General features: G+C 37.4%; 44 protein-coding genes (1 of these 44 running past the window's edge). 19 read left to right on the top strand and 25 right to left on the bottom strand.

All coding sequences use genetic code 11. The features are described 5' to 3' along the window. Both msbA and H592_RS0104430 read right to left on the bottom strand, forming a co-directional pair. Nucleotides 1-1089 carry the 5' portion of a lipid A ABC transporter ATP-binding protein/permease MsbA gene (gene msbA, locus H592_RS0104435; protein ID WP_028867713.1) on the bottom strand. It extends 663 nt beyond the left edge of the window, so 1089 of the gene's 1752 nt are visible here — the first part of the coding sequence; its start codon is at nt 1087-1089; its stop codon lies beyond the left edge, outside the window. A 20-nt stretch (nt 1090-1109) separates the two neighbouring features. Then, on the bottom strand, nt 1110-3557 hold the full coding sequence (locus tag H592_RS0104430) for a DNA internalization-related competence protein ComEC/Rec2 (RefSeq protein WP_051368979.1): 2448 nt from the start codon (nt 3555-3557) through the stop codon (nt 1110-1112). A gap of 168 nt (nt 3558-3725) precedes the next feature. Between H592_RS0104430 and H592_RS0104425 the strand changes: the two genes are divergently transcribed. Both H592_RS0104425 and H592_RS23150 read left to right on the top strand, forming a co-directional pair. Next, nucleotides 3726-4244: a DUF2062 domain-containing protein gene (locus H592_RS0104425; protein ID WP_028867711.1), complete on the top strand. Its 519-nt coding sequence runs from the start codon at nt 3726-3728 to the stop codon at nt 4242-4244. Nucleotides 4245-4775: 531 nt separating this feature from the next. Beyond that, complete coding sequence (locus H592_RS23150; protein ID WP_051368977.1) at nt 4776-5411, top strand: outer membrane beta-barrel protein; 636 nt, start codon at nt 4776-4778, stop codon at nt 5409-5411. A 126-nt stretch (nt 5412-5537) separates the two neighbouring features. Here H592_RS23150 and pepN read toward each other — a convergent pair whose 3' ends face one another. Both pepN and H592_RS0104410 read right to left on the bottom strand, forming a co-directional pair. Further along, entirely contained in the window at nt 5538-8186 is a 2649-nt protein-coding gene (gene pepN, locus H592_RS0104415) for an aminopeptidase N (protein WP_156916068.1), read from the bottom strand. 157 nt (nt 8187-8343) lie between these two features. Beyond that, nucleotides 8344-11094: a bifunctional acetate--CoA ligase family protein/GNAT family N-acetyltransferase gene (locus H592_RS0104410; protein WP_028867709.1), complete on the bottom strand. Its 2751-nt coding sequence runs from the start codon at nt 11092-11094 to the stop codon at nt 8344-8346. A gap of 258 nt (nt 11095-11352) precedes the next feature. Between H592_RS0104410 and H592_RS0104405 the strand changes: the two genes are divergently transcribed. After that, complete coding sequence (locus H592_RS0104405) at nt 11353-12696, top strand: MATE family efflux transporter (RefSeq protein WP_028867708.1); 1344 nt, start codon at nt 11353-11355, stop codon at nt 12694-12696. Between the two features lie 199 nt (nt 12697-12895). On the opposite strand, the gene H592_RS0104400 is transcribed toward H592_RS0104405, so the two are convergent. Together H592_RS0104400 and H592_RS0104395 are read right to left on the bottom strand one after the other, a co-directional pair. Next, nucleotides 12896-13753 carry a hypothetical protein gene (locus H592_RS0104400; protein ID WP_028867707.1) on the bottom strand — a complete coding sequence of 286 codons (858 nt, stop codon included), beginning with the start codon at nt 13751-13753 and terminating at the stop codon, nt 12896-12898. Between the two features lie 39 nt (nt 13754-13792). Further along, the gene (locus tag H592_RS0104395) at nt 13793-14716 is read right to left on the bottom strand and encodes a LysR family transcriptional regulator (RefSeq protein ID WP_028867706.1); all 924 of its coding nucleotides are present in this window, start codon (nt 14714-14716) and stop codon (nt 13793-13795) included. 186 nt (nt 14717-14902) lie between these two features. Here H592_RS0104395 and H592_RS0104390 point away from each other — a divergent pair, with 186 nt between their 5' ends. Beyond that, complete coding sequence (locus tag H592_RS0104390) at nt 14903-15901, top strand: NADP-dependent oxidoreductase (protein ID WP_028867705.1); 999 nt, start codon at nt 14903-14905, stop codon at nt 15899-15901. Nucleotides 15902-16081: 180 nt separating this feature from the next. Continuing rightward, nucleotides 16082-16768 carry a haloacid dehalogenase type II gene (locus tag H592_RS0104385; protein WP_028867704.1) on the top strand — a complete coding sequence of 229 codons (687 nt, stop codon included), beginning with the start codon at nt 16082-16084 and terminating at the stop codon, nt 16766-16768. Between the two features lie 268 nt (nt 16769-17036). Here the strand turns inward: H592_RS0104385 and H592_RS0104380 are convergent, their stop codons facing one another. Beyond that, nucleotides 17037-17660, bottom strand: a complete 624-nt coding sequence (locus tag H592_RS0104380) for a LysE family translocator (RefSeq protein WP_028867703.1) — start codon at nt 17658-17660, stop codon at nt 17037-17039. A 1-nt stretch (nt 17661) separates the two neighbouring features. Continuing rightward, complete coding sequence (locus H592_RS0104375) at nt 17662-17853, bottom strand: DUF1127 domain-containing protein (RefSeq protein WP_028867702.1); 192 nt, start codon at nt 17851-17853, stop codon at nt 17662-17664. A gap of 289 nt (nt 17854-18142) precedes the next feature. On the opposite strand from H592_RS0104375, the gene H592_RS0104370 reads away from it, so the two are divergent. Further along, complete coding sequence (locus tag H592_RS0104370) at nt 18143-19558, top strand: aminotransferase-like domain-containing protein (protein WP_028867701.1); 1416 nt, start codon at nt 18143-18145, stop codon at nt 19556-19558. 230 nt (nt 19559-19788) lie between these two features. Further along, a complete protein-coding gene (locus H592_RS0104365; RefSeq protein ID WP_028867700.1) occupies nt 19789-20601 on the top strand; it encodes a phytanoyl-CoA dioxygenase family protein in 813 nt (270 codons plus the stop codon). Between the two features lie 519 nt (nt 20602-21120). Here the strand turns inward: H592_RS0104365 and glgX are convergent. The 5 genes from glgX to H592_RS0104335 all read right to left on the bottom strand — a co-directional run bounded on the left by glgX (nt 21121) and on the right by H592_RS0104335 (nt 29397). Beyond that, nucleotides 21121-23175, bottom strand: a complete 2055-nt coding sequence (glgX, locus tag H592_RS0104355; RefSeq protein ID WP_028867699.1) for a glycogen debranching protein GlgX — start codon at nt 23173-23175, stop codon at nt 21121-21123. A gap of 279 nt (nt 23176-23454) precedes the next feature. Beyond that, nucleotides 23455-25410, bottom strand: a complete 1956-nt coding sequence (locus H592_RS0104350; RefSeq protein ID WP_028867698.1) for a putative bifunctional diguanylate cyclase/phosphodiesterase — start codon at nt 25408-25410, stop codon at nt 23455-23457. Between the two features lie 408 nt (nt 25411-25818). After that, nucleotides 25819-26628, bottom strand: a complete 810-nt coding sequence (locus H592_RS0104345; RefSeq protein WP_028867697.1) for a Cof-type HAD-IIB family hydrolase — start codon at nt 26626-26628, stop codon at nt 25819-25821. Between the two features lie 115 nt (nt 26629-26743). Next, entirely contained in the window at nt 26744-28648 is a 1905-nt protein-coding gene (locus H592_RS0104340) for a RecQ family ATP-dependent DNA helicase (protein ID WP_028867696.1), read from the bottom strand. 242 nt (nt 28649-28890) lie between these two features. Next, complete coding sequence (locus H592_RS0104335; RefSeq protein WP_028867695.1) at nt 28891-29397, bottom strand: MarR family winged helix-turn-helix transcriptional regulator; 507 nt, start codon at nt 29395-29397, stop codon at nt 28891-28893. Between the two features lie 104 nt (nt 29398-29501). Between H592_RS0104335 and H592_RS21470 the strand changes: the two genes are divergently transcribed. Beyond that, on the top strand, nt 29502-30743 hold the full coding sequence (locus H592_RS21470; RefSeq protein ID WP_051368975.1) for a multidrug effflux MFS transporter: 1242 nt from the start codon (nt 29502-29504) through the stop codon (nt 30741-30743). A gap of 2 nt (nt 30744-30745) precedes the next feature. Here the strand turns inward: H592_RS21470 and H592_RS0104325 are convergent, their stop codons facing one another. The 6 genes from H592_RS0104325 to H592_RS0104300 all read right to left on the bottom strand — a co-directional run bounded on the left by H592_RS0104325 (nt 30746) and on the right by H592_RS0104300 (nt 35830). After that, entirely contained in the window at nt 30746-31084 is a 339-nt protein-coding gene (locus H592_RS0104325) for a tRNA-binding protein (RefSeq protein WP_028867694.1), read from the bottom strand. 325 nt (nt 31085-31409) lie between these two features. Continuing rightward, a complete protein-coding gene (locus H592_RS0104320) occupies nt 31410-31706 on the bottom strand; it encodes a hypothetical protein (protein ID WP_028867693.1) in 297 nt (98 codons plus the stop codon). Nucleotides 31707-31836: 130 nt separating this feature from the next. After that, nucleotides 31837-32256 (bottom strand): BLUF domain-containing protein, encoded by a 420-nt coding sequence (locus H592_RS21465; RefSeq protein ID WP_051368973.1) that lies wholly within the window; start codon nt 32254-32256, stop codon nt 31837-31839. Between the two features lie 89 nt (nt 32257-32345). After that, nucleotides 32346-32726: an SMU1112c/YaeR family gloxylase I-like metalloprotein gene (gene gloA2 / locus H592_RS0104310; protein WP_028867692.1), complete on the bottom strand. Its 381-nt coding sequence runs from the start codon at nt 32724-32726 to the stop codon at nt 32346-32348. Nucleotides 32727-33106: 380 nt separating this feature from the next. Beyond that, nucleotides 33107-33580 carry a hypothetical protein gene (locus H592_RS0104305; RefSeq protein WP_028867691.1) on the bottom strand — a complete coding sequence of 158 codons (474 nt, stop codon included), beginning with the start codon at nt 33578-33580 and terminating at the stop codon, nt 33107-33109. 285 nt (nt 33581-33865) lie between these two features. Continuing rightward, nucleotides 33866-35830 carry an LTA synthase family protein gene (locus H592_RS0104300; protein ID WP_028867690.1) on the bottom strand — a complete coding sequence of 655 codons (1965 nt, stop codon included), beginning with the start codon at nt 35828-35830 and terminating at the stop codon, nt 33866-33868. Between the two features lie 1280 nt (nt 35831-37110). Between H592_RS0104300 and H592_RS0104295 the strand changes: the two genes are divergently transcribed. The 4 genes from H592_RS0104295 (at nt 37111) to H592_RS0104280 (ending at nt 41308) form a co-directional block, all read left to right on the top strand. Beyond that, a complete protein-coding gene (locus H592_RS0104295) occupies nt 37111-38361 on the top strand; it encodes an ABC transporter substrate-binding protein (RefSeq protein ID WP_028867689.1) in 1251 nt (416 codons plus the stop codon). A 101-nt stretch (nt 38362-38462) separates the two neighbouring features. Next, a complete protein-coding gene (locus H592_RS0104290) occupies nt 38463-39359 on the top strand; it encodes a carbohydrate ABC transporter permease (RefSeq protein WP_051368971.1) in 897 nt (298 codons plus the stop codon). A gap of 64 nt (nt 39360-39423) precedes the next feature. Further along, nucleotides 39424-40194, top strand: coding sequence for a carbohydrate ABC transporter permease (locus H592_RS0104285; protein ID WP_245600363.1), 771 nt, complete (start codon nt 39424-39426; stop codon nt 40192-40194). Between the two features lie 10 nt (nt 40195-40204). After that, entirely contained in the window at nt 40205-41308 is a 1104-nt protein-coding gene (locus H592_RS0104280) for an ABC transporter ATP-binding protein (protein ID WP_028867686.1), read from the top strand. 415 nt (nt 41309-41723) lie between these two features. Here the strand turns inward: H592_RS0104280 and H592_RS0104275 are convergent, their stop codons facing one another. Together H592_RS0104275 and H592_RS23520 are read right to left on the bottom strand one after the other, a co-directional pair. Beyond that, nucleotides 41724-44069, bottom strand: a complete 2346-nt coding sequence (locus H592_RS0104275; protein WP_028867685.1) for a glucose/quinate/shikimate family membrane-bound PQQ-dependent dehydrogenase — start codon at nt 44067-44069, stop codon at nt 41724-41726. Nucleotides 44070-44304: 235 nt separating this feature from the next. Beyond that, nucleotides 44305-44463: a YqaE/Pmp3 family membrane protein gene (locus H592_RS23520; protein WP_037070891.1), complete on the bottom strand. Its 159-nt coding sequence runs from the start codon at nt 44461-44463 to the stop codon at nt 44305-44307. Nucleotides 44464-45129: 666 nt separating this feature from the next. Here H592_RS23520 and H592_RS0104265 point away from each other — a divergent pair. The 6 genes from H592_RS0104265 (at nt 45130) to H592_RS0104240 (ending at nt 51552) form a co-directional block, all read left to right on the top strand. Continuing rightward, nucleotides 45130-45699, top strand: coding sequence for a DJ-1/PfpI/YhbO family deglycase/protease (locus tag H592_RS0104265; protein WP_028867684.1), 570 nt, complete (start codon nt 45130-45132; stop codon nt 45697-45699). A 34-nt stretch (nt 45700-45733) separates the two neighbouring features. Further along, nucleotides 45734-46414 (top strand): SDR family oxidoreductase, encoded by a 681-nt coding sequence (locus H592_RS0104260; protein WP_028867683.1) that lies wholly within the window; start codon nt 45734-45736, stop codon nt 46412-46414. A 151-nt stretch (nt 46415-46565) separates the two neighbouring features. Further along, complete coding sequence (locus H592_RS0104255) at nt 46566-47024, top strand: hypothetical protein (protein ID WP_028867682.1); 459 nt, start codon at nt 46566-46568, stop codon at nt 47022-47024. A gap of 249 nt (nt 47025-47273) precedes the next feature. Further along, nucleotides 47274-49337, top strand: a complete 2064-nt coding sequence (locus H592_RS0104250) for a catalase (RefSeq protein ID WP_028867681.1) — start codon at nt 47274-47276, stop codon at nt 49335-49337. Between the two features lie 95 nt (nt 49338-49432). After that, nucleotides 49433-49696 carry a DUF7218 family protein gene (locus tag H592_RS0104245; RefSeq protein WP_028867680.1) on the top strand — a complete coding sequence of 88 codons (264 nt, stop codon included), beginning with the start codon at nt 49433-49435 and terminating at the stop codon, nt 49694-49696. Between the two features lie 125 nt (nt 49697-49821). Continuing rightward, nucleotides 49822-51552, top strand: coding sequence for an alpha-amylase family glycosyl hydrolase (locus tag H592_RS0104240; protein ID WP_028867679.1), 1731 nt, complete (start codon nt 49822-49824; stop codon nt 51550-51552). Between the two features lie 199 nt (nt 51553-51751). Here H592_RS0104240 and H592_RS0104235 read toward each other — a convergent pair whose 3' ends face one another. Together H592_RS0104235 and H592_RS0104230 are read right to left on the bottom strand one after the other, a co-directional pair. After that, a complete protein-coding gene (locus H592_RS0104235; protein WP_028867678.1) occupies nt 51752-51970 on the bottom strand; it encodes a hypothetical protein in 219 nt (72 codons plus the stop codon). 33 nt (nt 51971-52003) lie between these two features. Next, nucleotides 52004-52978, bottom strand: a complete 975-nt coding sequence (locus H592_RS0104230; RefSeq protein WP_028867677.1) for a GGDEF domain-containing response regulator — start codon at nt 52976-52978, stop codon at nt 52004-52006. Nucleotides 52979-53554: 576 nt separating this feature from the next. On the opposite strand from H592_RS0104230, the gene H592_RS0104225 reads away from it, so the two are divergent. Then, nucleotides 53555-56059, top strand: coding sequence for an ATP-binding protein (locus H592_RS0104225; RefSeq protein WP_028867676.1), 2505 nt, complete (start codon nt 53555-53557; stop codon nt 56057-56059). A gap of 302 nt (nt 56060-56361) precedes the next feature. Here H592_RS0104225 and H592_RS0104220 read toward each other — a convergent pair whose 3' ends face one another. Together H592_RS0104220 and H592_RS0104215 are read right to left on the bottom strand one after the other, a co-directional pair. Next, nucleotides 56362-57309 carry a formate/nitrite transporter family protein gene (locus H592_RS0104220; RefSeq protein WP_245600361.1) on the bottom strand — a complete coding sequence of 316 codons (948 nt, stop codon included), beginning with the start codon at nt 57307-57309 and terminating at the stop codon, nt 56362-56364. 30 nt (nt 57310-57339) lie between these two features. Next, nucleotides 57340-57671 (bottom strand): IS66 family transposase (locus H592_RS0104215; RefSeq protein WP_028867674.1); only part of this gene is annotated, 332 nt, incomplete at its 5' end.

Raw genomic sequence — 57671 nt, 5'->3', positions numbered from 1 at the left:
AAAGCTGACTTTGTTTAACGCTGGCTTTTCAGCCGTAGGGTAAGTGAAAACAATATTATCAATACTGATGTCACCCTTAACACGTTCTGCTTCATATGTTCCTTCATCCTTCGCTTGTGTCATATCTAACATATTGAAAAGACTAGTACTAGCAGAGATCCCTTTTTGAATTTCGTTATTCACTTGTGTCACATTTTTAATTGGCTTCATTAACGCCATCATGGAACTGATGATCACCACAAAAGTACCCGATGATAAGGTATCCATGATTTGCGGGAAGGTCGCGAGATAAAGCACAAACGCTAAAGCGAATGAAGCGATAGTTTGAATTACTGGAACACTAATCGCATTTGCACTCGCCATTTTCATATTTTGAGAACGCACCGTGTTGCTGACTTTTTTGAATTTTTCATTCTCGACTTTTTGACCACCAAACATTAAGACTTCTTTATGCCCTTTTAACATTTGTTCCGATGATGTAGTAACGAGCCCCATCGCATTTTGTAAGTTTTTACTTATTTTTCTGAAACGTTTACTGACAATACTAATAGCAATGCCAACGATCGGTGCAACCACAAAAAATACTAATGACAACTGCCAGCTCTGGTAAAACATTAACGCGACAAGGCCAATAACAGTGGCTCCTTCACGGAAAATTTTCACAAGCGCATTACTGGCCGCGTTAGAAACTTGGCTTGCGTCATAGGTTATTTTTGATAATAAGTCACCGGTATTGGTTTTATCAAAAAATGAGATAGGTAACAGTATCAACTGTGAAAAGAGCTGTCGTTGAAGCTTCATCACAACATGTGTGCCTACCCAAGCCATACAATATGAACTCAAGAATGCAGATATACCACGGAGTCCAATAACAATGATCACAAAATAGGGCATCATTTGTAACACACTCGGGTCTTTACCTGTGAAACCATCGTCGATTAAAGGTTGTAAGGACCAGATAAGCGCCATATCAACGAGGGCGTAACCGATCATACCGATAATCCCGCCAAATAACGCCAGTTTAAATTCTTTAATATAACTCACAAGTCGCTTTAATACCGACCAACCGTTTTCTTTATTCTCTGTCATGAATACACCAAATAAGCCATTTACAATGCAAGATGCCGATGATACCAATAAGCGGCAAGATCTTCTCTATAAGTTTTTACTTCAATATGATGATTTTGCACATTAAATCTAATAAATCCAGTATTTGCTGTGGTTAAATGCTTAATACCTAACTGTTGATAACGATCTACCACTTTCTCAACAGGGAAACGCCAACGGTTTTTGTACCCCGCCGAAAACACCACCCATTGCGGGTTAACCTGATTTATAAATGCCAAACTTGAAGAGGTGTTACTACCATGATGTGGAGCAATTAAAATATCAGCCTGTAAATTATTAACATTTTTGTTACTGATAGATTGACGATTTTCGACTATTAATTTGTATTCTACAGCTTTACTGATATCGCCCGTTAAAAGCACTTTATTAACGCCATCACTGATCTGTAATACACAGGAATTATTATTGTTATTGCTACCTACTGATGAGGGAGATAAGGTGGTCAGCGTTAATTTACCTAACTGGTGTACTTGCCCACTGATACATTGTTGATAATTTATATAACGATTAGGCTGAAGATTATTTCTTTGATTCATTAAATCAGCTTCACCTGCATAAGCCTGTTTTATGTGCAGGTTATTTTGAATCGCCTCTCTTCCTCCTGCATGGTCATTATCACTGTGGCTAATAAAAAAATAGTCTAACTGCGTTATACCACGCGCTTGTAAATAAGGTAAAACAGTGCTTTCTGCGACAGCATAGCGACCGCCATAACTTGGCCCCGTATCATACAATATGCTATGGCCGTCACTATAAATTAAGATTGCTAAACCTTGTCCAACATCAAAAACCTCTAGTTGCCACTGCTGCTCATTTTGCCATTTTTGCTCCACAGCTCTAATACCGACAAAGACCAACAGTATTGACGGTAATAGCCACATTTTAGTGTGGCTGATATTAAAAAAACGCTGTATTAAACTCAATAATAAAAAGAATAAACTGAAAAGGATAAAGGTTAAGATCAATACAATATGCAATTGAGATAACATCAAGTATCCAGCAGAAAGTATTGAGAAGTAATGCAGAAAATAACTAAGTAATTGGTCACTAATGGTGAATAGAGCAACCCCTACGGGTTCTATTAACAGTAAAAACAGAACGCCGAGTAACGTCAGTGGAATAATGAACCAAGAAAATAATGGAATGGCAATCAAGTTAATCGGTAGTGCATAAAGACTAATTGCTGAAAAATTAATTAATTGAATTGGCAACATAAATAAGGTTAAAACTAACTGCAATAGCAATAAACCTTTAATGGTAATGAATAATCGTTGTAATTTGGCCTGATACCATGATTTTTTCTGTTCTGCAGTTTGCTGAGGCCGTTGTAATAACCACATAAATGCCAATATGATACTCATTGCCATAAAAGATAACCATAAACTACTGCTCAAAATAGATAATGGATCTAGCATCAAAATGATCCAGAGGCATAAAAGGAGTAAATCTAACAGGCTGACTTTTTGTTTACTTGAGAGAACTAACACACTCGTTAACAACATCAATAATGCACGCTCTGTCGGTAAAGAAAACCCGGAAATATAGCCATAACTTACACACACCAATAACCCAACGATGTTTACTAAGCGCCAACGAAACCAACCTAAATATCTTTCTGGTAATAATTGCTTAAATAGTGCATTTAAAATCACCGTAGACAATATAAACAACAACCCGATATGCAACCCAGAGATGGCAAATAAATGGGCAATACCAAGCTGCTTAATCAAGCTTTTATCGTGCTCATTTAATAGACTTTTATCGGCAAAAATAAGAGCCAGTAGACTACCTTGCTGTGACAGTTCGTTAGTAGCTTGCATCACTTTTTTGTACAAACTTGCCCGTATTGATACGCGCTTATCAATGACTTTAATATGTTGTTTAATATTCGCGATATAAGCTATGTGCTGTGAATAGCGCCATTTTTGCCGATCAAAACCATAGGGGTTAGCTTTACCTTGTAACGCTTTAAACCTCACTTTAAATTGGTGTACTTGGCCTGCTTGAACTTGCAGATTGGGTTTATACCAACGCATTTCAACTAATGGGCAAAAATCACAGTATTGGTCATTGATGGAAATAATTCTTGCTATAAAATAACCAGTATTTTTTGTATTGATTAATGATTTAACCCTGACAATTATGGTATTGTCTTGTCTGCTAAGTGTAGAATAGGTCTGACTTACTTGTTGCTTATGTTCTTTAATGTTTGAAATATTATTTGCTAATTGATGTTTTCCTTGTTCAGGATTGGATATTGAAGCACGTGAAGGTGACCGCAGTGGTGCTAAACCTTTTGCTACTAAAGGTGTTGTTAACAGATCATTGGCAAGTAGCGGTTTATAATTAATGGATTCAAAAGACCCGCCAAATAAACTAACGTAACTAAAAAGGCTAAAATAAAGTGCTGTAAATGGCAAAATAGCCAAATATCTCCACCTTGGCCAACATAAAAAAACAAAAATACACAGCACACAACTAAATATACCACTATAATTGACTAGTTGTGGCCAATACAGAGTGGTAACAAAAACAGCGATTGAGAGCCATATTGTTATTCTCATTTTTTCCCGTTTACAAAGATAAAGTTTAATTATATGCCAAAAAAATTTATTAAACGTTTTTCCCCTAATCCAGAAACATTAAAAGCTCACCCGCATTTAAAACATTTTGGCGCTAAATTACAAAACCCCAACTTATGGCATATAAATAGGCGTAGTGCTGCAGGTGCGGTTGCCGTTGGATTATTTTGTGCGTGGATGCCGATCCCTTTTCAAATGCTACTTGCCACTTTTGTGGCGATGTTTTTTTCTGTTAACCTGCCTATTTCAGTTGCATTGGTTTGGTTATCTAATCCCTTCACTATGCCGCCGTTGTTTTATGGCGCTTACCGTTTAGGCGCATTCATACTGCAACAACCTCTAATGGACTTTCATTTTAAACTTTCATTTCATTGGATTATTAATGCCTTAGAAACCATTGCGCCGGTTATGTTTTTAGGTTGCTTGATACTTGGTTGTATTAGCGCATTTGTTGGTTATTGGGGCTTTACCGTATTCTGGCGTTATAGTTCTGTACAAAAATGGAAAAAAAGAAAACGTACGCCAAAACGTTAACTTATCTATTAAGCTTTGAACCTAAAGCAATAACCTGATGATTAAATGCTATACCAAAAGCATCATTAAGCTTAGTTAACAATCGCGAAAATAATATCAATACGCTATATTTTGTTAATGTTTATCACTAAATTGTAACCAAGCATATGCGATTTCGTTTAACGACATGAGACTGGTTGATATCACATCTTCATTTTATTTTATTTTATTTTATTTTATCTTGGGGTAGTAAATGTGGACACTGTCATTGTACTAATTAATTAAGTTTCAAATATTACAATACGATTAATTTTGTGCGCTTCAAGGCAAATTATTAAATATTGAATTCAAGTAGTAACTGAACCTTAATAAAGCGCTCGAGTTTATGGTTTATTTAATTTATCCTATCTATACATCGGCATTATCAATAATATTGAATATTTTTTATTGTTATCAATGCTTGCTTGTTTTCGGTTAGCCCTACAACTTTACTTATTTTTATTGAAGTCAGTTATTAATGATGTTCTTCAATATTTTAACATTGGAACTCCCATGAAAATGTATCAATACATAATGCCTACTTTACTACTCAGCGCTTTTTCATTACCAACGTTGGCAGAAAGCTTAAGTAACGAGACCGTTTCTAGTAACAATTATGTGACTGTTACAGGCTATTTAGGGGCACGCCTCGATCAAGATATTAAAAATGATTACAGTGGACAAGATGTTGATATTAGTTCTGAACTCGCACAGGCCATCTCTCTAGGTTGGTATTACGCTAAAAACGCAGAGGGAGAATTGATTTTTTCTAATAGTAAGCAAAATTTCTCATCACCAAATGACTTTGATGTTGATGTTTACGTGCAATACCTACATGTAGGCGGCAGAATATTATTTAGAACTAATTCGCCATTCTCATCCAGTATTGGATTAGGAATGGGTGCAACTCACTTTAATCCATCGGGTAGTCGATATGATGCAAAATTTGCTTTTTCTGGCAGCATTTCAGCGGGTATACGTTATCAATTGAGTGAGCAGTTTGCATTACGTAGTGATTTACGTGTTTATGGCACCTTTTTAGAAAATAGTGACGAGCTGTTTTGTGATAATGGTAGCTGTTTATTAGATGCTTCCGATCACCTGTATGTCGACGCAGAATTATTAGCGGGGATTGAATACAAATTTTAAGGATCTATCCTTCGATTCTTCTTCCTACAAAAAAGCCCTTCTAATTTAGAAAGGCTTATTCTCAGATTCGATGACTATACCACTACAATTAAGCGTTTTTAAAATAACTACTTACCAAGTATAAGTTTATTTTTGAGCTAACGCTTTAGTCACTTTTTCATATAGATCAACGGCCAGATCAGGTAACGCTAGTAGACGATTCAACTGCATTCTTATTAGCTCAATACGCTTTTTATCAAGACGTTTAAATTGAGTTAATGGTGTAATCAAACGTGAAGCGACTTGTGGATTTTGACGGTTAAGTTTAATCAATTGATCCGTCAAAAACGCATATCCGCTACCATCAATATTATGAAAGCGATAAGTATTACTCTGTGCAAATGCCCCCACTAAAGAGCGTAATCGATTTGGATTATTAAAATCAAAACTACGGTGTGTAAATAACGCTTCGATATTCTTAAGTGCATTATCTGAAGGTATACAAGCTTGCAGTGCAAACCACTTATCCATCACCAAACCATTCTCATGCCATTTATCATCAAATGCCTGCATAACAGCTTCACGGCAAGGTAATAAACCGTTGTTAGCAGCAGTTAACGCACCAAGATAATCGGTCATATTATTACAATTAGCAATTTGTGCTGATACATATTCATCTGCTAATTGTTTATCAACGCGCGCAATGAAGGTTAACGCTAGATTTTTTAGTTTACGTATCGCAATATCATTAATATCGGGTTGATAAGCTTTTAACTGTTTATGGCGTAGATAAGTATCTACAAACAATTCATGCAATTGTGTCGCAATCTCTTGCAACATAAAGTCACGTGCGTGATGGATAGCATCGATATCAACCACGTCAAACAGTTCTCGCGCACCATTTTCACTAGTAAAAGTAAACATATCAGCGACGAGAGAAGGATCTAATGTTTCACTGACTAATACAGATTTGAACCCATCAATGAAAATAGAAGGTAATGACAGTGTTTGACCTTTATGGAAGGCGCGTACATTACTCACTAAATATTTATTAAATAAAGTCTGTCCGGCATCCCAACGAGAAAACTCATCGGTAGCAAAGCTCATGATATCTAATAGTTGTTCATCACTATAAGCGTATTGATATTTAACCGGTGCAGAGAAACCTCGGAACAAGCAAGGAACTGGGTGACTTTGTATATTTTTAAAGACAAAGGTTTGCTCTTTTTGAGTCAAACTTAACACGCGATTCTTTTTACCTGCTAATAATTCAATTGAATTACCATTACTATCTAACAGCTCAATATCGATGGGGATATGCAATGCAAGTTTTTTGCTTTGGTCTGCAGTTGGTTTCGTCTTTTGCTTAAATGTAAGCTGGTAGGTACGATTGGTTGCATCATAGTGATCAGTAACAAATACATTAGGTGTACCCGATTGTGAGTACCAACGTTTAAATAAGGTTAGATCAACGCCACTTGCATCTTGCATTGCAGCAACAAAATCATCACAGGTCACAGCTTGACCATCGTGGCGTTGCACATACAATTGCATACCTTGTTGGAATTTTGTTTCACCTAATAGAGTATGTAACATACGGATCACTTCTGAACCTTTTTCATACACGGTTAAAGTATAAAAATTGTTCATTTCCATGACACTTTCAGGACGAATAGGATGAGACATAGGTCCGGCATCTTCAGCAAACTGGTGGTCACGCATAGTCATCACATTCGCAATACGATTCACGCTGCGGCTACCTAAATCTGAACTGAACTCTTGATCTCGGAAAACCGTTAATCCCTCTTTTAAGCTTAATTGAAACCAATCTCGACAAGTAATACGGTTCCCAGTCCAGTTATGGAAATACTCATGTCCAATAACGGCTTCAATACCTAGGTAATCTTGGTCTGTCGCGCTTTGAGAATTAGCTAATACAAACTTAGAATTGAAAACATTTAACCCTTTGTTCTCCATCGCACCCATATTAAAGAAATCAACGGCAACGATCATATAGATATCTAAATCGTATTCTAAATTAAAACGTTGTTCATCCCATTGCATGGATTTTTTAAGTGAAATCATCGCGTGTTGTGTTTTATCTAAATTGCCTTTATCAACAAACAAGGCCAATTTCACATCGCGTCCACTTTTTGTCACATAGCTATCTTCTAAACGATCAAAGTCACCAGCTACCAAAGCAAACAAATAAGCAGGTTTAGGGAATGGGTCTTGCCAACAAACAAAGTGACGACCGTTATCAAGGTCACCTTGATCTACTTGATTACCGTTAGATAATAGAAAAGGATAAAGCGCTTTATCTGCAATCACTTTGGTCGAAAATTTAGCCAACACATCGGGACGGTCTAGGTAATAAGTGATACGACGGAAACCTTCAGCTTCACATTGTGTACAGAAAGCATCTCCCGATTTATATAACCCTTCAAAGGCTTGGTTAGCTGCAGGGTCTATTTCAGTGTTAATTTCTAACTTAAATGACGCAGGCAGATTGTGAATGTTCAAGCCGCCTTCAACTAATTCAAAGTCAGTATAATCAACATCATCAACTAAAATAGAAACTAAATTTAGTGCTTCACCGAATAAAAATAAAGGCGTGATCGCTTGGCTAACACGTTCAACACGACTCACGGCTTTGACCTTTGTTTGGTTATCAAACAAATCGAATTCAAGGTCAATACTGGTAATCGTATAATCTGATGGACGGTAATCACTTAGGTATTTTTCTTGTGGATTTTTTTCTATATTCTCTGCTACGAGAGAGTCGACTTGGCTCATTATTTATACACTCTTAAGTCTGGGGAAATAATACGCTTAATATACAAGAAGGCTTACTATTTGCTAAGCCTTATTTGCATAGAACCTGTGACACACAATGATCTAAACATTGATGAGTCATGTTAATAGGGTTTAACTAATATGTAATCTAGGCTAATCAGACCGAAGGACCTTTGTTTAGTTCCATATGCATATTAATCACCCCTTCTTCTATATCTCTTTCTGTAGAGAAGCCTAATTTTTTGGCTAGTGTTGCCATGCCTCGATTGCTTAACATGGTCATTCCTGCAAGGTATTTGGTTCCTTTTGTTGTTTGATAACTAATCAATTTACTGAGTAAAACTTTGCCTAACCCTAATCCTTGCATCTCAGAGCTTACCACCATTCCAAATTCAGCTTCGGTATTGTCAGGGTCAGTGGAAGCGCGGATCACTGCTAACGTTTCTTGCTCTTCAGCCCCGGCTAAACGCACCGCAATAAAAGCCATTTCTCGTTGATAATCTATTTGCGTTAACATCGCCATCTCTTCGTGAGTCATTGAGCCTCGTTGTGAGAAATAACGTTTATATCTATCTTCTTTGGTTAATCCATCATCAAAAGTTTTATGCCTGACTTCATCTTCAGCTTTAATCGGACGAATTAATACCTTCTGACCATCTTTGAGCGTGACTATCTCTTCTAATTGTTTGGGATAAGGGCTAATAGCAAAACGATTAACTGAATTATCGCTATTGTTAGCATTAGTGCGAGATAGTTTTACTTGGCTATCAACGATGATCACATCACTACCGGAAACTAATACTGGATTTAAATCTAAATCGTTAATTTCAGGATTATCCAACAACATTTGCGAGATCTGCGTCAGCATTAAACATACCGCTTGCATATCAAAGTCCCTAGCATGTTGCTTAACTTTGATTTTTTTATCTTTAATACCTTGAATCACTAGGTAGCGTGCGAGCGCCATATTTAATGGGGGTAAGGCAACCACGGCATTCTCTAAAGTGGTTTGTAAGTCGCGTGCATCGCTGTCTTGGGAAATGGCAATAACAGGGCCAAAAATAGCATCTTGCTTGATCATGACTCGCAGCTCTAACGCTAAACCTGATGCCACCATTTTCTGTAGCGTAAAACCATTTAGTCGCACATCAGGCAAAGCGGTCTTAATACGTAATTTAATAGAATTTAAAGCAGAGTCTAATTCTCTGGCATTATTAATGTTTAACATCACGCCATGCACTTGTGACTTATATTGAATATCAGGCGAATTGATTTTAACTGCCAACGGATAACCAATAACTTTAGCTTTTTCGATAGCGTCTTCAATATCTTTAGCGATAGCGGTATCAATAGTATTAAGATGATAAGCATCTAATAAAGGTTTAGTCGCATAAGTATCCAATTTAACGTTTTGTGGCAATGCTTGTCGATCATGCTCAGAAAATTCACAAGTGGCTTGCAGTTCAAAACGCTGTTTAATGTACTCGGCTGCGATATCTGCCTCGTAAATTAAATGATCAGGCAATGTCGTCGGAGTCTCCATTAATAACTTCTTATTTCGACGATATTGTACTAAATGCATAAAGGCGGTGATCGCACCATTAGGAGTACGAAATGTCGGAATTTTTGCATTAGCAAACATTTGTCGCGCCGGTTTAGCAGCTTCTTCTCCGGTCCAGTTGGTTAAAATATTAATCTGTTTTCGTTTTGGATGCTGCTTAATCACATCAATAATCGCTTGAGCTGTCTCTTCACTATCAGATAAAGCAGAAGGTGAATGCATGATCAGTACCGCATCTACTTTATCATTATCCATTAAATGCCCTAATGCCGTAGCATATCGCTTCGGGTCTGCATCACCAATCATATCAATAGGATTATTATGCGACCAATTTACTGGCAAACAAGCATTTAATTTATCCATCACAGAGTCATCTAGTTCAGCTAACCGCCCGCCTTCTTCCACTAAATTATCTACGGCTAAAACGCCTAAACCTCCCCCATTACTAATAATGGCAAGCCGTTCACCATGTAAATAATTGGAATAGGCAAGTGTCTCTACTGCTGCAAATAGTTCGTGTAAGTCATGTACTCTAAGCATACCGGCACGCTTAATTGCCGCATCATAAACGCTATCATGGCCAAAATCACCGCGGCTGTGCAATGCCGCTGCTTTAGCGCCAAGTACTGAACTCCCTGATTTAATCACCAATACCGTTTTATGTTGTGCAATAGCACGTGCTGCAGAGATAAAATCGCGCGCATTATCAATATTATCGATATACAGCAAAATAGATTGAGTTTTAGGGTCTCGCGCTAAATAGTCTAGCAATTCAGCAAAGGAGATGTCTTGCGCATCACCTAACGAAATAAAGGCAGAAAAACCGATCCCCTTGCTGGTTGCCCAATCTAATACCGTGGTACAAACCGCCGCAGATTGAGAAATAAAAGCAATATTTCCCGGTAACGCATTACAGTGCGCTAAACTAGCATTCACTAAATTGTGTGGATTAATAATACCTAAGCTACTCATGCCTAGCAGACGAATTTTATGTGTTGCAGCAATATCGTAAATACGATTAGAAACCGCATGGTCGCTTTCAGTTGTTACAATAATTGCTGAGTGGCAGCCTTTTTCGGCTAAGGCTTCTAATATGTCAGGAATACGAAATTCATTAGTACAAATAACCGCTAAATCCGGCACAATCGGCAAATCGCTCACCTGCTTATAAGCAAGTACCCCATGTACCGAAGTATATTTAGGCGTTACAGGCATAATAGGCCCGTTAAAGCCTGCAGCTAATAAGTTATTCATCACTAAATAACCCGCTCGCTTAACATTAATAGATGCCCCGATAACAGTGATCGACTGCGGATTGAAGAAGTGTTTAAGTAACTGCAAACTCATAGAAAACTCGCCTCATATAAACATTAAAAATAATTGCTACTTGTTATCATTCACGACCCACAAATCACCAACCTAAGAATAAACTGATTCCGAGCATAAAAGTAAAAATCTAACCACTATAAGTTTACCCTTTCAAAGGAATCCTGCTGTGTTTTTTAAATAAAATCAGAGCCATATCATTTAAATATTTTACGAATTCATTTGCTCACTCAGAGTACTAGGCTTACACTCGCCCTTTTGCCCAGTTCGGAGTGATTTGTGCCTTTTATTATTGAATCTAAAAAAATTATTAAACTCAGCTTTCCGATATTTATTGCACAGTTTGCACAAACAGCAATGGGCTTTGTAGATACGGTAATGGCAGGTGGTGTAAGCTCAACAGATATGGCAGCAGTAGCCATCGCATCGAGCATTTGGCTTCCTTGTATTCTGTTTGGAGTAGGTGTTTTAATGGCCATTGTGCCTTTAACCGCACAAGCACATGGTGCAAACGATATGCTACAAATCCCTAAAACTGGACAACAAGGTTTATACCTGGCTTTATTATTATCTATTCCGATAGCGGTGATCTTATTTAACGCCAGCTTATTAATGAATATAATGGATATTCACGATTTATTGGGAACGATCACCGTACAGTATTTATATGCCATGATTTTTGCTATACCTGCTTTTTTGCTATTTCAGGCTTTGCGCAATTATATCGAGGGGTTATCACTAACCAAACCGGCAATGGTGATTGGATTTTTAGGTCTAATCGCAAATATTCCACTTAACTGGATGTTTGTTTACGGTGAATTAGGCGCGCCAGCATTAGGTGGTGCAGGTTGCGGTGTCGCCACTGCAATTGTGTATTGGTTGATGACGTTTGCGCTAGCGGGTTATGCTTTTTATACAAGAAAATTAAAGCATTATCCTCTGTTTAAACAATTTACAAAACCCGACTTCAGACATCTATTATCTATCACTAAGTTAGGGTTACCTGTAGCCGTTGCTTTGTTCTTTGAAGTCACCATCTTTGCCGCAATAGCGGTATTAATTGCGCCATTAGGTGCTAATATTGTTGCTTCACATCAAATTGCGATTAACTTCTCTTCAATGGTCTTTATGTTACCAATGAGTATCGCTAATGCGGTCAGTATTCGTGTTGGTTTTAACCTCGGCCAAAAAAGAAATGAGGAGGCGAAACAAGCTAGCTATGCAGGACTTGCTATTGGTTTAGGCTTGTCAGTAATAACAGCACTATCCACCGTTATTTTCAAAGAAAACATTGCCTTATTATATTCAGATAACCGAGCAGTTATCGACCTAGCGATTACCCTAATTCTTTTCTCTGCGATTTACCAATGTGTTGATTCGATACAAGTGGTGGCAGCAGGTGCATTGCGTGGTTACAAGGAGATGACAGCTATTTTCACACGGACTTTCATCTCTTACTGGGTAGTTGGATTACCACTGGGTTATATTTTAGGCATGACCGACTTATTAGTTTCACCGCTTGGAGCCAAAGGGTTTTGGATAGGTATTACGGTTGGTTTAACCGTAGCAGCGATCTTATTAGGCCAGCGTCTGTATACGGTGCAAAAACACCGTTTTGCCTAATGACTCGAATAATAATGGTTAGCTTAAAGGTGAGACACTGCAGCGATAGCCATCATTATAGTTATAGTTATAGTTATAGTTAGTCAGAGAATGACCAAATAACAGGCATTGATAAATAGTACTTTAATCAATGCCTGTACTTGTTAAATCACGTATCAATATGGTTTAAGGTTTAAATGTACTTAATGTTTAAACGCACTTAATGCTTAAATGGGCTCAGCCCTTTAAATAACTGCCATGTCATCCTATAGACTAATAAACATAATAATAACAAACTGGCAAAGATAATCCCTATTACAGACAGCGTTGATAATAGATTCAATCCCCCTGTTAAACCAGAGTCCCATTCACCACCTAAATATTGATACCCCCCTTGTCCTATTAGATAAAAGAACAAAAAAATGAGCAAGCCGCTCCATGCCCCTTTTAGGTCCTCCTTTGAAGGAGATAAATGTAAGCTGATCGCGGCACATAAATAAGCCCAAGTAACAACATGATAAGGAGAGGCTAAATAAGCGTTTTTAAAGAAGAAAAAAAGATCACCACTTAAAGCAAGTAACGAATGCCAATGAAGGGAATATAAGTCGTTCAGAAGTGTGCTTTGAATGATAAGCAATAAAGTATCGCTATCCTTTAACAATAACAATGTTAACAAATAAATACAGCCTAGCCCGCCGAATAGAGGTGCAATACCGATCAGGAAGTTGCCCAACACTTTCCATAGTTGACGGTTATCGTAGCAGTGTGTCACATAACCTAATGTGCCACGTCGGTCAGGGTTAAATAAAACAATCCGCTGAATCTTATGGCCAAATAAAACACAACACAATGCATGAGACAACTCATGAACAGGCGTACCAATCAAAGCGCTGATGTAGATAAGGCGCCCGCTTAACATGTTATTTGCCAGTACCAACACCCATTTTTGCAAAAGAAATAGGATCCCGACCAACACAAAAAACATCCCCAAATGACCACACAAGGCAGCTAACTGAGCCACAGACCAAGATACCCACTGAAGTGATAGACTATTTATAACATCTAGAAATGCTGCCATTTAATCGAGCCTAATGATAAGTTTGATCACTTTTTAACCCTATATTTGCTCAGAGTCTAGCTGATAAGCTTTGATTCTCGCTACTAAAAAGTCAATAGCGGCTTTCAACTTAGGCACTTGATAACGTTGTTTCTGATACAGCAAATAAATGCCTAAATTTGGGCTCTGTGTAATGGTCAAAGTCGGGGTTATTGAGAGTTCAATTAACTCACCAGAGTGCAAATAATGCGCTAGTGCCCAGCGTGGCATCATTAAAATACCTTTGCCCGCAATCGCTTTTTTCAATAACCAAGGGCCATTATTAGAAATCAACACAGCCGCAGCCGAGACATCCTGCCATTGCCCATTTATTTCGCATAACCAAGGTGTGGGGCCAACGGGTGTTTTAAAATATAATCCATGATGTTGCTGCAAACTCAATGCATCAGTGGGATAACCAAAACGTTCGATATAGTTTGTAGAAGCCACTGCAATAAATTCATTATTCATTAATTTAATGGCAACCACTCGCTCATCTGGCGCATAGCCACCTCGAATAGCTAAATCCACCTCATCGCGAGCGAGGGTACTTAATTCATCACTTAAATTTACATTCAAAGTTATTTGTGGATATAAACTTGAAAACTCATCTAATAACGGTAATAAAATTTGTTCGCCAAAGCCAACTGTTGAAGTGATGTTTAACACCCCCATAGGAGTGGTTTGGTAAGAACGCACAGATTCATCAGTTATTTCCAACGACTTTAAAATATCACTGACTTGATGGTAATAACGTTGCCCAATTTCAGTCAGTGTCACCACACGTGTTGAACGTTTTAATAATGTAGCCCCCAAACTTTTCTCTAAATCCGCAATTCGTCTAGATAAAGAGGAAGGAGGGACAGAAAATAGCGTCGCGGCTTTAGTAAAGCTTCCCGTTTCAACAACTTGAACAAAATATTTAAGGGCTCGTAGTTGATCCATGGTATTCCTTATCACAAAAATATTTGAAACAAAGCGGGCAACATAGCATAAAGAGGCAATGTTACTGCGTTTTATTATTGTCATAAAGACAATAGTAAATACTAAATTGGCTACTATATCTTACCGTTTAAAATTGCCATAATTATTTCACGTTTTACGTTCAATCTTTATTAAAAGGAACAAACAATGACAACATTTACCGCTATTAACTTAATTAAACGCCCTCAAAGTGGTGTAATTGATTCATCAATATTTGACGTTGTAGAAAAACAGATCCCAACGATTGCACCGGGACAGGTTTTGGTTAAACAAAATTACATGTCATTAGATCCTGCTATGTTTGGTTGGATGAGCTCAGATACAAATAGTTATATTCCTCCCGTTGCATTGGGCGATGTTATGCGTAGTTCTGGTATTGGCGAAGTCACTGTTAGCAACCATCCAGATTTTGTTGTTGGTGACCGTGTGATGGGCATGATGGGTTGGCAAGAATATTTTGTCAGTGATGGTGAAGGTCTCAATAAAGTAACCGCACCTTTGCCTGATGAGAGTATTCTCTCTGTTTTTGCATTACCTGGTTTAACTGCTGTACAAGGCTTATTTAATGTCGGTAAACCAAAAAAAGGTGAAACATTAATTGTGACAGGCGCAGCCGGTTCAGTAGGCTCTATTGTCGGTCAACTTGCTAAAGCAGAAGGTTTGCGTGTCATTGGTGTTGTAGGTAGCCAAGAAAAAGCAGACTGGATAGTCAATGAATTAGGCTTTGATGCAGCAATCAATTATAAAACGGATGATTTGGATGCACAATTAGCCGCAGCGGCACCTGACGGTATCGACTTATTCTTTGAAAATACCGGCGGCCCTATTCAACACTTAATCTTTGACCGTATTAATGCGCATGGCCGTGTGGTGGTATGTGGTTTAATTGCAGATTATCATAATGAAGTGCCTGCAGCCGGTCCAAGTTGGTTAAATATCATTAAGCGCCGTATTACTGTCCAAGGTTTTACTATGCCGGATCACTTCCATCAAGTACCAGAGTTATTAGAAAAATTAACCCCTTACGTGATGGCAGGAAAAATTAAACACCGCACACATTTATTGAATGGATTAACTTCTGCCATTGATGGTTTAAATCTTTTCAGCACCGGAGCAAATAAAGGCAAGTTGATTGTTAAATTATAAAATGAGCGTCTTTGATTGTGTGTTAAGGGTTAAATATTAGCTCTTGGCGGGTAATCACCCTAGCCCAAGTCGAAACTCATCAGATTCGCCGTACACTTTGCATGTGCGGCTTTTTATTTGTATTGTTCAAGTAAATAGTAATTAACTCAACTTAAACCATTAAACTAAATAGGAATAATGATGACTCGCAATACTATATTATTTGATATCAATGAAACCGTGCTTAATTTAGATTTATTAAAACCTAAGTTTGCTCAAGCCTTTGGCGATGATTCAGTCAGTTCCCTTTGGTTTGCAACACTGTTGCATTCTTCAACGGTTGCTGCAGTAACGGGACTAAAAACAGGCTTTGCTGCCTTAGCTGCAGATATTTTAGATATCATCGCAGCCCGCAAAGGCGTGACTTTATGCGCGGATGATCGAGATAGTATCCTGGCTACTTTTGCAAGTTTGCCAGCCCATGAGGACATAAAATCTGCATTAACACATTTACGAGAGAATGGTTATCGTACGATTGCTTTTTCAAACTCTTCATTAGCATTAATTAACAAGCAAATACAAAACGCTGGGTTAATTGATTATTTTGATGAAGTCGTTTCAGTTGAAGAAACCGGTAGCTTTAAGCCAGATCCTAAAGTTTATCAATTTGTAGCAGATCATTTAGGTCAGCCTATTTCAGCACTTCGTTTAGTTGCTACACATGATTGGGATACACATGGTGCGATGTCAGCCGGAATGCTTGCCGCTTATATCGATCGTTCTGGTGCCCCCTATCACCCGCAATATTTGAAACCAGTCATTGATGCCACCAATATGAATGATGTGGTTGAGCAGATAATCAGTGAAGACAGCGATAGTAAACAATGAAAATAGACAATCAGAGGCAGGCACCACCATAAGCAGGTAATCATAAACAGGTAACCATAAACAGATAACCATAAACAGATAACCATAGTAAAAAGCGACAAAAACAATTAATAAAAAGCCTTTAAATATTGGTTTTTTATCTATCCTTGTTAAAAGCCACCTGTTCATATTTAACTGAACTGGTGGTTTTATATTTCAATGATGCTATTGCAAATACTCAATGCACTTTAACAGCAAGAGTGGTTATATATACATCTTTTTAAAGCAGCTAATTTAAAATGAAAAACAACGTGCCTACTGTCAATCCACCCATTACATAATTAAAGCGTTTTTTTCGTTTTGGTGTAGTTAATAGTTGAGAAATGGTTACACCAAGATAAGCCCAAAGGCTAATCGCAACAAAACCAGTGGTCGCAAAACAGAGCATGATCCATAACCCAGACTCAATATACTGTTCCCCTGCAATCGTAAAGCTACTGATACTACCAACACACATTGCCCAAGCTTTCGGGTTTACAAACTGAAAGCAGGATGCTGAAAACAGACTCATTGGTTGACTCTCAGTATGTTGGCCTTTAACCTGTAAAGGAGATAACGTTGTAACCTCAGTAGATGCAGTTGTTACTTTCCAGGCTAACCAAAATAAATACAATGAACCGACAACTTTTAACGCTTGATATAACTCAGGATAACGCTCAAACACAACACCAAAGCCTAATAGTATAGATGCTAATAAACAGGCAATACCGATCACAATACCAAAAATATGTGGCAAGGTTTTTTGGTAACCAAATTGAGCGCCAGAGGCAAGTAACATTACATTGTTAGGTCCGGGCGTTACTGACATAACAAATGCAAAGATGGCAATAGCCATCAATAATGATAAATCCATATTAGCCTCCCTTTAGCAGATTGCGGAAATGACTAACAGCAAGATTAAGCAAGTTATTTTTATTTAATTCATGTGTGATCTCTGCTTTGGTTCTGCCTATATCCTGAAGTATAAAATCAGGCAATTTTTGCAATTGTTGACGTGTTTTATAAAGTCTCATCATCGCCCCCATTTTATTTATTTTTTTTTGCATGCCCATTCTCCTTAACAATTACTGTGAATAATCATTGTAAACAAGCCGACAACTCAATACAGATTCAAATAAAATAACTTTGTAGATACAGATAGCCAATACAAATGACTGTATGGCGCACAAAAGAACAAACTGTATGGTTATAATTTCATATTGACAGGTATATTAATACAGATAAAAACATCATAACTGCAACAGTGCGTTTTCATTAAATCAGAAACAACAAGTTGAATTTAGAGTTTCAGCACTTAATGATTGAGGTAGATATTAATAGGAAAGCAAGGATAGCATGAAATTATACGATAAAGTCGCAAAGGGTTTACGTGAAAATATTCACAATGGTTTATTTGTAGCGGGAGATAAATTGCCCTCAATTCGGCAACTGGTTACAGAGCATTGCGTCAGCATTTCTACCGTGCAACAAGCTTATCATCAACTTGAGATGGAAAACTTAATTGAAGCCCGCCCTAAATCTGGTTATTTTGTTGCCTATAAACCCATCGCAGCCACTCTACCAGTGACCTCTCGTCCAGCCCAAAGACCAATCGAAGTATCACAATGGCAACAAGTCCTAGAAGTACTGCTTGCCAAAGAAAATGTTTCTACCGTACAACTGCAACATGCAATGCCTAATATGACAGTGCCCAGTTTGGCCCCACTGTTAAAAAAGATGACATCACTAATGCGTCATCAAGCGTCACTGAGTTTACCCTATGGTAATATTGAAGGCTCATTAGTATTAAGAGAGCAAATAGCTAAGCTCGCTGCTCATTCGGGCTGTGTATTGCACCCGGATGATCTAGTGATCACATCCGGTTGCCAAGAAGGTTTGTCGGTTTGTTTACGATCCGTTACTAAACCTGGTGATGTTGTTGCCGTTGAATCACCGAGTTTTTATGGTTCAATGCAAGCCATTAAAACCGCCAACTTAAAAGCTATAGAGATCCCAACTAATGCTGAAAATGGATTAAGTTTAGAAGCCTTAGAACTTGCACTAGAGCAGTGGCCAATCAAATCTATTTTAGTGACCCCTACGTGCAATAACCCAATGGGTTACAGTATGCCTGAAGCAGCGAAAAAACGCCTTTATCAGCTCGCTCAGAGTTATGATATTACCATCATCGAAGATGATATTTATGGTGATATAAGTTACCAATCTCCCCGTCCTAAAAGTATCAAATCATTTGATGAAGATGGCCGTGTTTTATTGTGTAGCTCATTTTCTAAAACCGTTGCCCCAGGGATTCGTGTCGGATGGATCGCGCCTGGCCGCTACCGAGATAAAGTGACCCACGTAAAATATGTAAGCAGTTCAATGTGCCCAACTTTACCGCAATTGGCGATAGCAGATTTCATTAAAAGCGGAGGTTATGAACGACATACGAGAAAAGTACGGTTATTGTATAAACAAGGACGAGATCATCTTATCAAATGCATCAAACAACACTTTCCTAGTGATACGCGTATCAGCTTTCCGAAGGGAGGTTATATCTTGTGGGTAGAGTTGAATAAACGCTATGACGCAGTAAAACTATCGACACAATGTAAACAAGGTAACGTCAGTATTGCACCTGGCATTTTATTCTCAGCTACTGGCAAATATCGGCATTGTATGCGTCTTAACTTTAGTGAAAAAACAGAAATAGAACGTGAACAAGGTATACAACAACTTGGCTTTTATATCGCGAAACAAGAACAGGATTAATACCCATTCCTCTAGATAGCTGATCACATACTTAATGAAATTGGTCAGCATACAACTTGTTCTTACAGGGTTAGCATGATTAGTTTTTTGATTTTAACTAATTTACAGTTATCATAACGCGATAATTAATATCGCTTAACATTCATAATGGTTAATTTCCCAAAAACTGGGTAACAGCTATACCCGTTATACCTTAAATGTACTTTTACCGCTTGAGGCACCACTCGTTAATGGCCAACAACATCCAAAACATCAAACAAAGCTATGACCATCAAGGTTACTTTGTGATGCGTAACTATTTTAATGAAGCTGAAATAAGTGCATTGAGAGAAGTGATATTGACCTTTCATAATGCATGGAAGCAGGCCAATAAAAGGTTCTACCAAGAAGAGGCATTTAATTCTTCACTGATTACGGGGAGTGAATATTTAAATGATGATGATCGTGTTTCTCTATTTAATTTTATTAGCTCAAATAAAGTAATGGATATGGTTAATACGGTGCTCCCTAATCACCCTGCTTTTATGAATACGCAATTATTCTTTAATCCATACAATCAGCAACAAGAGAACTTTTGGCATCGAGATTGCCAATACGATCACGACCTCGTAGGTCAACAAAAAGCAATTCAAGAAACACAAGTATTACATCTTCGCGTGCCACTATTTGACGAACCAGGCATGGAGCTTGTACCTGGTTCTCACAAACGCTGGGATAGTACTGAAGAGTTGGATGTTCGACTCGCACGTAAACGAAAATTTAGCAGTGATAGTTTATCGACGGGTAAACAAATTGAATTAGCAGCAGGTGATCTATTAGTATTCTCAGCGGATATGATCCATCGTGGTATATACGGTTTAGATCGATTAGCTTTTGATATTTTAGTGTTTGATTCAACAGGCGATTTTGTAGATTATGTTGATGATGACTGTTTGCCCAATGAACAGATGTTAAAACACATAAGTAACCCTAGTTTATTTAACAATACCCTAAGGCTAAAAGCGTTACAGATAGCCAATCACAGCGACCAAGTTCTGGTTTAAAAAGCTTATTTAAGATCAGGGGCAGGATAAGAAAAACAACCCCACACCCAATTTAATGACTTATGACTTAAGCAATAAAAGTAAAGTCTATTTAGTTAACAGCTTAAAATAACTATGATCATTGGTTAGTTAAATTGTGGAAATTTTAACCTGAAGAGAGGACTCATGTGCAATTACAAACACAATTTACGGGATAAGTTGCCTATCCTGATCATAAAGGTGTCGATGTCACCCCACTTTACAAAGATAATCATGAAGAAGTAAGTTTATTGCATTTTTCGCCTCTTAGTGAAATCAGTATGAAGGTTCCGGGAGGCGCAGAGTTACTGGTACTCGCAGGCTCATTATCAGAGCAAAACGATAAATTAATAAAATACAGTTGGTTACGGATACCTGTATCGGCCAATCAATGTTTAACATAAAATAATAAAATCGCCTTTAATATGTCAAGATAACCACTACCCATTAACATATCAAAATAACCACTACCCATTAACATATCAAAATAACCACTGCCCTTTAGCATGTCAAAATAACCACTGAACGTGGCGCTGCTAAGTAACTGTCCTTGAACCAGTGCTTTTTATCTCCTTCAATATGTATATCATTTCCGTCCGACAAAGAGGTATCCACTGCACGTAACCATTTACCATGTCGAGCTTTCGGTAATTCAAATTGTAATGCTTCCCAATAGGCATTAAAAATGACAAATGAAACTCCTCCACAATCTGGGTGTTGGCTTTCTAATGCAATAGAATGTGAATCTTCACCCCAGTTAGGCTTGTTAAGCTTGACTCCATGCCAGCTAATACGAGCCTGTGCAATAATGTCATGCAAAGAGTTACGCTTTGATTCATCAAAACAAACAAATTCCAACATATTGCGTTGATCAAGTAATGCTTTAGTGAAACGAAATTGTTCACTATTTTTTTCTAAGTCACCCCAATCCAGCCAAAAATCAATATTATCCTGGCAGTAACCATTGTTATTGCCTTTTTGTGTTCGTGCTATCTCGTCACCCATTAATAACATTGGGGTACCTAAAGAAAGTAGATTAATCACCATCATATTTTTCATTTGTTGATTACGTAATTTTAAAATATGAGGGTCAGTAGTGTGCCCTTCTACACCATGATTCCAACTAAAGTTATGGTCACAACCATCTCCATTATTCTCACCGTTTTCCTGATTATGTTTATCGTTATAGCTGACCAAATCAGCCAAGGTAAAACCGTCATGACAGGTAATAAAGTTAACCGATTTTGCCGGCTCAAGTGAGCGGTCGCCATAAATGTCCGGACTACCGATTAAACGAGCAACAAATTGCGTGATCATGCCATGGTCACCTTTGACAAAACGACGTACGTCATCACGGAAATGTCCATTCCATTCACGCCAACGCTGCCCTGCCAAACTGCCAACTTGATACAAACCACCAGCATCCCATGCTTCTGCAATTAATTTCACAGGGGCAAGTATTGGGTCAGTATCGATACTCCATAACGTCGGTGGGCTTAGCATTGGATGCCCTGATTCATCGCGCGATAAGATCGAGGCTAAATCAAATCTAAAACCATCAATATGCATTTTTTCAACCCAAAAATGCAAACTATCAATGATCATACGACGCACAACTGAATGGGTACCATTTAGGGTATTACCACAGCCACTAAAATTCATATAATGTTTCTTATCTTGCGATAAAATATAATAATCTGAACTGTCAAAACCTCTAAACGAATAGGTAGGGCCTTGTTTATCACCCTCTGCAGTATGGTTATAAACCACATCTAAAATAACTTCTATATCGGCGGCATGTAATGCTTTAACCATATCTCGAAACTCATTAATAGGACCGAGTAATGATTGGTCAGCACTATATTCACGGTGTACAGAAAATAAAGAGATAGGGCTATAACCCCAATAATTGACTAAACCAGCATGATGCTCACTAGGATCAAATTGATACACAGGCATTAACTCAACAGCAGTGATCCCAAGTTCTTTTAAATAAGGTATTTTTTCTATTATGCCCGCATAAGTACCCCGTTTATCATCGCCGACACCAGAGCTTGGATGACGAGTAAAACCACCTACATGCATTTCGTAAATTACCGTTTTGGCAAAAGTATGGCGTGGATGAAAATCCTCTCCCCAATCATAATCATCGATATCAACAACCACACCCTTTAGGCATTTATCGATATTGGATTGTTTCCCTAGCGCGGCATCTCGACAGAAATTTTTCCCACGCTCTACTAACAACGCATAGGGGTCAAGTAGTACTTTTTCAGGATAAAATTCATTTCTTCTAGAGGGTCTATAAGGCCCGTCCACACGAAAACCATATAATTGCCCTGCTTTCACACCTTTGACTGAAATATGCCAATAATAGGCGGTTCTGTTAGCGACATCAGAAAGTTTAAAAATATGAGAAGGTTTTTTTGCATCTTTATGATCGAAAAAAAGTAACTCAACTGTTTTAGCAAGGCGTGCATAGACACAAAAGTTTGCACCTTCTGATGTAAATGTAACGCCTAATTTGTCAGGAACACCACCACAAGTTAAAAACATATCTTTCTCCCAGATCTTTTACCAATCTCAAATAACTTTACTACGTAAGCATGTTCCTTTGTTATCAATAAAGCAAAAAATAAAAAACAAAAATTAAGCACAGTGAACAAGTATTGAAGATGAGACTTGTTAGTCACATTACATTGATATGATTAAGAAAGATGAGGAAAATTATTATTTTTAAATGGCTAAAATAGGTGAAATAGGTGAAATAGCGTGTATAAGCTACATCAAGCGCCATTAACAATTATTTTTATAAAATTAATGAGTTCACTTGGACTAATCACCAATTTTATTGGAGTCAGCGGAGAGTAGATTAAAATTTTTGCTCAAATAATCATTAACTTGCATATTTTCTATTGGTTTAGAGTATTTATAGCCTTGCACATAATGCACACCAAGTTTCAATAAAGCATCGGCTTGCGCGTCGGTTTCAACACCTTCCGCGACGACTGAGAATCCTAACGTGGCAGCAATATGCATCACTGCAGAAATAATTGCCCCACCATGACAATCTATGTTATCCACGAATGATTTATCTATTTTAACCATATTAACGGCTAAGTTTTGCATCACGGAAAGTGAAGAATATCCGGTGCCAAAATCATCAATCGAGACTTTAATTCCCATTGTTTGAAGCTGCTTAATCTGATTCTCTATAAAGACAATATCAGACGCAAAAACAGACTCAGTAATTTCTATATATAATCGCTCTGGTGCTAATTTACTGGCATCCAATGCATTCTTAACAATACTTATAAACCCAGCATCTTGGAGCTGGATCACCGAGACATTTACACAGACGGCAAGAGATTGCTCGGACTGCCATTGTGTTGCTTGTAAACAAGCGGTTTGTAATACCCACGCCCCAACTTCATGAATCAGCCCATATTGTTCAGCAATACCAATAAAATGATCAGGTGGGATATTTTCTCCATCAATTTGCCACCTTAATAACGCTTCAAAAGAAACCACGTTAAGCCCTTGCGCTGATATAATAGGTTGATAAACCAAACGAAGTTGTTGCATTTCAATTGCTTTAGACAGTCCGTTTTTTAAATGTAGCTCATAGGAATAACGCTTTTCCATTTGCTCTGAAAAAATCCCCACCGTCGATCTCATCTGCTTTTTTTGATAATACATGGCCATATCAGCAAATTGAATAAGACGTTCCTCTGTATTGGCTTGTTGTGGATAAAGCGCAATACCAATGGTCGCACCAACCGACAAAATACTATTTTCAATAGTAATAGGTTGAGACAAAACGTCTATCAGTTGCTTTGCTTTATTAACAATAAGTTCAGTATCATGTTCTTCAAATATAACTAAAAACTCATCTCCACCCCATCGACATAATAACGGGGAATTAAGCATAAATACTTTTAACCGCTCAGACGTTTTTCGTAATACTTCGTCTCCTGCCTTATGACCAATGCTATCATTTATTTTTTTAAAACCATCTAAATCAATAAAAAGTAGTGCAAAAGGCGAGCTGTTGGTTGTTGTCAATTGCTTTAGTTGTTCTAGGAAAGCAGTGCGATTAAATAAGTGAGTTAAAGGATCAAGGTTTGATAATTCATAAATTTTTTGAGTCCGTTGCTTCACTTTTTCTTCCATACGGAGAATAAGGTTGGCATTTTGATTTTTTAAAAAAAGTGTATGTCGCGTAAAATCAGCAGACTTTCTAGCAATAACAATGCTTACTAGAGTAAAAGAGAGCCCTAATACACCGAGTAATTGAAAATTAGATTTATCAGATAAAAGTAGCGCAATTGAGCCCGGTAATAACAATATAAAAGGATAAAAAATAACCGTAAATTTGTGCGCAGTAAGTACAGCAACAGAGCCACCGGCCATAGAAGCAACAGCTATAATAGTTGTTGCTACTTCTATATCCTCATTCATGGTTGTACAATGCACTAAATAGACAGCCCATAAAACTGCAGTTATATTTGCCCCTGTGACAAAAATTAAAACTGATCTTTTACCATCAAACTCGGTACCTTGTAAGCGTATTTTCCAACATGTTACATCGACAAGCCTAACAAAAAGGACAAAAATCATTACGCCCCACCAACCTAGCGTGAAATGGTTAACGGACGGATAAGTAAATGCAAATACTAAAAAGGTAGACGTAATAAAAGTAACAAAAAGACCAGCGAATGCATTGCCATATAATAATATAGCGGCGTCGCGATCCATATCTTTATCAAATTTTGTCGTAGTGTTGGTCACAAAGAAGGCTCGATATTATCTAAAGTATAAATTATTGAATTCAAGTAAGAATATATCAATATACACCATTATTGGTATTTTTTGCTTCCACTTATTCTAAAATATGTAACAAAAGCCAATTCTTTGTATTTATTTTATAAAAATATGTTTTTAAACAATAATTTCCATAATAGTCGCAATGATAATTGCTTGCCTATAAAAAAGATGCAGCGGAAATGAGATGAACCATAGGCAAGTGTGAACGCATGCTTATTATGCATACGTTCAACTATTTTTTCTTTTGTTGGTGATATTATTTACAACCGTTAGTACTCAGGATGCAAAAACCAGTAAGATTGATCAGTTAGTTAGTGGAGTCGGTATTAATATCTCACCTAGAAATTGACCTTGTATTAATAATTCAGTGGATTACATATTTAATACAAACTCATTGATCACTTTGGCAACACCATGTTGATCATTTGTCACGGTAATGTGGTCTGCCACTGCTTTAATATCATCGGTGGCATTCCCCATTGCAACACCTAACCCCGCATATTGGATCATATGAAAATCATTACCTGCGTCCCCCATGCAAATAACCTGTTCGGCAGGAATTGATAAATGATCAGCTAAAGCTTTAACACCAATCCCTTTATTACTGTCTTTATTTAAAAACTCTAAGAAAAAAGGAGCACTTTGCACAATAGTAAACTGCTCATATAAAGCGGCGGGTAATTGCGCAATAGCAGCAGATAATTTGTGAGCATGATCGACTAACATCACTTTTAAAATCGCTTCGTCATCAGCTAACTCTTCAAAATCAAGGAGTGTAATTGTATCGCCATTTATTACTGACTCGTGAGTTGTGTAATCATTGTGAGCAGGTGTGATTAGCCCTTTTTGATGTGAAAAAGCATGAATATTTATATCCAATTGTTTAGCAAGCTTAGCCAGTTGTTTAGCATTATGGCCTGTTAATATCTGGCTACGAATAATGGTTTCGCTTTTTACTTTTTGCACTACAGAAGCGTTATAACTTAATACATAGTCATCATCTGAGACCATATTTAACGCTTCCAGAGACTCTCTCATGCCACTCGTAGGACGACCTGACACTAGGACGACTCGTACTCCTTCTGCTCGAGCAGCGTCAATCGCAGCTTTATTTTCACTAGAAATTTGTTTATCGCTATTGAGTAAGGTGCCATCAAGATCTAAGGCGATTAATTTGTACATATTCACTCCGCTATATTCATACATTTTTATTTGAATAGTTTAATTAAAAGTATTGTTGTTAAAATAAAATACTGACGTTTATCGTCTTGTTGTCAAAAATAATTGTTAAAAACAATTATTGATTCTGTATCCAAGCTAAAACATCAGCAAAACAATAACGTTCTAAGGCTGCAAATCCAGAGAGCTGACGTGCTTTGATACGTGTAAAAATTGGTGTTGTCAGACCACAAAAAAAGCGAGCCTGTAATACCTTGCTATTATGTTCGCCTAATTTACCTGCAATTTCAGCACTCAACTGAGCAGCATTATATTGTTGTAATGGCGTTAAAGCCTCAACAACGGGCATTATTGCAGGATGCCCATCACACACAGAGCAATGCCCGCAGGGCTTTTGTAGGTTGCTGTCAGAAAAATACGTCGCAAGTTGTAAGTTTAAACATTGGTCACTGGCAAAAAAAGCCAACAAGTGATGGATACGTTGAATTTCACTGTTTTCTTTTTGTAAAAAACGTTCTGTTAATTCATCGCGTAAATACTCACTTATTTGTGTTTTATCGACTTTATACACTTGTGTCATTTGTTTTGTTTGTAACTCGATCAAACCTTGTTGATCTAAATAATCGATTGCCGTTAAGACTCTGCTTCTTTCACATTGATAGGTTTGCTGCATTTTTTCAAAGTTCAATGTGTGCCATGTACGTGCTTTATCCGAGGTCGCTAAAATAGTTTGTACAAACTGTGCTCGCTCCCCATTAAAGCGGTTAACTAGGTCAGCTTCAGGAACTAATAATTTATATTTATATTCTGCATAATAGCTATAGGCAGGTTCAATTACATGCTCTAGTTCTAAGTAAACGAGTAACGTCTTTAACGCTAATAAACGAATATTAGATTGTGTAGAAAGGCTGTTCATCACCACTTCCCACTGGCCCTGGGTTTGGCCTATTTCATTAATAATAAAATCAATCGCAGTGCCTTCGGGAGTATCTGCATAAACAAAGTTTTCTAATACATTGAGGTTATTTTTATTCGCTAACACTAAACATTCAGATCGTTGTCCATCTCTTCCTGCGCGACCAATTTCTTGAGCATAGTTTTCAATAGACTTGGGTAAGTCATAATGCACCACAAAACGTATATCACTTTTATCAATGCCCATTCCAAATGCTATCGTAGCAACAATAAGCGGTAATTTACCAGCCATAAACAGTTGCTGAATACCTTGTCTTTGTTCGTTGCCTAATCCGGCATGATAAGCGGTTGCAGCAATCCCCTGTTGGCTTAATGCTTGCGCTACCTGTTCTGCTGTTTTTTGTAAAGTCACATAGATAATGCCCGCGGTTTGTTGACGAGTACTTAACCAAGGTATTAATGTGGGTAATTTGTCCTCTTCATTAACACCAATTACATTCAAATCTAGGTTAGGACGGTATGAGCCTGTTAACGTGATATTAGTCAGCGCAATATCAAACTTTGCGGCCATATCTTCAATTACTTTGTGCGTTGCAGTAGCAGTTAACAGTAATACTTGTTGTATCGCAAATTCTTCTCGATAGCTGGCTAGTTTCAGATAATCAGGTCTAAAGTTATGTCCCCACTCACTAATACAATGCGCTTCATCGACCACCAATAACGAAATAGGCACTTTCTTTAAAAATGCCCTAAAACGCTCACTGTTCAGACGTTCAACGGAAATAAATAAAATATCAATCTCTCCGCTTGCGACATTTTTGTAGACCTGTGCAGATTCAGCTGGACTCTGCATTGATTGAATACTCGCCGCAGCGATCCCTTTACTGTGTAAAAAATCCAGTTGATCTTGTATCAATGCCAATAAAGGAGAAACCACTAACGTAAGATGAGGAAGATGTAATGCAGGCAATTGATAACATAACGATTTACCTGAACCAGTAGGGAAAATAGCAGCGGCACTGTGGCCATCTAATAACGCTTGTATGACAGGTTCTTGACCAGGTCTAAATTGACTAAATCCAAAATATTGTTGTAATGATGCATGCATAATAATGAGGCCTAAATAATATGAGAGCGTATGCTGGTAACCGATTAAGACTTATCGCGAGGTTATTTTCCACGCCATATACTGAACTATCTAAATTTATAGTCAGAGCTATTTAGATAACTTTTTACAGCACTAAAGAAAGAACCAAATAAACAGCGAAATAAAGAAGCCATTAATTACGGTTAACTAAGCAAATACAGTATTGCACAATTAATTGATTCTATGATAAATCATACAACCTATCATTCCACTGCTTCTGATGTATTTTCATTGTGATCCAACACTTTCTGTAACAAAACCTCTAATTGCGATGTTTCATCTTCAGATAAACCTGCCAGTAACGATTGTCCTTGTAGGTGCAATGTTGGCATGATCGTTTCTACTAGTTTTTTGCCCTTATGATTCAACTGCACTAGCTTGCTGCGTTTGTCTTGTGGATTTTCTAAACGCTCAATTAAACCAGCGTTTACCAAACGCACTAATACCTTGGTTAATCCCCCTGAACTATAGAACATACTGTGATAAAGCTCTGTTGGCGATAAACAGTGTGGTGCAGGGCTTCGTCTTAAGGCCGATAACACCCCAAAATCTGCTTGTTGTAGTTGAAACTTTTCGACACATTGTTCGACATCGTTGTTAAAAAGGTTATGAATACGTGCCACCTTTAATAAGGCAAATGACATCGTCTTAGCGCATTCTGGCCAGTTCTCTTTCATTCTTAACTCAATTTCTCGTACACTATTCTTCACCAGACTTCCTTTATGCAGACTATTCGCAAACTTGCGCCAATATATCTTGCTAGAAAGATATGATCCACTTATTATCTTCCTAGCAAGATAAAATAGAGGTCAAAATGATACAAACACAAAAAAGATCAGTCAGTATGGCATTAGTGGTGACATTGTCATCTATTTATGCCGTTTCTCCCTTTGCTATCGATAGCTACCTGCCTGCTCTGCCTATTATTGCTGAAGAAATGCAAGTTGACATTTCAATGCTCTCTGTGACCGTTAGTTTATACATTTTTGGCCTTGCAATAGGACAGCTCATTGGTGGTCCATTATCTGACCGACATGGCCGCTTACCTATCATGATCTTAGGGTTAGGTATATTTGCCTTGGCGAGTTTACTACTAACAACCAGTACGCATATTAGCGTGTTGTGGTTATGGCGAATATTACAATCCATAGGAGGAGGTATTGCTATTGTAGGTGTGCCCGCGACAATTCGAGATAACGCTGAGGGTAGAGAGGCAGCTAAACTATTTGCCTTAGTCTCATTAATTATGATGATCGCCCCTTCAATTGCACCGACCATCGGAAATTTAATTTTGTCATTACATAATTGGCATTGGGTTTTCTATTTTATGACGATTGTTTCTTGTTTTGCTATCTTGATGGCGATCAAGTTTGTACCCCATCAATCATTGAAACAGAAAAGAGAACTAGCGATCACTACCGAACGTAGAAAAGGTATTCGTTTTATTGATGTGTTTAAACATAAACATGCCATGGGGTATATGATCGCACAAGGCTTTGCCTTTGCCGTTATGATGACTTTTGTGACTAATTCGGCAATGATTTACATGGGTGTTTTTGAAGTAAGCAGTGATGTTTTTTCGATGTTATTTGCAGCCAATATTGCTGGGTTAATTGTGATTAACCGTTTAAATAACTATTTATTAAACCGTTTTGAACCCGCTGCATTATTACGTTGCTTTTTAACCATGCAAGTAACCGGCGGGGTTTTATTAGTTATATCCAGTTTATTAGTAACGAAGAGTTTACCCTTTACAGCGATTGCTTTCATTATAACGATCAGTGCAAATGGCGGCGTTATGGCAAACTCTAATGCATGCTTTTTGAAACACTTTGGCAAGGATGCAGGCACTGCTTCGGCAGTATTAGGCGCCTTTCAATGTGCAATGGGCGCAATCATTAGTGCCTTTGCCGCTTTTGTGAGTATGGGGTATCTGCAACCCGTGGTAATCATTATGTTGATCTCTTCTTGTATTGCTTTGACTGCCGTCATCCGTAGTAACAAACAAGCACAAATAACAGATGCATCAACAATACAAGTATCCGATGTGAAATAACGTTAAGCTAAACGAGTGCCGTCTGCTATATCCAGATCCGGTGCAGCTAAAACAACCGCACCATCAGGCCGATGAAAACCAGTCACTAAACACTCAGACATAACCGGACCAATCTGTTTTGCAGGAAAGTTAGTCACTGCCATTACTTTTTTACCCAGTAATGTTTCTTTTGTGTATAACACTGTAATTTGTGCACTGGATTTTTTAACACCCAGTGCTTCTCCAAAATCAATATGTAAAATAAACGCAGGGTTTCTCGCCTTAGGGAAGTCTTCTACCTTAATGATGGTACCTACTCGTATTTCAACACGTTGAAACTCATCCCAGCCTAAATCATTCATATTTCATTCCTTTATTATTTAATTTTTCCTTAAAGCCAATTTCATTAAGTATACGATCCATTATTGGCAAGGAGAAATGCCATCAATGTAATGCAGATACTACGTAAAATGGTGGTTCCCTTTGCAAATATTTTACGCAGAAGTGCTCTGATTTAACCTACAAGAATGATCAGCTATTTCGAAGAATTGGGACATGTTTCATTACTAAGAAGCAAAGCAATCACTTTATGTCATTAAGTATATTTGATCGACCTTGTATGCTCCGCTTTAGATGATTGAGTTACTAAAGTGACTTGATTAAAGCTATGTAATTAAGTCGAACTTATCAAATCTTACTTAGAAAGTGACCATAATAGATCTTTTCACCAACCAATGACTCTAATGCTTTGGTACTTGGAAAAGTGGGCCATTTTAACGCCGTAGATTTAACCGCTTGTTGATCAACCCAAGTGAGTTGCCAACAGATCTCATCTTCCACACCGGTTTTTTGCAGTATATCGTAAGAAGTGATCAGGGTTTCATTGGCATTAATTTCATTAAAAATTAACAGGCTCAATTCAATCACTTTGGGAATGTTTTGTTGTTCTACTTTAAAAATGGCAACTTCGTGACAAAGGCTCATGGGCTTCCTTTTATAGATAATAGGGATAAAATCAACGAATCGAGGGCAGTGTCATGATCGCAAAAAATATACTAGAAGCAATGACGTACTTACAGTAAAAGAGACATAAATCGGTATCAAGAAGTCCTTACTAAAAATTATCACACAAAGAAATCAATACTTTTTTTCCTCTGTTATTGCTCTTTTTTATCATATTCATCGGCGACAATTTTTTATTTAAACCTTCATAACCGAGTGTGATTTTTTTAACCGCAGCTTCATCTAAAGACTTGAACGCCATCGACCACTCAGGGAATGCTCTTTCTTCAATATGTCCTTCATAAAAAATATTTACACGAGTATGTCGTTGATCTTCACATATAGTTTGATACAAGGCTTTAACAGCGCTTTCATCGCCTTCCAATATTTGCATTATCTCTCGATCATGATAAATCATCATCCCGGTGATCCCCAGTTGCTGATTTTTAATTCGTGCCTTGAGCAAAATATCCATAAGTTCATCTTCTGATAAACACTGCGGGGCAACACTGGTATAAAGTAATTCAAACATACATATTAACCTATTGATAATAATTTAAAGGCGACGTAATTTAGAGGCGATACTAAAACACTTAATAGTCAGTGATTAATGCCGTTATTTTATTCATAAATCTCTAATGGCAACCCATCAGGGTCACTAAAAAAAGTATATTTTCTATTAGTAAACTCATCAACTCTGATAGGTTCAACCTCAATCCCCTCGGCTAATAGATATGCTTTAACCGATTCCACACAATCTACACTAAAGGCTATATGTCTAAGCCCTAATGCTTCAGGGTAACTTAGTCGCTCAGGAGCATTATTAAAAGAAAACAGTTCTATTTGCCCTCCATCAGGTAATTGAAGGTCAAGTTTATAAGAATCACGTTGCTCTCGGTAATTTTCTGCGATGATCTCTAGCTTTAAAATTGAAGTATAAAAATGCTTTGAGGCTGTATAATCCGAGCAAATAATAGCGGCGTGATGAATTGATTTAAGCATTGAAAGAAAACCCCATAAAGTTAATTTTTGCTAAGTGTCGTATTTCAATTGCACTTAGGTGTCGTCTGTTGAAATGACAACACTACTGGTAAACCCATCAAAAATAACCGTTTAAAAAGACAGCTTGATTAATGAACATATATTAAAGAAAGTTAGATTTACAATAAACTACAATGTCATTAGCCTAGTAAACTAAACTAAACTATTAAAGTAAGCTATCAAACTAAACTATCAAAGTAAGCAGGTTAAATAAATAACTCAACCTTTCTACAAAATCTGAATGCAGTCTCTTGAATCACATTAACATCTGTTCTTAAAGAAACAGTAAACAGACTGCGATAAAACCAACACCAGCGACCTAAAAGCTAAAAAAGCCAACATCAATCCATGCCTCGTGGATATATATTCAACATATCAATCATCGTATCTAATGAAACTCTTAATTCATCAAAACCTGCAGCAGGTGGCGGTGATAATAAACCACAATCATTAAGTGCCATAACCTGGTCGAACTTAAAATCATTGTGAGGATAATGATCTTCGAGACTGTCAACTAATAACGCTTTTTTCTCATCAAGTTTAACTTGTACTTGGTTTGCTAAAGCTTTGTCACCACCAACGCGCGCTAATACATCAGGGTCAATAATTTCAGTTTGTATATAGCGGTTAAAATTTTCTAAGCCTGTGCGAATTAGGGTTAATCTTTTTTTGTCATACTTAGGTGGAGGTGAGGCAATGTTACCTTCAACAAAATCAAGCCAACTTTGACAGATGAACATTTTATTAAGTAACTCTGTAGCGGTGGTTTGCTGCACATTAAACACAAGAAATAGCGATAATATAAATTTTTTCAAGGTAGCGATCCTTCTATTAAATCTCTAAGCCGAGATGATTTTTAAAAAATAATGATTGCTGATCATTGCATTTATATCAACAACACCATTATTTTCTATTCCATGTGCAAATAAAGGTAGCAAAAGTAACCACTTATTCAACCAACTCATAATGATTTAATGATATTTAGCACAACTTAATGATAGTTTTAATCGCAGAATGAGGATTACGGCGAGCAATAGTCGCCGTTTTAATGCAGGTTATCTTTTTGGGAGGTGTAATAAACGAAGGGCTAAACTCGTTTATTACTGAGTAAAAAGATAGCTTTGTTGGGCCGTATAATAATCATTCTTAAAGGCTAAACTTCCCCACATCGCATTAGCGTGTGCACGAGTAATAATACTTTGTTGTACAGGATGCGCAGTCACTGACTCTAGGATAGGATCATAACGGTAAGAAGCAATCGCTTTACCTGGGCGAAAAACCACCACTTGATTATCTTCTGTCATCCAAGCAAAGTCATTACCGCGCTGCATCATCGCACGTTGTTTTTCTACGGGAAGCACTTTAGTTAAATCATGCCCAATAATTGGGTTCTGGCTATTAATTCCCGCTAATGATAACAAGGTAGGAACCAAATCAAGTTGGCTCACTAAACGACTATCCGCACGATGTTCGATACCACCACCAAATATAACCGCAGGGATTTTAAAATGACCAATAGGAACGGTTAAAGCGCCACCTGCACTAGCGTCGTGGTCAGCCACCACCACAAATACGGTGTCATTCCAGTACGCTGACTTTTTAGCTTTTGCAACAAACTGACCCAAGGCAAAATCCGCATATTTAACGGCATTTTCGACACTCTGTTTAGGTTCGTTATACAAGCTAATTTTGTTATCTGGATAGTCATAAGGCGTATGATTAGATGATGAAAAAACAAGGCTGAAAAAGGGTTTACCTTGCTCAGTCAACGCTGAAAACTGTTGATCTGCTTTCTCATATAAATCTTCATCACACGCTCCCCAAGAACCCACAAAAGCTGGAGACTTAAAAGTAGGAAAATCTTGCATATCAACGAACCCATTTCCTAGGAAAAAGCTTTTCATATTATCAAAATGGCTTTCACCGCCATAAATAAACTGCGTGTGATATTGCTGTTCTTTTAATAAATCAGCAATGCTAAAAAAGTTAGTTTGGCTTTTCCCTAGCTTAACGACAGAGCGTGCTGGTGTGGGGGAGAACCCCGTCGTCACCGCTTCAATGCCACGTACTGAGCGAGTTCCAGTTGCGTAGAGACGTTCAAATCCCCACCCTTGTTGGTACAATTTATCTAAATTAGGAGATAAATCCTTACCACCAAGACTTTTTACATAACGTGCACCATGGCTTTCTAATAATAAAATAACGATATTTTTGGGTTTACCTTGATAGGAAGCAACATGGTTCGCCAGCGTAGGTTTAACATCTTCAACAAAAGCAGAGGAATCAATATTCATTGAAGCTCTTACTTCCGAAATAATAGTGGCAGGATCCATTTTAGGATAAAAATCTTCGGCACTTTGCTCACTCGTCATTTGTTTAATAGCAAACATTAATGAATAAGCAGAATTCAAGGTTAAATCATTGATTAATGGGTCGCTCGAAAAGGCAACCATTGAAGGGTTTAATGGGCGATGTCCTAATGTTGAACGGCCCCCCATCACACACATCGCTACCACAACAATGGCAATAACAGGTCGCCATTTCCAATTAGGATAAGTAAGCCCTTTTGTAACAGAACCACTCAACTTCCAGCCTATTATTAGTGCCAACACTGAGGCAAGTAATGCGATTAATAACTCAATTTTATAACCACCCCACAGCATCGAGAGCACTTCTTTGGGATAAATTAAATACTCAATAAACAACCTATTGGGACGTAAGTCATATTCAATAATAAAAGCTGGCGTGACCACTTCCATATAAACAATCAACCACAAACCAAAAATTATCCACCCTCTTAATAGCCAAATACACACTTGACCCAATACATGTTTACCCGATAGCAAACTCATCAATAATGCAGGTAAAACAAGCAGGTAACTGATTGAAGCAATATCTATTCTAAGGCCACGACTAAAAACAAGTAGCCACCCATCTGCCTCGCTCACTCTATCGAACTGCCAAATAGACAAACTTAAACGTGACACAGTAAAGATCAACAAGATAACTAAGCTGGTAATCAAAATGGGATAAATCGGACCTAATTTTGCTTTTAAACGTTGCATTTATTTCTCTTAATTATTATCAGTCGAATTGAAAAACACCGTTTTTTTTCAAAACGGTAGTTAACCTTAACTAACCGGCTTAATGATTTAAATCAGTTCAGATAAAAAGTTTACTTCCTTTTAAAACAAAAGGTTGAAAGCTTAGCAGAAGAAAAATAAGATTTAAAAAAAGAGCTTAAGGATTGTGTAAAAGACGTAAAAAATGGCTTTAGCGACAAATGTATGGAAGCACAAAACCAAGCAATAACGGCCAGCAACAGCGCAACCAGAATCAATATTAAAAAATTGAGATAAATAATAAAATAGACAAGAGATGAGAGCGCTTGAAGTACATTCATTGACGCGAGCTTTAGAGTCATTGGATTGATTTTTTTCATTAACATATCTGCATAATTAAATAATGCAGATATCCTATCTTTTGAAACTTAAGGTTTGCTTTAGAAAAACTGAAAGTTCACTGAATACAGGTTAATAACACGCATTTACTACCATTCATTTATTAACATTGGTAATAGTGAAACACTGACAGCCTTTTTAGATATAAAAATGGTTGTTAATTTGGGTAAGGTTTACGTTAACCGTTATCTGTAACAGATATCTTTAAGTCATAAATTTTATGATAATAAAAACCCTGTTAAGCGTTGACTCAACATAGTTATTCATTAACAGGGGGATTCATTAACAGATATTAAGGTAGAATATACTTTTTTAGTCAATTTATAACGTTAAATTTTAGCAATTAACTCCGCTTTTAGTCATTCATCTTTTGTTAATAATTGATATTTTCCTACATAAAGCATTATCCCTTAAATATATTTGATGCTGTAAATCATCGAAAATGGCTCTATCCCTTCTTCTACAAAACGGATATATTCTGCCATCGTGACTGAGCACTTTTTATAAAAAAATTTACCAACACATCCGTTACTAGCCATTCTGGGAAGCCTTTTTCCGACCCGGAGAAGCCAACTACTTCACCGCCATTATTCAGTGAAAATAGAAAAATTTGCCCCCACCTTTCATTGTAAGTTTCTATATTTTAAAGCAAACACTTGTCAAATATTATTAACATCAATATCACAACTCTTGTTTGTTTAATCACCACATATTTAAGTTTTCAGTTATAGTCTTTTGCTTAGCGGACTATTTTAAATAGTTGTTAAAGCACTTATTTCACAACATAAATGACATTATTTAGCATTAAAAAATAATGGCTATTCGCTAAATTTTCAGTCTGATCAGCATTACCGCTATCAGTTTTTTTTGATAAGGGAAGTCATATGAAAATTTCAAAAATGGTTCTGGGTGTTTCATTAGCACTGGGTCTTTCAGTGGCAGCACAAGCTGCAGAAGTAGAAGTATTGCATTGGTGGACTTCTGGCGGTGAAGCTAAATCGATTGCAGAGCTAAAAACAATGTTAGAAGCCAAAGGCCATGTATGGAAAGATTTTGCGGTTGCAGGCGGTGGCGGTGAAAGTGCTATGACGGTGTTAAAGTCTCGTGTCGTTTCTGGTAATCCTCCTGTAGCTGCGCAAATCAAAGGCCCAAGCATTCAGGAATGGGGGGAAGAAGGCGTATTAGCTAATCTTGACGACCTAGCTAAAGCAGAAGGTTGGGATGAACTGTTACCTACTGTTGTTTCGAACACAATGAAATACAAAGGTGAATATGTAGCCGTTCCGGTTAACGTTCACCGTGTAAACTGGATGTGGACGAACCCTGAAGTATTTGAAAAAGCGGGTGCAACTGTGCCGACAACGTGGGATGAGTTTTTTATTGCTGCAGACAAAATTAAAGCAGCGGGCATGACGGCTGTTGCCCATGGCGGACAGCCTTGGCAAGACGCAACAACGTTTGAAACAGTGGTATTAGGTACCGCTGGTGCAGAATTTTATAACAAAGCATTCATTGATTTAGATCCTAAATCATTGAACAGCCCTACCATGATTAAGGCCTTGAAGGTTTTCCATAAAATCAAAGGCTACACAGATGCAGGTTCACCGGGACGTGATTGGAATCTAGCGACAGCCATGGTTATTAATGGCGAAGCAGGTATGCAATTCATGGGAGATTGGGCAAAAGGTGAATTCACTGCTGCTGGTAAAATGCCGGGTAAAGATTACCTATGCGTAGCTGCACCAGGTACAACCAACGATTACACCTTTAATATCGACAGTTTTGTGATGTTTGAAGTGGATGACAAAGAACTACAAAAAGGCCAAAACGATTTAGCGAGTACTATACTAAGTCCAGCTTTCCAGGAGATATTCAACCTCAACAAAGGCTCAATTCCTGCTCGTTTGAACCTACCTATGGATAAGTTTGATGACTGTGCAAAAATATCAGCAAAAGACTTTGTAAGAACGGCTAAAGCAAACACCTTACTACCCAGTATGGCGCACGGTATGTCTACGTTCTCTTCTACTCAAGGTGCTATCTTCGACACCATTACTGAGTTTTACAACTCAGATTCAATAACGGCAGAAGCCGCAGCTGCAAAACTAGTAAAAGCAGTCGCAGCCGCTCAATAAAGTCTAATCCTTTAATTCATCCGGTTATCAGCTATTTCTAGTTGATACCCGGCTTTCATTTTAGCTATCTCATTTAGCTATTTAAGAGGATCCATCTTCTTATGAATAAATCCAGCGCTCCCCGTCAATCGCTAGGGGAATTATTACCAAAACTAGTCGTAGCGCCAACCTTTGTTGTGGCAGTGATTTTTATCTACGGCTTTATGTTAATGAATGCTTGGTTATCCTTTAGTTCCTCTCGTATGTTACCAAAGTATGATTGGGCCGGGTTCATCCAATATGAAAAGTTGTTTGCCAATGATCGTTGGTGGGTAGCCGCTGAAAACCTTTTTATATTCGGCGTTTTATTCATTGTAATTTGTTTATTACTTGGGTTATTTATGGCGATTTTTCTTGATCAGAAAATTCGTGCTGAAGGCGCTATTCGCACCATCTATTTATACCCGATGGCACTCTCTTTTATTGTGACAGGTACGGCCTGGAAGTGGATATTAAATCCTGAACTGGGGATCCAACGGCTAGTACGCGAAATGGGGTTTGAATCATTCACTTTTGATTGGTTAGTGAACACGGATATGGCGATCTATACCGTCGTTATCGCAGGTGTCTGGCAATCATCTGGTTTCGTTATGGCACTATGCCTTGCCGGTTTACGAGGCGTTGATGACAATATAATTAAAGCAGCTAAGGTTGATGGTGCTTCAATGCCACTTATCTATCGGAAAATAATTATTCCAGGGTTACGCCCCGTATTTTTCAGTGCATTTATAATACTGACCCATATTGCGATTAAGAGCTTCGACCTAATTATTGCTTTAACGGGTGGTGGGCCCGGATTCGCGACCGATGTCCCCGCTACCTTTATGTATACATTTTCCTTTACTCGCGGACAAATTGGATTGGGTTCAGCAGCTTCTATGATGATGTTAATGGCGGTTATTGCAATTATCGTCCCGTATCTATATTCGGAGCTAAGGGAGAAAAATAATGAACATTAAAAGAGTTTTGATTTATAGCATTCTAGGCTTTGCTGCCCTTATATATTTATTGCCTCTCGTGGTTATGGTGATCACTTCGCTCAAAGACTTGGATGAAATCCGTTCAGGCACCTTATTATCAATGCCACAGGCATTGAACTTTGATTCGTGGGATAAAGCATGGGGGGCTGCCTGTACAGGAGTAAGTTGCGAGGGGCTCAAAGGCTACTTCTGGAACTCAGTATTGATCGTAGTACCTGCCGTCATCATTTCTACTGTAATAGGTGCATTAAATGGTTATGTACTAACCAAATGGAAGTTTCGTGGTAGCACTCTATTTTTTGGCATGTTGCTGATTGGTACGATGATCCCATTTCAGGTTGTCCTATTGCCAATGGCGCGCATGCTAGGTTTTCTTGGCCTTGCAGGAACCACCTCTGGCTTGATCATGGTACACATCATTTATGGCCTGGCATTTACTACATTATTTTTCCGTAATTATTACATCAGCATTCCTTCAGAATTAGTGAATGCCGCACGTATTGACGGTGCTGGATTTTGGATGATTTTCCACCGTATTATTCTACCTCTTTCAATACCCATCATTGTTGTATCGGTGATTTGGCAGTTTACACAAATATGGAATGACTTCTTATTTGGCGTCGTTTATTCATCAGGAGATTCGCAGCCCATTACAGTTGCACTGAATAATCTGGTTAATACGAGTACAGGCGTCAAAGAATATAACGTAGATATGGCAGCTGCCATTATTGCTGCGCTACCTACCTTGTTCGTCTATATCGTTGCCGGCAAGTATTTCGTTAAAGGACTCACAGCAGGCGCTGTTAAAGGTTAAAGGACATTATATGCACGCTTTAAAAATACAGAATATTGAAAAAATCTATGGAAAAGTCAAGGTGCTCAAGGGGATTGATTTAGAGATACAACCGGGTCAATTTTTGATTTTAGTGGGTCCATCTGGTTGTGGTAAGTCCACCCTGCTTAATATGATTGCCGGTTTAGAACCTGTTAGTAAAGGAAATATTTTTATTGGAGATAGGGATGTCACGCATTTAGATCCGAAAGACCGCGATATTGCGATGGTATTTCAATCCTATGCACTCTACCCAAATATGACCGTTCGCCAGAATATTGAATTTGGTTTAACCATTCGTAAAACGGAAAAATCGGAACAAAAAAAGATTGTAGAAAAAGTGTCAAAGTTATTGCAAATAGAACCCTTACTGGACAGAAAACCCAAGCAACTTTCTGGTGGACAACGGCAACGTGTTGCAATGGGCAGAGCGTTAGCCCGCGACCCTTCGATTTTCTTATTTGATGAACCTCTATCAAATCTTGATGCTAAGTTACGGGTTGAAATGCGAGGTGAAATCAAAGAATTACATCAGCGAGAAGGAACCACCATTGTTTATGTTACTCATGACCAAATTGAAGCCATGACTTTAGGTGATGTTATCGCAGTGATGAAAGATGGCGAAATACAACAATTTGGACCACCACAAGACATTTATGACAATCCACGTAATCAATTTATTGCCAGTTTCATGGGAAGCCCTTCAATGAATTTTATTCCTTGTCAGGCTGAGAAAGTGAATGGTGTTATACAGATAAGCCTTGAAAGTGGCAATGAGAAAGTGAAGGTGCCAATTAAACAGAATATTAAAGGATTAGAAGCATACGCTGACAAATCTATTATATTGGGTATTCGACCAGAGCAAATTACTCAGCAAGGTGAAGACAAACCCGATAGTGCCAAGTTGAATTGTGATGTAGAGCTCATCGAACCAACAGGCCCAGATACCTTGGTAACAGTGAGAATCAATGGTGTGAAAACGGTTTGTCGCATCCATCCAACTGCTGAAAGTAAAGTCGATAAATTAATGCCACTATTGCTGGATATGTCAAAGGTAGTGTTTTTTGACCCCGATACTCAGGAACGTGTTTATTAATATTAATTGGGTTGGTCAATAAAAATCACCCACAGAATTATTGACAGGATCCCAACAGATTAACCCCGTTAATCTGTTGGGATTATACTTATGTTACTTCAATACGCTTTATCAAGCCCTAACTCGGATGCCAGATCGAAGAGTAATGATGAGTTGTCAAAGTTTATGAGTATCCACTACTTTCCCCTCCACTACTTTCTCGCTTGCTACTTTCTGTCCACTACTTTTCTATCAGGTCAAATGAGTCGTCTATTATTGGTCTCGATACTCCATCATATAAGGACAATAGGTTTATCCATCAATATAAAGCAACTAGATAAAGCAGCTAGATAAAGCAACTAACCACGACTCAGGATCCGCAGTTAAAACGTTATTAATATACCCGCAACTCGAGCAATATTTTTATTGCTGATAATTAATTCTTTAACTTGTAAGCAACAACATAGTCACCGATAGTGGTACCGATAGAGCCATGCCCGCCTGCAACTTGAACAACCATTTGCTCACCGTTACTATTTAAATAAGTCATAGGTGTTGCTTGTCCACCTGCGGGCAAACGGCCTTTCCATAATTCATGACCATTAGACATATCATAAGCACGTAAATAGTTATCAACTGATGCAGCCATAAAAACAACACCACCGTCAGTAATGATAGGACCACCTATTCCAGGCACCCCCATTTCGATTGGCAATTTTAATGGCGTCATGTCTTCAATGGTGCCATTTTGATGTTTCCATGCGGTTTTTCCAGTTTTAAGATCTACACCAGCCACATATCCCCAAGGAGGCTGTTGACAAGGAATACCGAGCGGTGAAAGGAAAGGTTTTAACTCGACAGCATAATCTGCACCATCATTTGAATTTACACCTTGTTCACCTTTATTAGCTGACGTTAAATCTAATCCATCTTTTGGGACTAACGTAGATACAAATGCTAAATACAAAGGCATTCCAAATAATTGTTGTCGTTTCGGGTCGACGGCAATACTCCCCCAGTTAAACACACCAAAATTACCAGGATAAATGAGTGAACCTTGTTCAGATGGCGGCGTATATCGCCCTTCATAACGCAACTGTTTAAATTGAATACGACACATTAATTGATCTATGGGTGTCGCTCCCCACATCTCATTCTCTTTTAATGGTTCTGGTTTAAACGATAACGCTGAAGTGGGTTGAGTTGCAGCAGTATAATCACCGGGAATAGCCCCTTGAGGTGCAGGTTCTTCAGTAATTGGAAAAATAGGATCTCCAGTCGCTCTATTTAATACATATATATCACCTTGTTTAGTGGGTACGACTAGCGCAGGTTGCGTACCCGACGCTGTTTCTAAATCCAACAACGAAGGTTGTGCTGGCGTATCCATATCCCATAGATCATGGTGTACAAATTGTTGCACCCAAGCAACCTTACCTGTTGATAGGTCTAAAGCAACCACTGATGTTGCATACTTTTCCTCTGCTGGACTTCGATAAATACCCAGTTGATCAGGTGTGCGGTTGCCCATTGGAAAATAAACTAAACCCAACTTCTCATCCGCGCTCGCTACAGACCAACTGTTAGGTGAGCTAGTCGCATAAACTTCACCTTCACCAATTGGCAATGTTTCATCTGGGTGCCCAGAATCCCAATTCCATTTTAATTCACCTGTTTTAACATCGTAAGCACGTATTACACCCGATGGTGAATTGATGTCGTAATTATCATTAACAGATCCCGATACGATAACTAATCCGCCTGCTATCAAAGGTGGTGACGTAGAATAATAGTACCCAGATTGTGTAAACGGCATATTGTGCATTAAATCTAATTCACCTTGATTGGCAAAATTAGCACAGCGAGCACCCGTTGTTGGGTCAATAGCAACAAGACGCGCGTCAGAAGTAGGTAAAAATAGTTGGGCATCACATAATATCGGGCTTAACGTTTCTGCAGATAAAGTCGATTGTTGAACATTATTGGGTAAATTTTTATCAGCAGGAGGTAAATATGCAACTCCACGACATGTTTGATGTTGGCGCTGACTGTCTTCAGGTACTTTCGCATCATAAACCCATTGTTCTTCGCCAGTATCTGCATTTAAAGCGATAACCCAGTTGTGCGGAGTACAAACGTAAAGCGAATTACCCACTTTGATAGGCGTATCTTCATAAGTGGTTTCACCTACATCATTGGGCCCTTTCAAATCTCCAGTTTGATATTGCCATGCCAACTCAAGCTGATCTGCATTATCTGGAGTGATTTGATTTAATGGAGAGAATCTTTGTCCTAAATTACTGCGACCATAAGCCTCCCAATCATCTGGATTAACGCCACCTAAATCAGCATTAGCAATACTAATTTCTCGCGATAATTGGCCTTCAAGTGTACTTGGGTTGGACATTAGAATAGGAGAGACAGTGACGACTGCGGTAGCTAACCAAACTGGCAATAAAATCAACCAGCCACGACGTTGACGATACTTCAACATAGCACACAGTATTAATGGTATCGCTAGGACTAAGAAAAGCCCCATTCGTGTTGCCAATGGCCACCAATTCATCCCAGTTTCATTAACTGACCATATTAACGTCCCACACAATAGTAATGCATAGATAAAGTTGGCCAATACATTTCTATTGCGTAACAGTAATGATACAGCGATGAGCATTAGCCCCGCGATACAATAATAAAAACTACCATGTAGTAAAATTAACCAACTGCCGCCAACAAATAAAGCTATTCCAATAATGAAAAATAGTCCCGCTAATATGATCATATGATATTCCCTTCCCCTGTTTAATATTTTGTATTCTGATCGCTTAATTTTTATCTTAGTATGCTCAATATTCATCATTTCACTTTTTGAAAGACGACAACAATATGGTTACTTTCGAAACAATGACCACTCCATGATAGAAAGAAGCGGTACTGTTGATGCTCAATGTTTATGTTTCGATGAAGTTATCGTCATACATCAATTGATAAATATGAAATGGAAATTGAATCCATTTTTACTTTCTTGCGATAACCCAAATTGCATGAATGATCCCCGGAATATAACCGAGAAGCGTTAGAGCAATATTCAAGATGAATGTCCATGAGAATCCGACTTGTAAAAAAACACCTAGTGGTGGCAATAAAACAGCAAAGATGATTCGAATGATATCCATTGGTTAATCCTTAAAATTAAATGAGTCTTTGGAAGCGGCTATTTCAACAACCTAGTACCAACTTTCCACTGTTAAAATATTCGTGTAACAATTAAAAAAATTCGTATAACAATTAAGGCTGGAGCAAATAGCATGCCACGGATTTACAGAGCAAAAATAGGCGGAATTTTTATGGGAGGAATAGACATAATATTGCGTTAGTAAAGAGCTTGAATAAAAAAATTGAAAGGTACTATTTCCATTTAAAATAGAAAATAAATCAGTCTAGAGCTAGCGTTTATAGGGGATTTTCACTATATCAAGATGATTAAAGGCTATCATTAGCTTCTCAATAACTTAATACCTTTATTCGTATTTAGATCATTATTTTAATAAACTCAGTAGAGCTATTTATTGACTGAAATACAAATTTTTCAAGCTCGGTAAAAGTAACCACACCATGAAAATATTACATTTATAAATAAAAATATTACATTATTCATTCCAATGTATTAATTTTTCTGTAAGCCCTAAATCCCCTCCAACCCTCTGTTTTAAATGATATCAACCAACTTTTTACAACATGGTATTGGTATTGCAAAGCCAAAGTAACTAAATAGCCAGAATAGACCCTACAAATAACAACAACTGGCTAATAGTTATTAATTTATTTGAATAGGAGACAGCATGAATAACAACAATTCACTTAAAAACAATTCACTTAAAAACAAAAGAATAGCCATGATTGCAACCGATGGTTTTGAACAAAGCGAACTACTTCAACCTAAACAAAATTTAACGGCACTTGGTGCAGAAATAGATGTTGTATCAATCGATAACAATCAAGAAATTTGTGGTTGGGATGTCAATAAGTGGGGCGATAAAGTTAAAGTCGATAAACAAATTGGCGACATAACCCTTTCAGATTATGACGGTATTATTTTCCCTGGTGGTCAAATCAACCCTGACGTATTACGCACTAATAAAGAAGTGGTGTCGTTGATTCAAAAAGCAACAAAACAAGACAACATAAAAGTAATCGCTGCTATTTGCCATGGACCTTGGTTATTAGTGGAAGCTGACATCGTAAAAAATAAAAAGGTCACTTCTTTTCCAAGTATCAGAACAGATTTAAAAAATGCAGGAGCACACTGGGAAGATAAAAAAGTAGTCGTAGATGGAAAATTAATTACTAGCCGTAACCCTGATGACATTCCTGCTTTTGTCGATGCGATTGCATACCAATTGACACATTAAATTGTTTACGTAAAAGATAAATAGAGGATAAAACATGAATAATCAAAAAATAATAATCATAACAGGTGCTTCAAGTGGCATAGGCGCAGCGACGGTTGATAAAGTCATCGAAGCTGGACACAAAGCAGTGATCACCGCAAGAAGCACTGAAAAGCTTAACAAAATAGTACAACGTTGGGGAGAAGATAAAGTATTAGCTGTCACAGCAGATGTCTCTAACTTGGATGAAATTAGTAACGTCATCAATAAAGCCAAAGAGAAGTTTGGCAGAATAGACGTTGTATTTGCCAATGCCGGCATGGGTGCAAGTACACCAGGTATTGAAAATGGCAATCCAGATGAATGGAAAACGATGTTAGATGTCAATATAAACGCTTTACTGTATACCGCTAAAGCAAGCCTTCCTGCACTAAAAGAAACTCAAGGACACTTTATCGTCACTAGCTCCATCGCAGGGAAAATTTCACTTAAAGGTTCAGTGTACGGCGCTTCAAAATGGTTTGCTTATGGTTTTGCGCAAAATTTAGCTATTGAGATGGCAGAATGGAAAGGTCGCTGTACCACCATTTGTCCAGGTATGGTCAACACCCCTTTCTTTGATGAAGCTAAGCCCGACAAGTTAGATCCTACAGATGTTGCAGAAGCTGTTGTTTTTGCCATTTCTGCCAACCCTCGTTGTGATATTCGAGAAATAACACTCATGCCAACAAACTAATTTACGTTATTAATTTGAATTATGAATTAACATTTCGAATTAACGTTTCGGATTTACTTTACGAATTAGATAGTTAGACCTAATTAATTCACTCAATAGGTCTATCAAATCAACATTAAAAACTGAGTAAAATTTTAAAGGACACAACTTAATGAATAACTTTAATAACGTGCACGATTTCTTAAAACAAAATCAAAAGTTGCACTCACGTATTGCAGAATTTTATCAATCATTATCAATGGTGGCTGAAAATCAACGAACAAAGTTATTATTGGATATTCTGATAAAACATGAACTTGAATTGCTCGACTTTGTCAGTGCCTACCTTGATAAAGCATCGAATAAAACTCGAGAAGCATTTATTCAATTTGATCCGGAGCAAAATATTGATTCTTTATTTTCAACTGATTTTAATCATTCGCAAGTGACGAGCGAACAAGTTGAAGCATTAGCAGATCGTTTTAACCAATATTTAACGAGTATTTATCAAGGTATTTCTAAATCAAATGAATCCCAAGAAGTAGAAATATTATTTGATAATCTTCACCAACACACAGAGCAACTAAAGAAACAACTCACCATCGATATCAATGAAATGAATGATATTTAATAGATGCTTATAGGCAAAAACAGTTCAGTTTTTGCTTATTTAATCAAGGCTATGTAAACCATTAATCACCTTTAGTAATAATGACAAAAAGTTTGTAAATTTTACGTGTCAGAACATCTAATTATAGATTAACAGTGATATTTACTACGTTTATATTTGGCATTGTTATTGCTATTTATCAATGAGTTAACGTGTTTAATTGTTAGCCTCTAAACATTAATTTTTTAGCACAAGGATTAAGGACTAGATATGACAGAATCATTTAAATACTCAGGCGGTAAAGGCAAAGGTGGAGAGCTTCATCAATCAAATACTGGTGATTCCCCCACAATGACCACAAGCCAAGGTTGCCCAATCAGTGATGATCAAAACTCTTTAAAAACTGGAGCAAATGGTCCCGTCTTGATGGAAGATCATGTATTAAGAGAAAAACTGTTTCATTTCGATCATGAAAGAATCCCAGAGCGAGTTGTACATGCAAGAGGATATGGTGCGCATGGTTACTTTGAAACCTACGAATCATTATCTGACATTACCAGCGCAGATATCTTTCAGCGAAAAGGTGAAAAAACACCGTTATTTACAAGAATTTCAACGGTAGCAGGTAACAAAGGTTCGGGCGATTTGGCTCGTGATGTACGAGGTTTTGCTGTTAAGTTTTATACTAAAAAAGGCAATTGGGATCTTGTAGGTAATAACATTCCTGTCTTCTTCATTCAAGATGCAATGAAATTTCCCGATTTGGTACATTCTGCAAAAGCAGAACCTGACAGAGGTTTTCCTCAAGCGCAAACAGCACATGATAATTTCTGGGACTTTGTCAGCCTAACACCAGAAGCAATGAATATGGTGATGTGGACCATGTCTGATCGTGCGATCCCTCGTTCATTACGTTTTATGGAAGGTTTTGGTGTGCATACCTTTAAATTGATTAATGCTAAAGGTGAAGAAAAATTTGTTAAGTTTCATTGGAAACCTAAACTAGGCATGCAATCAGTGGTTTGGAATGAAGCACTCAAAATAAACGGTGCAGATCCTGATTTTCATCGAAGAGATATTTGGGAGTCGATCCAAGCGGGTGATTTTCCTGAATGGGAGTTAGGCCTACAAGTGTTCGACCAACAATTTGCTGACGATTTTGAGTTTGATATTTTCGACCCGACTAAACTTATTCCTGAAGAACAAGTACCGGTTAAAATTGTTGGCCGTATGGTACTTGATCGCGTTGTCGATAACTTTTTTGCTGAAACTGAACAGGTCGCATTTTGTACCCAGAACATAGTGCCAGGTATTGATTTTACGCCTGATCCTTTATTACAAGGGCGTAATTTTTCTTATTTAGATACTCAAACTAAACGACTTGGTGGTCCCAACTTTACTGATATTCCGATTAATGCACCAAAATGTCCAATGCATCATTTTCAACAAGATGGACACATGACGATGAAAAATCCAAAGGGTCGTGTTAACTATGAACCTAACTCTTGGGATGCAGATGAAAATAATCCTCGCGCTTGTCCTGAACAAGGTTTTAAAAGTAGTTCAGAGCAAATGATGGGTGATAAAACACGCTATCGTTCTGAAACCTTCTCAGATCATTATAGCCAAGCTCGCCAGTTCTATCTCAGCCAAACAGACGTCGAGCAGGAACACATTCAATCTGCACTAGTGTTTGAGTTATCCAAAGTCGAAAAATTAGCAATCCGGGAACGTTTAGTATCACACCTCATCAATATCGATAAAAAGTTAGCTGAAAAAGTCGCAGCAGGCTTAGGTTTAGAAACCATGCCAGAAGCCGCTGAAGCAGCAAAAGCAACGCGTACCGATTTACCTGTATCAGACGCATTGAGTATATTAAAAAATTCAGTTAACACTTTCAAAGGTAGAAAATTGGGTATATTAATATCGGAAGGTTTTGACGGTGCATTATTTAAATCCGTTACTGATGCATTAGCCGATGAAGGTGCTAGATACGAAGTGATTGCAGCAGAAATAGGCGGTGCTGCTTGTTCTAAAGGTAATCACGTTAAAGCGCAGCAAGCTATCGCTGGTGGTCCATCTGTATTATACGATGCAGTATTAGTGCTAGTGAGTAATGATGGAGCTGACTATTTTGCCAAAGTGCCCGAAGCTAAAGATTTTATCAGTGATGCTTACGCCCACAAAAAATTCATTGGTTATACTCCGCAAGCACAATCTTTACTTAAAGCCGTGGGGTTAGATAATGTAGAAGATAATGGGATGATTAACTTAGATGATAAAGCAGCTGATTCATTTATTAAAACACTTCGATCATTACGTTTCTGGAAATGATAAATCAAACATGCAGGTATATCAATAAAAGTACGGTAAATGAATAATAAACGACCGTTAACTCGGTCGTTCTGTCTCGACCAAAGGGGAAAATTATGTCTCATCAACATGGTAAACAAATTAAAAATGACCGCGTTTACGAAGCCTTGATTAACCAAGGAAACAGTAAAGAAAAATCGGCCCGCATCGCTAATGCGCAAGCAAATCCAGAGATGCACCCAGCTAAAAAAGGCGGGAAAGCGCAGCCATATGAAAACTGGAATAAAGCTGAATTGTATAAACGAGCACAAACATTAACCATTAATGGCCGTTCTAACATGAATAAAGAAGAATTAATTGAAGCATTAAGAGCCCATTAGTTAATCGCTCCATGATGTTATTCATCATGCATATTAATGATAGTTTTAAACAAATTATATAAACAATAAAAATAGATCACACAATCCTTTCCATCTTATCAAGTACATTATTGGAGCATAAAACTATGTCAGCATATCAAGGTAGTTTAGGTGTTAATAAAATAGACAAAGGTTACCAATTTTCAGTGTGGGCCCCCCATGCTAAGTCAGTTTCTTTAGTTGGTGACTTTAATGATTGGGACGAAGACCGAAATGCAATGCATCAAGCAAATAACGGGATTTGGTGGGTCGATATTTCAACTGCTTCTAATCAAGATGAGTATAAATTTTGTATTGAATCTGCAGATAATAAAAAGAACAAAAAAAATGATCCTCGCGCTAGAAAAATGACTAACAGTGTGGGTAATTCAATCATATATGATGATGATTTTAATTGGAAAATAAGCGACTTTGAGTTACCTCCTGTCCATCAAAGAATCATTTACGAAATGCATATTGGCACCTTTAATCAAATATCAGATGAACGTGGTACTTTTAATTCTGCAATCGAAAGACTGGATGATTTAGTTGAATTAGGTGTCAATGTGTTAGAAATAATGCCAGTCAATGAATTCGCTGGCGATATTAGTTGGGGATATAATCCAGCTTCTCCCTTTGCTGTTGAAGAAGCCTATGGTAGTCCCGATGGTTTAAAACGATTTATAGATGCAGCACATCAGCGAGGTATTGGTGTCATTTTAGATGTTGTATATAACCATTTTGGACCGAGTGATTTGGATATATGGCAATTCGATGGATGGAACGAAAACGATAAAGGGGGTATTTACTTTTACAATGACCAAAGAAGTTCAACACCATGGGGTGAGACCCGACCTGATTACGGTCGCATCGAAGTACGAGACTACATCAAAGACAATGCATTAATGTGGTTAAGGGAGTTTAAAGCTGATGGGTTGAGATTAGATATGTTGCCGTTTATGCGCTGTATTTCAGGGGCAGATAACGGACAAGATGATATTCCAGAAGCCTACGAGCTTATCCAGGATATCAATTCAACCATCAAACATAATTTTCCTAATAAAATCTGTATAGCGGAAGATTTACACAAGCATGATTTCATCACTGATGCAGTAGAACAAGGTGGTTGTGGTTTTACATCACAGTGGGATGCGGAATTTGTACACCCAATACGAGCGGCGTTAACTCACCCGACCGCTGAAGACATAGACCTTGATAAAGTAGTAGGCGCCCTGCTGCATAGTTACAGCGGTAACATTTATTCACGTGTTATATATACAGAATCACATGATGAAGTTGCTAACGGGCAGGCTAGAATAGTAGAAGAAGTTGCACCCGGTAACGTTGACGATGATTTTTTTGCACGCCAAAAAGGGATTCTTGCAGCAACGTTAGTCTTTACGACGGCGGGAGTCCCGATGCTATTTCAAGGTCAGGAGATGAAAGAAAGTGGTTGGTTTAATGATAATGAAGCACTTAATTGGCACAAAAAAGATCAATTTAATGAATATTATGCAGCCTTCCAACAATTAATTGCATTACGTAAAAATAATCAGGGTAACTCGGCAGGTTTAACCGGTGACCAAACACAAATTATACACCGTGATGACGAGCATAAGATTATTGGATTCAGCCGTTCAAATGGGGTTGCTGATGAAAAAATTAACGTTTACCTCAATCTATCTGATGTTGAAATAGATGAATATGCATTAAGTGAACTAAACGAAGAGGCAACATGTTTATTTGCGTGGTCTGATGGCATAGTGACTGAGCAAGTTAGGGTAAATAATGGCACTGTCAAAATACCTAAATACAGTGTGTTCATTTTTTCTAATTAGATAAATACACACCTGAACAATGAATGAACTGACTTGCATTAACAGACTAAAATCAATTAACCCCATCCGGGTAGGTAAGCAGAACCTTTCTACCCGTGATGCACATCATTATTTACGTACATCTAATTACCAGCCCTTAACTTTCTAATTCCAACTTCCTACGTCTAATTACCTGCTCGATAAGCTAAGAAGCTGAAAATCATTCTTCTTCAGTATTATTTTTACCTATTTTTTTCAATGCTATTTCACTGTTTTTACATTCTTGTAAAATAACAGTTAGCGCGTGCAACATTTGCTCTTTATCAGTTCCATTTTCAATCAGCATCTTACCTAGTTCAGCATGTAAGGAAATACTGTTTAATGAATTTCTAATATTGTGGATATATTTATTATACTCAGGCAATTCAGATGTTTTCATAGTTTAGCCTATCGTTTTTTATGTGAGAAAATATCAAACCGTAATGTAACTGACACAGTTTTTGCCCTTTTTCTTCGCTTGATATAATTGAGCATCTGCATAATTCACTAAATCTTCTAATGCTACGTGTTGAGGATTATCTTGCTGTGAAGTAAAAGTAACCAGCCCCATACTAACTGTCACTATCTTATGCATTGAATTACCGCTGTGTTTTAGCTTTAAATCTCGAATGCGATCCAATACGTCATTGGCAATTAATAGCGCACCTTCAACTTCGGTGTTAGGTAAAATAATGGCAAACTCTTCTCCTCCATAACGACCTATCGTATCAGCATCTCTGCGGCGGGCTTGGAAAATAGTTTGAGCCACACTCTTTAAACAATGATCGCCTTTTGTATGTCCGTAAGTGTCGTTGTAAGATTTGAAATCATCAATATCAAGCATAATTATAGATAAATTTTCGTTAGATCTGATCATTGAAGCATAATTTTGCTTTAACATAATATCCAACTGTCTTCGATTTGCTATGCCAGTTAAACCATCAAGACTGGATAATGCTTCTAATTCTTTTCGGTCAGATACCACTTGCATATGATTAGAAACTCTTGCGCGTAATAGGTTTAAGTTCACAGGCTTAATCACATAATCGACAGCCCCAAGCAATAGCCCTTTTTGTTCTTCTGCCACGCTTTCTGCACTGGTAACAAAAATAATGGGAATATGTCTAGTCGCCGTATTTGTTTTTAAAATATTACAAACTTCATAACCATTCATCACCGGCATATCGACATCGAGTAAAATAAGATCAACCACGTTGGTATTGATGTACTCGATAGCATCTTCACCGTTGTCTTTAATAGCAACATTGTAATCATTGCTGAACAGCGCCTTCATTCCAAATAAATTATTTGGGTAATCGTCTACTATCATGAGAGTTTGTTTTGATAATGTAGAAGATAATGTTAAATCATCTTCTAAAGAGAGTGTTGGTATCTCATGTTCGGCCATAAATACTCCATATAATTGGCAATTCATTAAAACGTTTTGAAAATTGTTGAGCAGCTTTCGTAAAGCTAATTAGATATATTAAGCAGATAAGATGCCAACATAGAAAGTCTCTAAGCTATTGATATTTAATTTTTTATACCATTTCTTCATCTTAAAAACAAAAATTCATTTTATGACTGCGTAAATAAGTTAATCCACCCTGTAGTATTTACATCCTTTACAAAACAATATATTCAGCTTTTAGTCTTAATTATTGATCTTATTTTTATCTGTTAGATCACTTTTTTATTGTGCTGATAAAAACAACGAGCATGAACCTAAATAAGGGATAAAAAAACGAATTTAGATTATAAAAACCAAAATGATTAATTGGCCTATCAATACGTGAAATAAAACTGCATTAACTGCTAGTTATTAACACTTAAATTATGTATAAATTAAATATTATTGAAATATACAAAATATATGTATTTTTAAACTTCACAATTCGTTTTATGAACCTGATTTCATCGATGATGACTGTTGAATAATTAAATCTTATTGACCAATATTGTATGAGTTTAAGGAACGAAGACCATGATTGATGCTTTGCAAAAAGAACTAACAGATACTAAAGAAACATTAGCAGAGCGTCTTGATGCCCTTCAAACCAAGTACGAAGAATCATTGTCAATCAATGAAGTATTACGTAAAAAAAACGATGCTTTATCATCGACACGACGTGATATAAAAAACTTTTTAGCCAGTACTGATTTAGCTTCCGTATTCATATCTGACGAACTTAAAATAAAACTGTTCACACCAGCCGCTGAACGACTATTAAATATAAAATCGTATAATCTAGCGATTCCATTAGATAAAAACCCATGCTCTTTTATTGATTTAGCAACAATGGACGAAGCAAAGTTGGTACTTAAAAGCCTTCAACCAAGAGAGAAAGAGATAGAGGTCAATGGCCGTTGGTTTTTACAGAAGATCTTACCTTATCGTTCAGAGAAAAATGTTGAAGACGGTGTTGTACTGACTTTTTATGATATTACACATTTAAAAAATGCTGTTAAACGTCTAGAAGCAAGTGGACAACAACACGCCGTGATTGCAAGATTAGGAGTAGAGGCGTTAAGTACTAACGATATGAATAATTTTATGCAGTCTCTTGTGAAAGATGTTTCAGCTACATTGAATGCGGATTTAGGTAAAGTACTAGAATACATTCCAAGCGATAAATCGCTACTATTAAAAGCAGGCACAGGTTGGCATAAACACTTAGTTGGTAAGGCAAAAATATCAGCAGATATTACTTCACAAGCGGGGTTTACATTGCATTGTAACACCCCGGTTATCATTGAAGATTTAACATCAGAACAACGTTTTGTAGGTACCTCGATACTCATTGACCATCATGTTATCAGCGGGATGAGTTGCGTTATTAATAAAGGTGAGAATCCCTGGGGTGTTTTAGCAGTTCACACCACTAAAAAATATGAGTTCACTGAAGATGATGCAAATTTTTTAATGTCTGCTGCAAATATTCTGTCTATTGCATTGCATAGAACCTCCATGGAAGCCGAGTTAAAGGAAAGCGAAAAACGACTTAGAATTGCTAAAAACTCTAATCAAATGGGTTCATTTGAGTTTATGTTACAGACAGGCGAATTATCATGGGATCAATTGATCATTGATATTTGGGGCATCGACGCTCAAGTATTAACAATAGAAGATTTTAATCGTGGATTGCATCCAGATGATCTTCAACATGTAAGTAAATCAATAGCATTAGCTGCAGATCCTGCTGGTGATGGACATTTTAAATCTACTTATCGAGTCATCAATAAAAAAACAAATGCAATTACCTGGTTAGAAGCTACCGGACAAGTACTGTTACAACATGGCAAACCATTCAAAATGATTGGCATGGTAATAGACATTACAAAAAAGATGGAGCTTGAAGGTTCCTTAAAAGCGGCTGTGCGAGAGTTACAGGATGCGAATGAAAAACAAAACGAATTTTTAGCAACTTTAGGACATGAAATTCGTAACCCACTTGCTGCGATAGCGAGCGGCATTCAAATAATTGAACGTGATAAAAGTCAGTTAGACCGCGCAGTGAGTATGATTCAAAACAATGTAGGTATCGTCTCATTGTTGCTTGACGACCTATTAGATTTAACACGCATTTCTCGTGGGGAAATCACCTTAAAAAAAGAAACAATTAACTTTAATTGCTTAGTACAAGATATCTATCAAAGCTTTATGTTGCAGTTTGAACAAAAACAACAACATGTTTCACTCCTTTTACCTGATACTGACATCATTACTTCAGTTGATAAAACCCGATTACAACAAGCCATTGGTAATATCATTAACAATGCCAATAAGTTCACACCAAAAAGGGGTTCAATTTCTATCGAATTAAAGAAAATATCGAACAACTTAGAGGTCACCGTTACAGACTCTGGTGTGGGAATTGATATGCAATTTAAAGATAAAATATTTGAACCTTTTCAACAATTAAAACAAAGTCATTCCATTGCTAACTCAGGAATGGGGATCGGTTTATCTTTAGTAAAACAATTTATTACTTTGCATGACGGTTCAATTACCATTCAAAGTGATGGCCACGATCAGGGTACAACTTTTACTTTGAGACTGCCTATCGTGGTGGCAAATGGGATAACAGAACAACCAATTGAAATTATTGAGCAAACATCTACTTCAGCAGCACACTCCATTTTAATTGTTGATGACAACGAGGATGCTGCTTACGGCCTGTCACTTATTTTAGGTATGAAGGGTTATAAAGTGCACACCAATCATACTGGCCTCGCCGCTTTAACGGATATCAACACCGCCAATCCAGATATATTAATTTTAGATATTGGATTGCCAGATATGACGGGATATGATTTACTTGAGACTATAAAATTTAATGAATCGAAGCCAATGTTAAGTATTGCTTTAACTGGGTTTGGGCACAAAGAAGCGAAAGAAAGCTCTAAACAAGCAGGATTTGATTTCCATTTAACAAAACCTGTCGATATACCTCAACTCCTTAATATACTGGCCAATTATACTTCATAGATATTCATAGATAAGTGACGAAGTATTAATAGCTTTTAAAAAAATCTCTTTTTTATTAACTCCCTTAATACTTTTACATTAGTGGTTTTACAGAACAAACTGCACAGCCATAAATTTTTATAAAAAATATTACTAATCAATAACGAGTCGTCAAAGTTTATGGGTGTCCGCTACTTTTTGTTATATGGGTGTCCGCTACTTTTTGTTAATATATAACATTGTAAAATAACCAATGATTTACTCTATATTGATAATATGCTTTAAATGCAGAATGGATATAGCCATTATTTGCAGTCGTCTTCTCACTTATTAAGACCTCTAATATGCCCATAATTCAATAAGGCCACAAAAATGCTTCCGCCAATCGCATTACCTAATAAAGCTAATAAGATAACCGGTGTAATCGTCATTAATGTAATCTCAGGAGACATTAGATAACCAATAAATAATTCTACAGATCCAGCAATAGAATGATGAAGACCACCAATACCGATAAGAAATGTAGCAATATAAATACAAAGAATTTGACTGGAAGTTGAGTGTGTAGAAAGAATTGTCCAAGCACCAATAGCCATTAACCACCCTGCTAATACAGCACTAATGAGTAAACTAGTTGAGTCATACTGTAAAACATGCTCAGCAACTAATAAATATCCCTCTTTAGCATGAATAACAGGTTCGGCAGCATTCAATAAGACTGAAATGGTAAAGCCACCGGTCAGATTACCTAGAATAACAATGATCCAAAGTTTTAATGCACCTGCAATATCAGTAGTTCCATCGAGTAAAGGATAAACAGCTGTGGCGGTGTGTTCAGTGAAAAGCTGCGTTCGGCTTAATATGCATAAAACAAAGCCAAGAGGATAAACTAACGCCATAAATACACGGTTAATACCTTCCGTACTACCCACAATACTTGTTATCACCGCGACAGCTAATACTGTAAACCCGATGATCATGCCCGCAGCAACCGAGGATAATAGTAAACCTAAAATAGGCCTCTCTATTTGGCTTTTACCCTCATGTATTGCAAGTTGTAATATATCGTCAGCGTGCCTGAAGGTACCGTCAATACGTTTTACAATGACTTCTTTATAGTGTTCAGCTTCTATTTTTCGTTCTTTGCCTCTTTCACTATTGCCTTGTTCAATATTATGCTTATCAATACGTTCTTTAATCTTATCGATATGATAAGTATCACGTTGGTGTGTGATGTTTTTTTTATTGAGTATCGTTTTATTTGTCATCATTTTACTCTTTTATATTTAAAATAAATGTAACTACTCAGCAGGGATAAAAATATTAGGTAGCATGCCATTCAACAATAGCGTTAAAGCAGTAGAGCCACTTACTCCCTGCTTTTTACAGCTTGATAAGTAACTACGAAGACCAAAAAACATTTCTGCTCCATATTCGCTCCTGAAGCAGCCCGAGATCTTCTGCTGAACTTTTGCCATCCTCAAGTCATTTTCGCCTTGATTATTAGTAAAAGGTACGGCTTTATCGATCATAAACCTGAGTACGTCATCTTCATAATTTTGTAAACGCTCAAGTAAATTTCTAGATTTTGTTTTTTTCACCCTGCCTCGTTGGCGGGTAGTTGGTATTGGTA

Source organism: Psychromonas arctica DSM 14288 (assembly GCF_000482725.1).
In the GTDB taxonomy this organism is placed as follows: domain Bacteria; phylum Pseudomonadota; class Gammaproteobacteria; order Enterobacterales; family Psychromonadaceae; genus Psychromonas; species Psychromonas arctica.
This window is presented reverse-complemented; position numbering and strand designations above follow the sequence as displayed.

What these genes read in the sequence shown, in the direction of transcription:
- H592_RS0104425 (WP_028867711.1), top strand. Translation starts at nt 3,726, where the DNA reads ATGCCAAAAAAATTTATTAAACGTTTTTCCCCTAATCCAGAAACATTA.
- H592_RS23150 (WP_051368977.1), top strand. Translation starts at nt 4,776, where the DNA reads ATGAAAATGTATCAATACATAATGCCTACTTTACTACTCAGCGCTTTT.
- pepN (WP_156916068.1), bottom strand. Translation starts at nt 8,186, where the DNA reads ATGAGCCAAGTCGACTCTCTCGTAGCAGAGAATATAGAAAAAAATCCA.
- H592_RS0104410 (WP_028867709.1), bottom strand. Translation starts at nt 11,094, where the DNA reads ATGAGTTTGCAGTTACTTAAACACTTCTTCAATCCGCAGTCGATCACT.
- H592_RS0104400 (WP_028867707.1), bottom strand. Translation starts at nt 13,753, where the DNA reads ATGGCAGCATTTCTAGATGTTATAAATAGTCTATCACTTCAGTGGGTA.
- H592_RS0104395 (WP_028867706.1), bottom strand. Translation starts at nt 14,716, where the DNA reads ATGGATCAACTACGAGCCCTTAAATATTTTGTTCAAGTTGTTGAAACG.
- H592_RS0104390 (WP_028867705.1), top strand. Translation starts at nt 14,903, where the DNA reads ATGACAACATTTACCGCTATTAACTTAATTAAACGCCCTCAAAGTGGT.
- H592_RS0104385 (WP_028867704.1), top strand. Translation starts at nt 16,082, where the DNA reads ATGACTCGCAATACTATATTATTTGATATCAATGAAACCGTGCTTAAT.
- H592_RS0104380 (WP_028867703.1), bottom strand. Translation starts at nt 17,660, where the DNA reads ATGGATTTATCATTATTGATGGCTATTGCCATCTTTGCATTTGTTATG.
- H592_RS0104375 (WP_028867702.1), bottom strand. Translation starts at nt 17,853, where the DNA reads ATGCAAAAAAAAATAAATAAAATGGGGGCGATGATGAGACTTTATAAA.
- H592_RS0104370 (WP_028867701.1), top strand. Translation starts at nt 18,143, where the DNA reads ATGAAATTATACGATAAAGTCGCAAAGGGTTTACGTGAAAATATTCAC.
- H592_RS0104365 (WP_028867700.1), top strand. Translation starts at nt 19,789, where the DNA reads ATGGCCAACAACATCCAAAACATCAAACAAAGCTATGACCATCAAGGT.
- glgX (WP_028867699.1), bottom strand. Translation starts at nt 23,175, where the DNA reads ATGTTTTTAACTTGTGGTGGTGTTCCTGACAAATTAGGCGTTACATTT.
- H592_RS0104345 (WP_028867697.1), bottom strand. Translation starts at nt 26,628, where the DNA reads ATGTACAAATTAATCGCCTTAGATCTTGATGGCACCTTACTCAATAGC.
- H592_RS0104340 (WP_028867696.1), bottom strand. Translation starts at nt 28,648, where the DNA reads ATGCATGCATCATTACAACAATATTTTGGATTTAGTCAATTTAGACCT.
- H592_RS21470 (WP_051368975.1), top strand. Translation starts at nt 29,502, where the DNA reads ATGATACAAACACAAAAAAGATCAGTCAGTATGGCATTAGTGGTGACA.
- H592_RS0104325 (WP_028867694.1), bottom strand. Translation starts at nt 31,084, where the DNA reads ATGAATGATTTAGGCTGGGATGAGTTTCAACGTGTTGAAATACGAGTA.
- H592_RS0104320 (WP_028867693.1), bottom strand. Translation starts at nt 31,706, where the DNA reads ATGAGCCTTTGTCACGAAGTTGCCATTTTTAAAGTAGAACAACAAAAC.
- H592_RS21465 (WP_051368973.1), bottom strand. Translation starts at nt 32,256, where the DNA reads ATGTTTGAATTACTTTATACCAGTGTTGCCCCGCAGTGTTTATCAGAA.
- gloA2 (WP_028867692.1), bottom strand. Translation starts at nt 32,726, where the DNA reads ATGCTTAAATCAATTCATCACGCCGCTATTATTTGCTCGGATTATACA.
- H592_RS0104300 (WP_028867690.1), bottom strand. Translation starts at nt 35,830, where the DNA reads ATGCAACGTTTAAAAGCAAAATTAGGTCCGATTTATCCCATTTTGATT.
- H592_RS0104295 (WP_028867689.1), top strand. Translation starts at nt 37,111, where the DNA reads ATGAAAATTTCAAAAATGGTTCTGGGTGTTTCATTAGCACTGGGTCTT.
- H592_RS0104290 (WP_051368971.1), top strand. Translation starts at nt 38,463, where the DNA reads ATGAATAAATCCAGCGCTCCCCGTCAATCGCTAGGGGAATTATTACCA.
- H592_RS0104285 (WP_245600363.1), top strand. Translation starts at nt 39,424, where the DNA reads ATGGTGATCACTTCGCTCAAAGACTTGGATGAAATCCGTTCAGGCACC.
- H592_RS0104280 (WP_028867686.1), top strand. Translation starts at nt 40,205, where the DNA reads ATGCACGCTTTAAAAATACAGAATATTGAAAAAATCTATGGAAAAGTC.
- H592_RS0104275 (WP_028867685.1), bottom strand. Translation starts at nt 44,069, where the DNA reads ATGATCATATTAGCGGGACTATTTTTCATTATTGGAATAGCTTTATTT.
- H592_RS23520 (WP_037070891.1), bottom strand. Translation starts at nt 44,463, where the DNA reads ATGGATATCATTCGAATCATCTTTGCTGTTTTATTGCCACCACTAGGT.
- H592_RS0104265 (WP_028867684.1), top strand. Translation starts at nt 45,130, where the DNA reads ATGAATAACAACAATTCACTTAAAAACAATTCACTTAAAAACAAAAGA.
- H592_RS0104260 (WP_028867683.1), top strand. Translation starts at nt 45,734, where the DNA reads ATGAATAATCAAAAAATAATAATCATAACAGGTGCTTCAAGTGGCATA.
- H592_RS0104255 (WP_028867682.1), top strand. Translation starts at nt 46,566, where the DNA reads ATGAATAACTTTAATAACGTGCACGATTTCTTAAAACAAAATCAAAAG.
- H592_RS0104250 (WP_028867681.1), top strand. Translation starts at nt 47,274, where the DNA reads ATGACAGAATCATTTAAATACTCAGGCGGTAAAGGCAAAGGTGGAGAG.
- H592_RS0104245 (WP_028867680.1), top strand. Translation starts at nt 49,433, where the DNA reads ATGTCTCATCAACATGGTAAACAAATTAAAAATGACCGCGTTTACGAA.
- H592_RS0104240 (WP_028867679.1), top strand. Translation starts at nt 49,822, where the DNA reads ATGTCAGCATATCAAGGTAGTTTAGGTGTTAATAAAATAGACAAAGGT.
- H592_RS0104235 (WP_028867678.1), bottom strand. Translation starts at nt 51,970, where the DNA reads ATGAAAACATCTGAATTGCCTGAGTATAATAAATATATCCACAATATT.
- H592_RS0104230 (WP_028867677.1), bottom strand. Translation starts at nt 52,978, where the DNA reads ATGGCCGAACATGAGATACCAACACTCTCTTTAGAAGATGATTTAACA.
- H592_RS0104225 (WP_028867676.1), top strand. Translation starts at nt 53,555, where the DNA reads ATGATTGATGCTTTGCAAAAAGAACTAACAGATACTAAAGAAACATTA.
- H592_RS0104220 (WP_245600361.1), bottom strand. Translation starts at nt 57,309, where the DNA reads ATGATGACAAATAAAACGATACTCAATAAAAAAAACATCACACACCAA.